Origin of the sequence: Paracoccus broussonetiae (assembly GCF_031854425.1) — a bacterium.
In the GTDB taxonomy this organism is placed as follows: Bacteria; Pseudomonadota; Alphaproteobacteria; order Rhodobacterales; family Rhodobacteraceae; genus Paracoccus; species Paracoccus broussonetiae.
Genome location: NZ_JAVRQI010000003.1, coordinates 163831 through 221501, shown reverse-complemented (window position 1 = coordinate 221501; position 57671 = coordinate 163831). Strand labels below are relative to the sequence as shown.

The 57671-nt window shown below is 64.6% G+C and carries 52 protein-coding genes (2 of these 52 only partly in view); 25 read left to right on the top strand and 27 right to left on the bottom strand.

From position 1 onward, the window contains the following. From mrdA to RM190_RS05330, 4 genes are all read left to right on the top strand, one after another. Window positions 1-78, top strand: partial view of a penicillin-binding protein 2 gene (mrdA, locus tag RM190_RS05345; protein WP_311758375.1) — the final stretch only. The gene continues 1866 nt to the left of window position 1, outside the view; only the last 78 of its 1944 coding nucleotides appear in the window; its start codon lies beyond the left edge, outside the window; its stop codon occupies window positions 76-78. A 1-nt stretch (window position 79) separates the two neighbouring features. Continuing rightward, window positions 80-1219 (top strand): rod shape-determining protein RodA, encoded by a 1140-nt coding sequence (gene rodA / locus RM190_RS05340; protein ID WP_311758374.1) that lies wholly within the window; start codon window positions 80-82, stop codon window positions 1217-1219. Further along, a complete protein-coding gene (locus tag RM190_RS05335; protein ID WP_311758373.1) occupies window positions 1219-2139 on the top strand; it encodes a 2-hydroxyacid dehydrogenase in 921 nt (306 codons plus the stop codon). Before rodA ends, RM190_RS05335 begins: the two co-directional genes overlap by 1 nt. Window positions 2140-2236: 97 nt before the next feature. Next, window positions 2237-3658, top strand: coding sequence for a mannose-1-phosphate guanylyltransferase/mannose-6-phosphate isomerase (locus tag RM190_RS05330; protein ID WP_311758372.1), 1422 nt, complete (start codon window positions 2237-2239; stop codon window positions 3656-3658). On the opposite strand, the gene RM190_RS05325 is transcribed toward RM190_RS05330, so the two are convergent. Then, complete coding sequence (locus RM190_RS05325; RefSeq protein WP_311758371.1) at window positions 3643-4269, bottom strand: TetR family transcriptional regulator C-terminal domain-containing protein; 627 nt, start codon at window positions 4267-4269, stop codon at window positions 3643-3645. The genes RM190_RS05330 and RM190_RS05325 overlap by 16 nt on opposite strands. A gap of 235 nt (window positions 4270-4504) precedes the next feature. Between RM190_RS05325 and RM190_RS05320 the strand changes: the two genes are divergently transcribed. The 6 genes from RM190_RS05320 (at window position 4505) to RM190_RS05295 (ending at window position 10952) form a co-directional block, all read left to right on the top strand. Next, entirely contained in the window at window positions 4505-5749 is a 1245-nt protein-coding gene (locus RM190_RS05320; protein WP_390908006.1) for a Zn-dependent hydrolase, read from the top strand. A gap of 61 nt (window positions 5750-5810) precedes the next feature. Continuing rightward, entirely contained in the window at window positions 5811-7262 is a 1452-nt protein-coding gene (hydA, locus tag RM190_RS05315) for a dihydropyrimidinase (RefSeq protein WP_311758369.1), read from the top strand. Between the two features lie 7 nt (window positions 7263-7269). Next, on the top strand, window positions 7270-8037 hold the full coding sequence (locus RM190_RS05310; RefSeq protein WP_311758368.1) for an ABC transporter ATP-binding protein: 768 nt from the start codon (window positions 7270-7272) through the stop codon (window positions 8035-8037). Window positions 8038-8106: 69 nt separating this feature from the next. Further along, window positions 8107-8970 (top strand): ABC transporter permease, encoded by an 864-nt coding sequence (locus RM190_RS05305; RefSeq protein WP_311758367.1) that lies wholly within the window; start codon window positions 8107-8109, stop codon window positions 8968-8970. Continuing rightward, complete coding sequence (locus RM190_RS05300; protein WP_311758366.1) at window positions 8967-9899, top strand: ABC transporter permease; 933 nt, start codon at window positions 8967-8969, stop codon at window positions 9897-9899. The genes RM190_RS05305 and RM190_RS05300 overlap by 4 nt, the downstream gene beginning before the upstream one ends. Window positions 9900-10004: 105 nt before the next feature. After that, entirely contained in the window at window positions 10005-10952 is a 948-nt protein-coding gene (locus RM190_RS05295; protein ID WP_311758460.1) for an ABC transporter substrate-binding protein, read from the top strand. 76 nt (window positions 10953-11028) lie between these two features. On the opposite strand, the gene RM190_RS05290 is transcribed toward RM190_RS05295, so the two are convergent. The 3 genes from RM190_RS05290 to RM190_RS05280 form a co-directional block, all read right to left on the bottom strand. Then, on the bottom strand, window positions 11029-11880 hold the full coding sequence (locus RM190_RS05290) for a cytochrome C (protein WP_311758365.1): 852 nt from the start codon (window positions 11878-11880) through the stop codon (window positions 11029-11031). Between the two features lie 146 nt (window positions 11881-12026). Next, entirely contained in the window at window positions 12027-12371 is a 345-nt protein-coding gene (locus RM190_RS05285; RefSeq protein ID WP_311758364.1) for an arsenate reductase family protein, read from the bottom strand. Window positions 12372-12509: 138 nt separating this feature from the next. Then, window positions 12510-13799, bottom strand: a complete 1290-nt coding sequence (locus RM190_RS05280; protein WP_311758363.1) for a DUF3422 family protein — start codon at window positions 13797-13799, stop codon at window positions 12510-12512. A gap of 154 nt (window positions 13800-13953) precedes the next feature. On the opposite strand from RM190_RS05280, the gene RM190_RS05275 reads away from it, so the two are divergent. Beyond that, a complete protein-coding gene (locus RM190_RS05275) occupies window positions 13954-14463 on the top strand; it encodes a L,D-transpeptidase family protein (RefSeq protein ID WP_311758362.1) in 510 nt (169 codons plus the stop codon). Window positions 14464-14617: 154 nt separating this feature from the next. Then, complete coding sequence (locus tag RM190_RS05270) at window positions 14618-14887, top strand: hypothetical protein (RefSeq protein ID WP_311758361.1); 270 nt, start codon at window positions 14618-14620, stop codon at window positions 14885-14887. Window positions 14888-14962: 75 nt separating this feature from the next. Here the strand turns inward: RM190_RS05270 and RM190_RS05265 are convergent, their stop codons facing one another. The 4 genes from RM190_RS05265 to RM190_RS05250 form a co-directional block, all read right to left on the bottom strand. Further along, window positions 14963-16402, bottom strand: a complete 1440-nt coding sequence (locus tag RM190_RS05265; protein WP_311758360.1) for an NAD(P)(+) transhydrogenase (Re/Si-specific) subunit beta — start codon at window positions 16400-16402, stop codon at window positions 14963-14965. A 10-nt stretch (window positions 16403-16412) separates the two neighbouring features. Beyond that, on the bottom strand, window positions 16413-17987 hold the full coding sequence (locus RM190_RS05260; RefSeq protein WP_311758359.1) for a Re/Si-specific NAD(P)(+) transhydrogenase subunit alpha: 1575 nt from the start codon (window positions 17985-17987) through the stop codon (window positions 16413-16415). A gap of 206 nt (window positions 17988-18193) precedes the next feature. Beyond that, a complete protein-coding gene (locus RM190_RS05255; protein ID WP_311758358.1) occupies window positions 18194-20332 on the bottom strand; it encodes a malate synthase G in 2139 nt (712 codons plus the stop codon). 169 nt (window positions 20333-20501) lie between these two features. Beyond that, complete coding sequence (locus tag RM190_RS05250; protein ID WP_311758357.1) at window positions 20502-21176, bottom strand: hypothetical protein; 675 nt, start codon at window positions 21174-21176, stop codon at window positions 20502-20504. Window positions 21177-21330: 154 nt separating this feature from the next. Here RM190_RS05250 and pepN point away from each other — a divergent pair, with 154 nt between their 5' ends. Continuing rightward, on the top strand, window positions 21331-23880 hold the full coding sequence (gene pepN, locus RM190_RS05245; protein ID WP_311758356.1) for an aminopeptidase N: 2550 nt from the start codon (window positions 21331-21333) through the stop codon (window positions 23878-23880). A gap of 70 nt (window positions 23881-23950) precedes the next feature. Next, window positions 23951-24838 carry a 1-acyl-sn-glycerol-3-phosphate acyltransferase gene (locus tag RM190_RS05240; RefSeq protein ID WP_311758355.1) on the top strand — a complete coding sequence of 296 codons (888 nt, stop codon included), beginning with the start codon at window positions 23951-23953 and terminating at the stop codon, window positions 24836-24838. 131 nt (window positions 24839-24969) lie between these two features. Here the strand turns inward: RM190_RS05240 and proB are convergent, their stop codons facing one another. Next, window positions 24970-26082, bottom strand: coding sequence for a glutamate 5-kinase (proB, locus tag RM190_RS05235; RefSeq protein WP_311758354.1), 1113 nt, complete (start codon window positions 26080-26082; stop codon window positions 24970-24972). After that, on the bottom strand, window positions 26070-27101 hold the full coding sequence (gene obgE, locus RM190_RS05230; protein WP_311758353.1) for a GTPase ObgE: 1032 nt from the start codon (window positions 27099-27101) through the stop codon (window positions 26070-26072). The genes proB and obgE overlap by 13 nt, the downstream gene beginning before the upstream one ends. A 119-nt stretch (window positions 27102-27220) precedes the next feature. Between obgE and RM190_RS05225 the strand changes: the two genes are divergently transcribed. The 4 genes from RM190_RS05225 (at window position 27221) to eno (ending at window position 31158) form a co-directional block, all read left to right on the top strand. Next, window positions 27221-27559: a DMT family transporter gene (locus RM190_RS05225; protein WP_311758352.1), complete on the top strand. Its 339-nt coding sequence runs from the start codon at window positions 27221-27223 to the stop codon at window positions 27557-27559. A 65-nt stretch (window positions 27560-27624) separates the two neighbouring features. Next, window positions 27625-29043 carry a protein adenylyltransferase SelO gene (locus RM190_RS05220; protein WP_311758351.1) on the top strand — a complete coding sequence of 473 codons (1419 nt, stop codon included), beginning with the start codon at window positions 27625-27627 and terminating at the stop codon, window positions 29041-29043. A gap of 15 nt (window positions 29044-29058) precedes the next feature. Continuing rightward, the gene (locus RM190_RS05215; protein ID WP_311758350.1) at window positions 29059-29817 is read left to right on the top strand and encodes an endonuclease/exonuclease/phosphatase family protein; all 759 of its coding nucleotides are present in this window, start codon (window positions 29059-29061) and stop codon (window positions 29815-29817) included. Between the two features lie 63 nt (window positions 29818-29880). Continuing rightward, window positions 29881-31158, top strand: coding sequence for a phosphopyruvate hydratase (gene eno / locus RM190_RS05210; RefSeq protein WP_311758349.1), 1278 nt, complete (start codon window positions 29881-29883; stop codon window positions 31156-31158). 45 nt (window positions 31159-31203) lie between these two features. Here eno and RM190_RS05205 read toward each other — a convergent pair whose 3' ends face one another. From RM190_RS05205 to cysS, 3 genes are read right to left on the bottom strand one after another with little or no spacing between them, the layout of a single operon-like run. Beyond that, window positions 31204-31965 carry a squalene/phytoene synthase family protein gene (locus RM190_RS05205; protein WP_311758348.1) on the bottom strand — a complete coding sequence of 254 codons (762 nt, stop codon included), beginning with the start codon at window positions 31963-31965 and terminating at the stop codon, window positions 31204-31206. Next, entirely contained in the window at window positions 31962-33581 is a 1620-nt protein-coding gene (cimA, locus tag RM190_RS05200) for a citramalate synthase (RefSeq protein ID WP_311758347.1), read from the bottom strand. The genes RM190_RS05205 and cimA overlap by 4 nt, the downstream gene beginning before the upstream one ends. Continuing rightward, the gene (cysS, locus tag RM190_RS05195; RefSeq protein ID WP_311758346.1) at window positions 33578-35002 is read right to left on the bottom strand and encodes a cysteine--tRNA ligase; all 1425 of its coding nucleotides are present in this window, start codon (window positions 35000-35002) and stop codon (window positions 33578-33580) included. The genes cimA and cysS overlap by 4 nt, the downstream gene beginning before the upstream one ends. A gap of 181 nt (window positions 35003-35183) precedes the next feature. Here cysS and RM190_RS05190 point away from each other — a divergent pair, with 181 nt between their 5' ends. Then, window positions 35184-35525: an MmcQ/YjbR family DNA-binding protein gene (locus RM190_RS05190; protein ID WP_311758345.1), complete on the top strand. Its 342-nt coding sequence runs from the start codon at window positions 35184-35186 to the stop codon at window positions 35523-35525. Window positions 35526-35626: 101 nt separating this feature from the next. On the opposite strand, the gene RM190_RS05185 is transcribed toward RM190_RS05190, so the two are convergent. The 10 genes from RM190_RS05185 to RM190_RS05140 all read right to left on the bottom strand — a co-directional run bounded on the left by RM190_RS05185 (window position 35627) and on the right by RM190_RS05140 (window position 46232). Further along, on the bottom strand, window positions 35627-36073 hold the full coding sequence (locus RM190_RS05185; protein ID WP_311758344.1) for a pore-forming ESAT-6 family protein: 447 nt from the start codon (window positions 36071-36073) through the stop codon (window positions 35627-35629). A 97-nt stretch (window positions 36074-36170) separates the two neighbouring features. Then, window positions 36171-37268: an ABC transporter ATP-binding protein gene (locus RM190_RS05180; protein WP_311758459.1), complete on the bottom strand. Its 1098-nt coding sequence runs from the start codon at window positions 37266-37268 to the stop codon at window positions 36171-36173. Window positions 37269-37324: 56 nt separating this feature from the next. Beyond that, window positions 37325-38131: an ABC transporter permease gene (locus RM190_RS05175; protein WP_311758343.1), complete on the bottom strand. Its 807-nt coding sequence runs from the start codon at window positions 38129-38131 to the stop codon at window positions 37325-37327. After that, window positions 38128-38997: an ABC transporter permease gene (locus tag RM190_RS05170; protein WP_311758342.1), complete on the bottom strand. Its 870-nt coding sequence runs from the start codon at window positions 38995-38997 to the stop codon at window positions 38128-38130. Before RM190_RS05170 ends, RM190_RS05175 begins: the two co-directional genes overlap by 4 nt. A gap of 100 nt (window positions 38998-39097) precedes the next feature. Then, a complete protein-coding gene (locus RM190_RS05165; protein ID WP_311758341.1) occupies window positions 39098-39523 on the bottom strand; it encodes a secondary thiamine-phosphate synthase enzyme YjbQ in 426 nt (141 codons plus the stop codon). After that, window positions 39520-40968, bottom strand: coding sequence for a DNA recombination protein RmuC (gene rmuC / locus RM190_RS05160; RefSeq protein ID WP_311758340.1), 1449 nt, complete (start codon window positions 40966-40968; stop codon window positions 39520-39522). Before rmuC ends, RM190_RS05165 begins: the two co-directional genes overlap by 4 nt. Before the next feature lie 140 nt (window positions 40969-41108). Continuing rightward, a complete protein-coding gene (locus RM190_RS05155) occupies window positions 41109-41522 on the bottom strand; it encodes a BLUF domain-containing protein (RefSeq protein ID WP_311758339.1) in 414 nt (137 codons plus the stop codon). Next, window positions 41523-43514 carry an RNA polymerase sigma factor RpoD gene (gene rpoD / locus RM190_RS05150; protein ID WP_311758338.1) on the bottom strand — a complete coding sequence of 664 codons (1992 nt, stop codon included), beginning with the start codon at window positions 43512-43514 and terminating at the stop codon, window positions 41523-41525. A gap of 162 nt (window positions 43515-43676) precedes the next feature. Then, the gene (gene dnaG, locus RM190_RS05145; protein WP_311758337.1) at window positions 43677-45605 is read right to left on the bottom strand and encodes a DNA primase; all 1929 of its coding nucleotides are present in this window, start codon (window positions 45603-45605) and stop codon (window positions 43677-43679) included. Between the two features lie 42 nt (window positions 45606-45647). Continuing rightward, window positions 45648-46232, bottom strand: a complete 585-nt coding sequence (locus tag RM190_RS05140; protein ID WP_311758336.1) for a TetR/AcrR family transcriptional regulator — start codon at window positions 46230-46232, stop codon at window positions 45648-45650. A gap of 99 nt (window positions 46233-46331) precedes the next feature. Here RM190_RS05140 and RM190_RS05135 point away from each other — a divergent pair, with 99 nt between their 5' ends. Next, window positions 46332-46718, top strand: coding sequence for a hypothetical protein (locus RM190_RS05135; protein WP_311758335.1), 387 nt, complete (start codon window positions 46332-46334; stop codon window positions 46716-46718). Between the two features lie 20 nt (window positions 46719-46738). Next, on the top strand, window positions 46739-47902 hold the full coding sequence (locus tag RM190_RS05130) for an alpha-hydroxy acid oxidase (protein ID WP_311758334.1): 1164 nt from the start codon (window positions 46739-46741) through the stop codon (window positions 47900-47902). Window positions 47903-47920: 18 nt separating this feature from the next. Here RM190_RS05130 and RM190_RS05125 read toward each other — a convergent pair whose 3' ends face one another. Then, a complete protein-coding gene (locus RM190_RS05125; RefSeq protein WP_311758333.1) occupies window positions 47921-48934 on the bottom strand; it encodes an acyltransferase family protein in 1014 nt (337 codons plus the stop codon). 174 nt (window positions 48935-49108) lie between these two features. Here RM190_RS05125 and RM190_RS05120 point away from each other — a divergent pair, with 174 nt between their 5' ends. The 3 genes from RM190_RS05120 to gluQRS all read left to right on the top strand — a co-directional run bounded on the left by RM190_RS05120 (window position 49109) and on the right by gluQRS (window position 52013). Next, entirely contained in the window at window positions 49109-49732 is a 624-nt protein-coding gene (locus tag RM190_RS05120; RefSeq protein WP_311758332.1) for a 50S ribosomal protein L25/general stress protein Ctc, read from the top strand. A gap of 104 nt (window positions 49733-49836) precedes the next feature. Continuing rightward, entirely contained in the window at window positions 49837-51177 is a 1341-nt protein-coding gene (trmFO, locus tag RM190_RS05115; protein ID WP_311758331.1) for a methylenetetrahydrofolate--tRNA-(uracil(54)-C(5))-methyltransferase (FADH(2)-oxidizing) TrmFO, read from the top strand. Continuing rightward, the gene (gene gluQRS / locus RM190_RS05110) at window positions 51174-52013 is read left to right on the top strand and encodes a tRNA glutamyl-Q(34) synthetase GluQRS (protein ID WP_311758330.1); all 840 of its coding nucleotides are present in this window, start codon (window positions 51174-51176) and stop codon (window positions 52011-52013) included. The genes trmFO and gluQRS overlap by 4 nt, the downstream gene beginning before the upstream one ends. Here gluQRS and hisI read toward each other — a convergent pair. Continuing rightward, entirely contained in the window at window positions 51995-52360 is a 366-nt protein-coding gene (hisI, locus tag RM190_RS05105; RefSeq protein ID WP_311758329.1) for a phosphoribosyl-AMP cyclohydrolase, read from the bottom strand. The genes gluQRS and hisI overlap by 19 nt on opposite strands. 69 nt (window positions 52361-52429) lie before the next feature. Between hisI and RM190_RS05100 the strand changes: the two genes are divergently transcribed. Next, window positions 52430-52867 carry an iron-sulfur cluster assembly scaffold protein gene (locus RM190_RS05100; RefSeq protein WP_311758328.1) on the top strand — a complete coding sequence of 146 codons (438 nt, stop codon included), beginning with the start codon at window positions 52430-52432 and terminating at the stop codon, window positions 52865-52867. A gap of 330 nt (window positions 52868-53197) precedes the next feature. Here the strand turns inward: RM190_RS05100 and recG are convergent, their stop codons facing one another. Both recG and ligA read right to left on the bottom strand, forming a co-directional pair. Continuing rightward, window positions 53198-55309, bottom strand: a complete 2112-nt coding sequence (recG, locus tag RM190_RS05095) for an ATP-dependent DNA helicase RecG (RefSeq protein WP_311758327.1) — start codon at window positions 55307-55309, stop codon at window positions 53198-53200. Next, window positions 55285-57671 carry the 3' portion of an NAD-dependent DNA ligase LigA gene (ligA, locus tag RM190_RS05090; RefSeq protein ID WP_311758326.1) on the bottom strand. The gene runs 46 nt beyond the window's last position, so the window shows 2387 of its 2433 coding nt (coding positions 47-2433); its start codon lies off the right edge, out of view — the gene reads right to left on this strand; it ends in the stop codon at window positions 55285-55287. The genes recG and ligA overlap by 25 nt, the downstream gene beginning before the upstream one ends.

The following is a 57671-nucleotide window of genomic DNA, read 5'->3' as shown; positions in this document are numbered from 1 at the left end:
GCCAAGGTCGAGGAGATCTGGTCCAAGATGAACCTGATGCCGCCCGCGACCCCCAAGACCACCCGCGCGAAGGCCTGAAATGAGCTACCTGGATTATTCGGTCGAGCGCGTCCCCACCGGCTGGCGCAAGATCCTGTACCTGAACTGGCCGCTGGTTTTTCTTGTCACCGCAGTCAGTTGCATCGGGTTCCTGATGCTCTATTCGGTCTCTGGCGGCGACATCGACCGCTGGGCCATGCCGCAGATGGAGCGCTTTGCCATCGGCATGGTGCTGATGATCGGTCTTGCCTTCGTGCCGATCTGGTTCTGGCGGTCGATTGCGGTCGTATCCTATGTCATCTGCGTGCTGCTGCTGATCGCGGTCGAGGTCATGGGCCATGTCGGCATGGGTGCGCAGCGCTGGCTGATCCTTGGCCCGATCCGCATCCAGCCGTCCGAGCTGACCAAGATCGCCTTCGTAATGACGCTGGCGGCCTATTACGACTGGTTGCCGGTCGAAAGGGTGTCGCGACCGCTTTGGGTGCTGATTCCGGTCGTGCTGATCCTGACGCCGACGGCACTGGTGCTGATGCAGCCGGACCTTGGCACCTCGGTCATGCTGATCGCGGGCGGTGGCATCGTGATGTTCGCCGCAGGGGTCAGCCTGTGGTATTTCGGCGCCGTCATCGCGATCGTCGTGGGCCTTGTGACCGCCGTGATGGAAAGCCGGGGCACCGATTGGCAATTGCTGCACGACTACCAGTTCAAGCGCATCGATACCTTCCTTGACCCCGGATCGGACCCCCTTGGCGCTGGCTACAACATCATGCAGGCGCAGATCGCGCTGGGGTCGGGCGGCTGGGCGGGACGCGGCTTCATGCAGGGCACCCAATCGCGCCTGAATTTCCTGCCCGAGAAGCATACCGACTTCATCTTCACCTCGCTGGCCGAGGAATTCGGCTTTGTCGGCGCGGCTTCGCTGCTGATGCTTTACGTCCTGATCCTGGGCTTCTGCCTGCATTCGGCGTTGACGAACAAGGACCGCTTCGCAAGCCTGATGACCATAGGCATTGCGGGGACGTTTTTCCTGTATTTCGCGATCAACATGGCGACGGTGATGGGTATGCTGCCCGCCAAGGGCTCACCCTTGCCGCTTGTCAGCTATGGGGGGACCTCGCTCATGATCCTGCTGATGGGTTTCGGAATCCTGCAATCCGCCCATGTCCACAGGCCGCGCTGATGCGGGTTCTGTTCGCTGCCCCCGCGCGCCAGTGGGATGAATGGGCCCCGGCGCTGACCGCCGCCTGCCCCGAGATGGAGCTGTGCCGCGACGGCGCCCCGGACAGCTTCGACGCGCTGATCTATGCCCCCGGCTATCCCGAGGATGGTGCGACACTGGACTTTACCCCATTCACCCGTGCGCGTGTCGTGCAAAGCCTGTGGGCAGGGGTCGAACGGATCGTGACAAACCCGACCCTGACCCAGCCCCTGTGCCGCATGGTCGATCCGGGGCTTGCCCAGGGCATGGTGGAATATTGCCTTGGCTGGGCCATGCGCGCGCATCTGGGAATGGACAACTATCCCCAGGACGGGGTCTGGCGGAACGGGGTCGTGCCGCCCTTGGCATCCGGCCGTGGGGTCACGGTGCTGGGGATGGGCGAATTGGGCCGCGCCGTGTCGGCCGCGCTGGTCGCTTTGGGCTTCCGCGTGACCGGTTGGTCGCAATCCGGCCGCCCGGTGGACGGGGTCGAAGTCCTGCCCGGCCGAGCCCTTCCCGATGCCCTGCGCCGGGCCGAGATCCTTGTCAGCCTGCTGCCCGACACACCCGAGACCCGAAACCTCCTGGATGCGCCGCGGCTATCCCTGCTGCCCAAGGGGGCCGTCATCATCAATGCCGGCCGCGGAACCCTGATCGACGAAGACGCGCTGCTGCATGCGCTGGACAGCGGGCATCTGGGCCATGCCATTCTGGATGTCTTCCGGCAGGAGCCACTGCCCGCAGATCACCCTTTCTGGGTCAATCCCCGCGTGACGGTGACGCCCCATATCGCCGCGGATACCCGCCCGGAGACCGCCGCCCCCGTCGCGGCCGAGAACCTGCGCCGCGCCATGCGGGGTGAGCCGCTGCTGCATCGGGTGGACCTGACGCGCGGCTATTGACGCTGGCGCGTTCCGCGGCTTGCGCGCCGCGAAATCCCAATGGATAACTGGGCTTGCAACGCTGAATTCAATGGCACCCGCGCCGAGGGAGTGACGCATGGTGATGACCCCAGTTCTTCTGGCAGGCGGATCGGGCACCCGGCTGTGGCCGGTCTCTCGCAAGAGCTTTCCGAAACAGTTCGCACCGCTGATCGGTGACGAGACGCTGTTCCAGGCCTCGGCCCGCAGACTGTCGGGGCCGCGCTATGCCGCGCCGATCGTCATGACCAATGCCGATTTCCGCTTCATCGTGGCCGAGCAGCTGACCAGCATGGGCATCGACCCGGCCGGTATCCTGATCGAGCCTTCGGGCCGCAATACCGCGCCCGCGATCCTGGCCGCGGCGCTGACCGTGGCGCAGACCGATCCCGACGGGTTGCTGCTGGTCGCACCCTCGGACCATGTCGTTCCCGATGCCGAGGCTTTTGGCCGGGCCGTCGATCTTGGCGAGCCTGCAGCCCGCTCGGGCCGGATCGTCACCTTCGGCATCACCCCGACCCGTCCCGAAACCGGCTATGGCTACATGGAAGCCGAAGAATGCGCCGAAGGCCCGGTCGCGCTGAAGCGCTTCGTGGAAAAGCCCGACCTCGCCAAGGCCGAGGCCATGATCGCACAGGGGAACTTCCTGTGGAATGCCGGGATTTTCCTGTTTTCCGCCCGCACGATGATCGAGGCTTTCCGCACCCACGCCCCGGAATTTCTGGATCCCGTGCAGGCGGCGCTGGACGAGGCGCGCCACGATCTTGGTTTCCTGCGACTGGCTCCAGCTCCCTGGGACAGCCTGCCGGACCTGTCGATCGACTATGCCGTGCTGGAAAAGGCAGACAACCTGTCGGTCGTCCGCTTCTCGGGACACTGGTCCGACCTGGGGGGCTGGGATGCGATTTGGCGAGAGGCCCAGGATGGCGCCCCTGCCCCGGAAGGCGCCGTTACCGACGAACGCTCGACCGCGATCGATTGCCGCAACGTGCTGCTTCGCTCGCAGAACGAAGGGATCGAGGTCGTCGGCATCGGGCTTGAGGACGTGATGGTCGTGGCCACCTCGGACGCCGTGCTGGTGGCCGGGATGGACCGCGCGCAAGAGGTCCGCAAGGCCGTCAGCGCGCTGAAATCCAAGGGCGCGCGCCAGGCCGAGACATTTCTGCGCGATCACCGGCCCTGGGGTTGGTTCGAGACGCTGGCGCTGGCCGACCGTTTCCAGGTCAAGCGCATCGTCGTCAATCCCGGCGCGGCCCTGTCGCTGCAATCGCATTTCCACCGCTCGGAACACTGGATCGTCGTCAGCGGGACCGCCAAGGTCACGGTCGACGACGTGGTGACACTGGTGACCGAAAACCAGTCGATCTATGTGCCCCTTGGTGCTGTCCACCGGATGGAAAATCCCGGAAAGGTGCCGATGGTGCTGATCGAGGTTCAGACCGGCGCCTATCTGGGCGAGGATGACATCGTCCGCTACGAGGACGTCTATTCCCGCAACTGAGGCTTCAGAAGCCGCCGATAAAGCAGGTCCAGAAAGACCTGCGCCTCGGCATAGGGATCGTGGTCGGGGCCAAGCACGGCCCTGACCTGCACCTCGAAATCGGCATAATGCTGGGTCAGCGCCCAGATCGAGAACAGCAGGTGGTGCGGATCGACCTGCGCGATCTTTCCCTGCGCGATCCAGCCCGAGATCAGGGCGGATTTCTGATCGACAAGCTCGCGCAGTTCACCGCCCAGGATCGGGGCCAGACGCTCGGCCCCCTGCAGCACCTCATTGGCGAAAAGTCGGCTTTCCTGCGGATAGTCGCGCGACATTTCCAGCTTGCGGCGGGCATAGGCAAGGATCTGGTCGGCCGGATCCCCCTCTGCCCGCAAATCGCGCAATGGGCCAAGCCAAAGGTCCAGCATTCCCCGCAGCAGGGCAGTGTGGATCGCGTCCTTGGACTGGAAATAGTAAAGCACGTTCGGCTTCGACAGGCCCGCTGTCTCGGCGATCTGGTCGATGGTCGTCCCTGAAAAGCCGCGTGCCGAAAATTCGCGCAGGGCGGCGGTCAGGATCGCCTCTCGGTTCTTTCTTTGAATACGACTTTGCCGACGCGGCTGTTCCTGCATGGGATTTCCGTGAAAGGCGGTCCATCCGTCAAAGGACTGATATCGCCGCGCTTGACTGGTCATGGACCCGTGCTAGCCTGATCCTGACCAAATGGTCAATATTTTGCGGGAGGGCCAGCGCGTGCCGACCAACCCGCGCGTGACGCCCGATCCCGCCGACCGTCCGCAAGAGACGGCGGCCAGACAGGAAGGAAATGCGATGACGACTGCTCCTGGCGGAACGGATACCGCTGTCATGCCCGCAGCCAACATGAAGGTCGATGCCGACCGGTTGTGGGACAGCCTGATGGAGATGGCGAAAATCGGCCCCGGCATTGCCGGTGGCAACAACCGCCAAGCCCTGACCGACGAGGATGCCGAGGGGCGCCGCCTGTTCCAGCATTGGTGCGAAGACGCGGGCATGGCAATGACCGTCGATCAGATGGGAAACATGTTCTTCCGCCACGAAGGAGCCGAGCCGGATCTTGACCCCGTCTATGTCGGCAGTCACCTGGACACCCAGCCGACCGGTGGCAAATATGACGGCGTTCTGGGCGTTCTGGCGGGGCTCGAGGTCATCCGCTCGATCCGGGATCTGGGAATCAGGACACGGCGGCCGATCGTCGTGACAAACTGGACGAACGAGGAAGGCACCCGTTTCGCTCCGGCCATGCTGGCTTCGGGCGTGTTCGCCGGGGTCATCGAACAGGATTACGCCTATGCCCGCCATGACGCCAAGGGCAAGACCTTTGGCGAGGAGCTGGCCCGGATCGGTTGGAAGGGCGACGAGACGCCGGGGGATCGCAAGATCCACGCCATGTTCGAATACCATATCGAGCAGGGCCCGATCCTTGAGGCCGAAGCGACCCAGATCGGGGTCGTCACCCACGGACAGGGCCTGCGCTGGATCGAATGCACGGTGACTGGAAAGGGCCAGCACACCGGGTCAACGCCCATGCGGATGCGCCGGAATGCCGGTCGCGGCCTGGCGCAACTGACCGAACTGGTCCACGAGATAGCAATGAAGCACCAGCCCAACGCGGTCGGTGCAATCGGGCATGTCGACGTCTATCCAAACAGCCGCAATATCATTCCGGAAAAGGTTGTTTTCACGGTCGATTTCCGAAGCCATCTGCTGCCTGTCCTGCTGGAGATGGTCAAGGAGTTCACCGCGAAGGCCCCGGCGATCTGCGCCGATCTGGGATGCGAATTCGCATCCGAGATCGTCGGCCAGTTCGATCCACCGGCCTTCGACGAAACCCTGGTCCGGCGCGTCCGATCTTCGGCCGAGCGGCTGGGTTATAGCCATATGGACATCATCTCGGGCGCGGGGCACGACGCGTGCTGGGTCAACAAGGTTGCCCCCACGGTCATGATCATGTGCCCCTGCGTCGACGGCCTGTCCCATAACGAGGCCGAGGATATCAGCCGGGAATGGGCCAGCGCGGGTGCGGACGTGCTGCTGCATTCGGTGCTGGAGACGGCGGAGATCGTCGCGTGACGCCGCAGGGGCGCTGCCCCCGCACCCCCGGGGTATTTCTGAAACGATGAAGGGATGAGGGATGAGCACGGTCATCAGGGGCGGCACCATCGTCACGGCGGATCTGAGCTACAAGGCGGATGTACTGATCGAAGGGGGGCGCATCGCCGCCATAGGCGAGGGGCTGGTCGGCGACACGGTGCTGGATGCCAGCGGATGCTATGTCATGCCGGGCGGAATCGATCCGCACACCCATCTGGAAATGCCCTTCATGGGCACCTATTCGGCCGATGATTTCGAAAGCGGCACTCGCGCTGCGCTGGCGGGTGGGACGACCATGGTCGTGGATTTCGCCCTGCCCTCGCCCGGTCAGGGGCTGATGGACGCACTGAAAATGTGGGACAACAAGTCCGGCCGCGCGCATTGCGATTACAGCTATCACATGGCCGTCACCTGGTGGGGCGAGCAGGTCTTTGACGAGATGGACGAGGTGGTGAAGCGCGGCATCACCAGCTTCAAGCATTTCATGGCCTACAAGGGCTCGCTGATGGTGAATGACGACGAGATGTTCGCGTCCTTCCGCCGGGTGGGCGATCTGGGTGGCGTCGCCCTGGTCCATGCCGAGAATGGCGATGTCGTGGCCGAACTGTCCGCACGCCTGCTGGCCGAGGGTAATACCGGGCCGGAGGGCCATGCCTTTTCCCGCCCGCCGCAGGTCGAGGGCGAGGCCACGAACCGCGCCATCATGATCGCCGACATGGCGGGTGTGCCGCTTTACGTCGTCCATACCTCGTGCGAAGACAGCCACGAGGCGATCCGCCGCGCTCGCGCCCACGGCAAGCGGGTCTGGGGCGAGCCGCTGATCCAGCATCTGGTTCTGGATGAAAGCGAGTATTTCAACCCGGACTGGGATCATGCCGCACGGCGCGTCATGTCCCCGCCATTCCGCAACAAACTGCATCAGGACAGCCTGTGGGCCGGGCTGCAATCGGGCAGCCTGAGTTGCGTCGCAACCGATCACTGCGCCTTTACGACGACCCAGAAGCGCACCGGCATCGGCGATTTCACCAAAATCCCGAATGGCACCGGCGGGCTGGAGGACCGGATGCCGGTCCTGTGGACGCAAGGGGTCGGCACCGGTCGGCTGACGCCAAACGAATTCGTCGCCGTCACCTCGACCAATATCGCCAAGATCCTGAACATGTATCCCAAAAAGGGTGCGGTTCTGGTCGGCTCGGATGCCGATCTTGTGGTCTGGGATCCCGAGGCGGAAAAGACAATCAGTGCGGGAACCCAGCAATCCTCGATCGATTACAACGTTTTCGAAGGGATCCGGGTTAAGGGCCTGCCCCGCTTCACCCTGACCCGCGGCGTGGTGGCGGTGACCGAAGGCAAGGTCGACAGCCACGAGGGGCATGGCGAATTCGTCGCGCGTGAACCGCGCCCCGCCGTGAACCGCGCGCTTTCTGCCTGGAAGGAACTGACTGCACCCCGCCCGGTCCTGCGCGCGGGCATTCCGGCAAGCGGGGTCTGATTTGTCCGTGATCGCGGCAGAGGGCGTCAGCCTGACCTTCCAGACCGCCGACGGTCCGGTCCATGCCCTGAAGGACGTGGACCTGACCATCGGCAAGGGCGAGTTCGTCAGCTTCATCGGCCCTTCGGGCTGCGGCAAGACAACCTTCCTGCGCACGATCGCGGCGCTGGAGACGCCGAGCGCGGGGCAGATCAGCGTCAATGGAATGGGCGCCGACGATGCCAGACGTGCGCGCGCCTATGGTTATGTCTTCCAGGCGCCCGGACTGTATCCGTGGCGGACGATTTCGGGGAACATCTCGCTTCCACTTGAAATCATGGGGTTCCCGAGGGCAGACCGGGTCGAAAGGATCGCCCGCGTCCTGGATCTGGTCGAACTGTCGGGCTTCGGAGGCAAGTTCCCCTGGCAACTGTCCGGCGGGATGCAGCAGCGCGCCTCTATCGCGCGAGCGTTGGCTTTTGACGCCGATATCCTGCTGATGGACGAGCCTTTCGGCGCCTTGGACGAGATCGTGCGCGACCGCCTGAACGAGGCTCTGCTGGAGCTTTGGCGCAAGACCGGAAAGACCATCGGCTTCGTCACCCATTCAATCCCCGAGGCGGTCTATCTGTCGACCCGGATCGTGGTCATGTCGCCGCGTCCTGGCCGGATCACGCGGGTGATCGACAGCCCCCTGCCACGCGATCGCCCGCTGGAGATCCGCGACACCCCGGAATTCATCCGCATCGCGCAAGAGGTGCGCGAAGGGCTGCGGGAAGGGCACAGCTATGACTGAGCCGTCTCCCTTATCAGGCTGGCTCCGGCATGGGTCCCGAAAGGAAAGCCAGCCCCGGCGGTGGCTGTCATGAAACGCGCCCTGCCCGTCCTGACGGTCATCACCGCCATCATCCTGGCGTGGTATGCCGCGGCCGTGGTCCTGAATGCGCCTTGGGCGCGGGATCAGGCCAACCGGTCCGGGACCACCCTGACGCTGCCCGCCCTGCTGCGGGACACAATGACGCAAGAGCGGCCGGTCCTGCCCGCGCCCCATCAGGTCGCGAAGGGATTGTGGGATGGTGTCGCGGGGCAAAAGATCACCTCGAAACGCAGCCTGGTCTGGCATGGGTGGATCACGCTGTCGGCGACATTGGCGGGGTTTGCCGTCGGCTCGCTGGCCGGGATCCTGCTGGCGGTGGGGATCGTGCACAGCCGCGTCATCGACCTGTCGGTGATGCCCTGGGCCATCGCCAGCCAGACCGTGCCAATCCTTGCGATCGCGCCGATGGTGATCGTGGTCTTTGCCAGCGCCGGGATCACAGGGCTGGTACCAAAGGCAATGATCTCGGCCTGGCTGTCCTTTTTCCCTGTGCTGGTCGGCATGGTAAAGGGGCTGAGAACACCGGACGCCATGCAGATGGACCTGATGCGATCCTGGAATGCGTCCCAAGCGCAAGTTTTCTGGCGGCTTCGCCTGCCTTCCGCATTGCCTTATCTTTTTGCCAGCCTGAAGGTCGCGGTGGCGGCGGCGCTGGTCGGGACCATCGTGGGCGAATTGCCCGCAGGGGCAACGGCGGGACTGGGCGCCAGGCTGCTTTCGGGCAGCTATTATGGCCAGACCGTGCAGATCTGGGCCGCGCTTTTCGCCGCTGCGGCGCTGGCCGCAGGGCTGGTCGCCATCATCGGCGCAATTGAGCGGGTGACGCTGAGGCGAATGGGGCTGGCACGATGACGCACATCTGGGGCGAGCCGACCAAAAGGATGTTGGGAACGCTGAAATTCTTGGCCTGGGCCGTCGGGGCGCTGGTGGCGGCGGCGCTGGTGGCACCGTCTCTTGCCCCCCTGATCCTGGTCTGGCTGGCAGGGTGGACGGTGAATGTCTGGCTCGCACATTATGGCAACCCGATCACTCGCACGGCCATCCCGCTGATCTTTGGCGCGACCCTGCTGGCGCTGTGGGAAATGGCCTGCCGGATCTTCGCCATTCCGGCCGTCATCCTGCCACCGCCCAGCCGCATCTGGTCGGCCTTCATCGGGAACCTGCCGTTGCTTTGGGGCGATTTCGTGCAGACGATCCTGAAAGGGGCGCTTTCGGGCTGGCTGATCGGGGCGGCGCTGGCGGTGGCTGTGGCCATCGTGATCGACCGCTCTCCCTTCCTGCAGCGCGGGCTGCTGCCCATCGGGAACTTCGTCGCCGCGCTTCCCATCGTCGGAATCGCGCCGATCCTTGTCATGTGGTTCGGCTTTGACTGGCAGTCCAAGGCGGCGGTGGTCGTGGTCATGGTCTTCTTCCCGATCCTCGTCAACATGGTGGCGGGACTGAAGGCGACCGACGCACTCGCCCGTGACCAGATTGCGACCTGGGGCGCGCGCTATTCCCAGGCCTTGGTCAAGCTGCGTCTGCCTGCCGCCATGCCGTTCCTGTTTAATGGGCTGAAGATCACGACCACTCTTGCCCTGATTGGCGCCATCGTGGCCGAATTCTTCGGCAGCCCGACGCGGGGCATGGGGTTCCGGATCTCGACCGCCGTCGGCCAGCTCAACATGGCGCTGGTCTGGGCCGAGATTCTGGTGGCGGCACTCGCCGGGACCGTCTTCTATGGAATTGTCGCGCTGGTCGAGAAACGGGTGACCTTCTGGCACCCCTCGCAGCGCCAATAAGCCGGGGCCAATGCCCCACCAACAGTGGAGAAAGTGATGAAGGCATTCCTGATGTCGGCGGGCCTGATCCCGACGGGCCTGATCTCGGCAAGCGTGCTGGCGCTGATGGCGGGCGGCGCCTCGGCGGCGGACGATCTGACGCTGCAATTGAAATGGGTGACGCAGGCCCAGTTCGGCGGCTATTACGTCGCCAAGGACAAGGGCTTCTACGATGAAGAGGGGTTGAACGTCACCATCAAGGCCGGCGGCCCCGACATCGCGCCGGTTCAGGTGCTGGCGGGCGGCGGGGCCGATGTGACCGTCGAATGGATGCCGGCGGCACTGGCCGCGCGCGAAAAGGGCCTTCCCATCGTCAACATCGCGCAACCCTTCAAGAAATCCGGGATGATGCTGACCTGCCTGAAGGAAACCGGCATCGTCGACCCCAAGACCGACTTCAAGGGCAAGACGCTGGGCGTCTGGTTCTCGGGGAACGAATACCCGTTCCTCAGCTGGATGAACCACCTGGGTCTTTCGACGAATGGCGGCGCGGACGGTGTCACCGTGCTGAAGCAGGGCTTCAACGTCGATCCGCTGCTGCAGAAACAGGCGGCCTGCATCAGCACCATGACCTATAACGAATATGGGCAGGTGATCGACGCAGGGCTGAAGCCCGAGGATCTGGTGACCTTCAAATACGAGGATCAGGGCGTCGCCACGCTGGAAGACGGGCTTTACGTCCTGCAGGAAAAGCTGGCCGATCCGGCGATGCAGGACAAGCTTGTCCGCTTTGTCCGCGCCAGCATGAAAGGCTGGAAATATGCCGAAGAGCATCCTGACGAAGCCGCCGAAATCGTGCTGGAAAACGACGAAACCGGCGCCCAGACGCTTGAACATCAGACGCGCATGGCCTCTGAAATCGCGAAGCTGACCGCTGGATCGAACGGCGCGCTGGACGAGGCGGACTACAAGCGCACGGTCGACACGCTGCTGTCGGGCGGCTCGGACCCGGTGATCTCGAAAGCACCCGAGGGTGCGTGGACCCACGACATCACCGACAAGGCGTTGAACTAGGCCGCGTTCACCGTTTCAAAATACCCTCGGGGGAATCTCCGCAGGAGATGGGGGGCGGAAAGCCCCCCTGCTTCCATCACTCGCGATCGGGAAGCGCCGGCAGGCCGCGCAGGTAAAGCAGGATCGCATCCAGATCGTCGGGTGTCATCTTCGCCAGATAGCCATAGGGCATCGGCGGATGCATGGGGCTGCCGTCGGGCCTGCGCCCCTGGGTGATCATCACCTTCACCTCGTCATCGCTGTAATCCTGCAACCCGTCCGGTCCGCTTGTCAGGTTCGCCGCGACCGAGACGCCCCAGGGCCCGACGAATTCGAACCCGCCTGCGCCCAAGCGTGTGCCGACCAGCGGGCCTTCGGGCCCCATCGGGGTATGGCATTCCATGCAGTGGGAAATCGGCCCTGCCAGATAGGCGCCATACTCCGCGGTAACGCCACGCGCCGGTGGCGTGTTGCTGGCCACGGGCGGGCCATAGGCCGGAGGCAGAGGGATCTTGTATTCCGACTTGCCGGGATCGTTCTCGACCGCCGGAACTGTACGCAGATACATCACGATCGACGCCAGATCCTCGTCCCCCAGCCCGCGATACATGGTGAAGGGCATCGGCGGGCCGATCAGGCTGCCATCGGGACGGATGCCTTCGCGGATGGCGCGGGACAGCTCGGCATCGCTCCACCCTGCAACGCGGCCAGCGGGGGTGATGTTCGGCGCGATGGCGGTGAAGGCCGGATTCTTGTCGACCAGCCGACCGGACAGGTCATGGCTGGTGTCGAACCCCTGCGGCCCGATGGGGGTGTGGCAATTGCCACAGCCCGCGGGGCCCTGGACCAGATATTCGCCGCGCTCGACGCTGGGCGCGGCCGCGGCGGGGTTGGCGGCGGACAGAACCCCAAGCGCCAGCGGGCCAACAACAAAAAGGAAACCACGCATTCATTACCACCCTGAACGGAACGCGACGGATTTTATCACGTCCGTCCCGTGTAGCAGGCGGTGTTTCGGCGGGCGGCCACCTGTCTCTTGGGCCAGCTTTCAGGGCGAAAATGGCCGCCGTGGTCAAAGGACGCGGTCTGCGACCCTTAGGCCGCGACGCCAAGCGCGCGCTTGACGTTGGCTGTCCAGCCCAGCAGCCGCAACTCACCCTGCGAGATCGCGGGACGTTTCATCAGCGAGGGCTTCGCTGACAGCATGGCAAGGGGCGTTCCGGCGCGCTCGGCCTCGGACATGCCGCGCCAGGTCAGGCTGGCGCGGTTGACCAGCTTCTCGCCGAAATCAGCGATCATCCCTTGCCACTCGGCCTCGGTCAGGGGGGCCTTGCTGACATCGCGGAAGCTGACGGTCCAACCCGCTGCCTCAAGCTCGGCAATGGCCTTCTGGCAGGTCGAGCAATGGGCAAGCCCGTGCATGGTCAGGGTCTTGGTCATCAGATCACCGGAATCAGAGGGACGTTGCAGGCGGAAAGCGTCAGGATGGCCAGAAGGCAAAGCGAAAGTCGCACGGGTCTTCTCCACAGGATTGGCGCGGGGGTTATGGGGCCGCGGGCGCGGGCGGTAAAGCCCGGATCAGTGCCCGTCATGCAGCCTTGCGCGAATCCGCCGCATCCCGAACCAGACCGACAGCACCGCCAGCGGCGTTAGCCCGGCGATCAGCACGGCCTTGTCCAGATCCAGCGCGTGGGCCAGCGGATACAGCGCATAGCCCAGCAACCCGACCGCGTAATAGCTGATGGCGACGACCGACAGCCCCTCGACCGTGTGCTGCAGGCGAAGCTGCAGGTCGGCACGCCGGTCCATCCGCTCCATGATTTCCTGGTTCTGGGCGCCCCGCCAGACATCGACGCGGGTGCGCAAAAGCTCGCCCGCGCGCTCGGTCCGGTCCAGCAGGGCACCAAGCCGCTGCTCGGCCGATTTCACGGTCCGCATGGCGGGGGCATAGCGGCGGGCCATGAATTCGGTCAGCATCTGCCCGCCCAGGAAACGCGTCTCGCGCAGGGCGGCCACGCGGTCCATGACGATCGCCTCATAGGCTGCGGTCGCGCCAAAGCGGAAACTGTGCTGCGTCGCCGCGGTCTCCAGCCGGGTCGAAACCGACAGCAGGTCCTGCAGCACTGCCTCGGGCGGACGAGAATCGTCCATCCCCTGCACGATATCGCTCAGCTGCGGGTCGAGCGCGTTCAGTTTTTCCGACAGTTCGCGCGCGCGGCCAAGACCCAGCATCGACATCGAGCGATACGTCTCCAGTTCCAGCAGGCGCTGGACGATGCGCCCGATGCGCCCGCTGCCCGTCCCCGGCTTGACGAAGACGGCAAAGCGCATCCAGCCCGCCGGATCGATACGGAAATCCCCCGCGACGACCGCCGATTCCTCAAGCACCCAGACCGAGGCGAGGCTGTCGGCCGCGAACCATTCACCCAGACGCGGCAGGATTTCGGCGGGATCGTCCGGCAGGAAATCGACCTGGATCATGACCGCCGCCACCCGTTTGCCCGGAGCCGCGGCCTGCCAGTCCTCGGGAAAGATCTCGCCCGCCGAATGGTCGAATGGACGGATCGGAAGGCCACGCGCGAAGGCGGTATAGGTCACGAATTCGGTGTGGCTTTCCCAGCGAAGCTTCCGCCGGCCCAGCTGCGCGGCATAGTGGCCGGCCTTGGGGTCGGGGCTTGGCGCGCCGTGGCGGCGACAAAGTTCAGCCAGGTGGGCGACGTCGCGATCGCGGTCGCGGTTCGCCGCGTCATGCGGTTCCTTGATCGCGACAAAGACCGCGGTGCAGGGGGCCTCCAGCCGCGGCGACGGCCGGGCGTGAAGTTCATTGACCAGCGCATAGCGCAGCGGATGTTCGGCATCGTCCCTCATGCCCCGCATGATTAGCAGGCGCATGTGCCCCCGCAAGGGAAAAGCCCTCCGCCCGATCCATGGCGCGCGCTTCATGATTTCGTGATCGCGCTTTTCATTGCCGAGTGGGCACCATACAGGCAAAATACAGCAAAACAACGCCACGGGGACAGAAATGCAACGCTGGTTCTCCAGAGTGATCCTGATCGGGCTGGTCCTTGGACTGGCCGCCTGCGCGCCCAGCAAGTTCAAGCGCTACAACGGTCCGCCGGTGACCGAGGTGCTTGTCCAGAAAAGCGAGCGCAAGATGTACCTGCTGAGCGGCAACCGCGCGCTGAAGGTCTATGACATCGGGCTGGGCAACGAACCGATCGGGCACAAGCAGTTCGAAGGCGACGGCAAGACGCCCGAGGGGATGTATTTCATCGACCGGCGCAATCCCGACAGCCGCTATCACCTGTCGGTCGGGGTGTCCTATCCCAACCCGGCAGACACGGCCTATGCCCAAAGCCTGGGAATGCGCGCTGGCGGAGACATCTTCATCCATGGCCAGGGCCCCGAAGGCCGCGCCCTGTCGCAGGTTCGCCACGACTGGACAGCGGGCTGCATCGCCGTCCGCGATGAAGAGGTCGAGGACGTCTATGCGATGGTCCGCGACGGAACGCCGATCCTGATTACACCCTGAACGGGACTGAAAACTGCCGCGCGTCTCGCCCCGGTCGAGCGCGCGCGCATGACGGCCGGAACCTGTATGGAAGACCTGTTCAAAAGGTCAGATATGAATCCTGCGGGCAAAGCGTTAACTGGATGTCAGGTTACCAAGTACTGCGCTGGAAGACATGCATTTGCCCCCCGTTATCCATGATGGTCTTATCGATTCTGAAGATACGCGGGGCTATGTGCCCGGCCTGATCGAGTCTGTTCTGCGTTTCGGTCCCAAATCGAAATGGCGTGCCGGCGCCATCGTCGAAAGTTCGATCGAACGTTCGCAGGCCGTAGCGACGCGCTGCGCCCTGCTTATCCCGCGCAGGGGAAAGCGCACGCGCAAGCTGGCGCTGCATCCTGCGCTGCCCGCCGATGTCATCAAATCCATGCTCCAGGCTCTTTGATCACCACCACCCATCGACGGAATAACAAGGCGGGCCCAAAAGGGCCCGCCTTAATGCTTTCCAGCGGATCATGCGTCAGTCGATCATCGGCAGCAGCTGGTCGATGGACTTCTTCGCGTCGCCATAGAACATGCGCGTATTCTCTTTGTAGAACAGAGGGTTCTCGATACCGGAATAGCCGGTGCCCTGCCCGCGCTTGCTGACGAAGACCTGCTTGGCCTTCCAGACCTCCAGCACCGGCATCCCGGCGATGGGGCTGTTCGGATCCTCTTGCGCGGCCGGGTTCACGATGTCGTTCGAGCCGATGACGATAGCCACGTCGGTCGAGGGGAAGTCCTCGTTGATCTCGTCCATTTCCAGGACGATGTCATAGGGAACCTTGGCCTCGGCCAGCAGGACGTTCATGTGGCCCGGCAGGCGACCGGCGACGGGGTGGATCGCGAAGCGGACATTCTTGCCACGCGCGCGCAGCTTGCGGGTCAGTTCCGACACCGACTGCTGCGCCTGTGCCACCGCCATGCCATAGCCGGGGACGAAGATGATCTCGTCCGCGTCGTTCAGCGCAGCCGCCACGCTTTCGGCGTCGATGGCGACCTGTTCGCCCTCGATCTCCATCGCGGGGCCGGTGGTGCCGCCGAAGCCGCCCAGGATCACGCTGACAAAGTTGCGGTTCATCGCCTTGCACATGATGTAGGACAGGATCGCACCGGACGAGCCGACCAGCGCGCCCACGACGATCAGCAGGTCATTGCCCAGCGTGAAGCCGATGGCCGCGGCCGCCCACCCCGAATAGCTGTTCAGCATCGACACCACGACCGGCATGTCCGCGCCGCCAATGCCCATGATCAGGTGATAGCCGATGAAGAAGGCAAACAGCGTGATCAGCAGCAGCCACAGGACCGGTGCGCCGGTCGAGCAGTAAAGCACGATCGCCAGCAGCGACAGCAGCGCCGCGCCTGCGTTCAGGACATGACCGCCGGGCAGCTTCTTCGGCTTGCCGTCGATCTTGCCCGCGAGCTTCCCGAAGGCCACGATCGAGCCGGTGAAGGTTACGGCACCGATGAAGATGCCAAGCGCGACCTCGACCTTCAGCATCGCGATCTCAGCCGGGCTCTTGTGCGCCAGCACGGCGGCGAAGCCGTGGAACTCGGCCGTGGCATCGGCGGCGCGGGTGCGCAGGACGCGGCCCAGTTCGAACTGGGCGTTATAGCCGATCAGGACCGCGGCAAGGCCGACAAGGCTGTGCATCGCTGCGACCAGCTGCGGCATCTCGGTCATCTGCACGCGCTTGGCGACAACCCAGCCGATTGCTCCGCCAATCGCCAGCATCACCAGGGAAATGCCCCAGTTGCCATAACCCGGCCCGAACAGCGTCGCGACGACGGCCAGCGCCATCGCGGCGATGCCGTACCAGACCGCGCGCTTGGCGCTTTCCTGTCCCGAAAGCCCGCCCAGCGACAGGATGAACAGGACGGCGGCCACCACATAGGCGGCGGTGGTGATTCCGAACTCCATCACCCTCTCCTTACGACTTCTGGAACATGGCAAGCATCCGGCGCGTGACCAGGAAGCCGCCGAAGATGTTGACCCCCGCCATCAGCACCGACAGCGCGGCCAGGATGACGATCAGCCAGGAACCCGACCCGATCTGCAAAAGCGCGCCCACGATGATGATCGACGAGATCGCGTTCGTGATCGCCATCAGCGGCGTGTGCAGCGAGTGGCTGACATTCCAGATCACCTGGAAGCCGACGAAGCAGGCCAGGACGAAGACGATGAAATGCGACAGGAAGCTGGCGGGGGCAAAGCTGCCGACCAGCAGCATCAGCACCGCGCCCGCGCCAAGCAGCGTCACCTGGGAACGGGTCTGCGCCTTGAAGGCGGCAGTTTCCTGGGCCCGGCGTTCCTCGGGCGTCAGCTCCTTGGCCTTTTCCTTGGGCTTCTGCGCCGCGATGGCGGCCACCTTGGGCGGTGGCGGCGGCCAGGTCACGTCGCCGTCATGGGCGACGGTCGCGCCCCGGATCACGTCATCCTCCATGTTCTGGACCAGCTGACCGTCCTTGCCGGGGGTCAGGTCGGCCAGCATGTGGCGAATGTTGTTGCCGTAAAGCTCGGACGCCTGGGCCGCCATGCGCGACGGAAAATCGGTATAGCCGATGATGACCACGCCGTTTTCGGTCACGAAACGCTCGTCCGGAACGGTCAGTTCGCAGTTGCCGCCGCGTTCGGCCGCAAGGTCGACGATGACCGAGCCGGGCTTCATCGCCGCGACCATGTCCTTGGTCCACAGCTTGGGGGCATCGCGCCCCGGAATAAGCGCCGTGGTGATGACGATGTCCATGTCGGGCGCAAGCTGGCGGAACTTCTCAAGCTGCTTTTCCCGGAACTCGGGGCTGGAGGGCGCGGCATAGCCGCCCGTCGCGGCACCGTCGGTCTGCTGTTCCTTGAAGTCGAGATAGACGAATTCCGCGCCCATCGACTCGATCTGCTCGGCCACCTCAGGGCGCACGTCGAAGGCATAGACCTGCGCGCCAAGGCTGGTTGCCGCGCCGATCGCAGCCAGACCCGCGACCCCTGCCCCGACGATCAGCACCTTGGCCGGCGGGACCTTGCCCGCCGCCGTGACCTGCCCGGTGAAGAAGCGGCCGAAATTGTTCGCAGCCTCGATCACGGCGCGATAGCCCGCGATATTCGCCATCGAAGACAGGGCGTCCATCTTTTGCGCCCGGCTGATCCGCGGCACCATGTCCATGGCAATGGCGGTCAGGCCCTGCTCGCGCACGCTTTCCAGAAGGTCGGCGTTCTGCGAGGGGTAGAAATGCGAGATCAGCGTCTGGCCGCGGCGCATCGCCTTGACCTCGGCCTCGCTTGGCGGGCGCACCTTGACCACCACGTCGACGTCGTTGATCAGTGCCGAAGCGGTCGGCTCGACCGTGATCCCCGCCGCCTGATAGGCCCCGTCGGTAAAGCCCGCCCGCGCGCCAGCCCCTGTCTCGACGAAGACCTCGTGCCCCAGTTTCCTCAGATGAGCCGCCGAGGATGGAGTGATCGCAACCCGCGCCTCCCCCTCGTAACTCTCCTTCAAAGCGCCGATCTTCACGAGAGCATCTCCCCTGTTAGCGTCCCAGCCGTTTGCATAGCATCGTGAAATATTCTTTCACAAGGGCGCGAGGTCGGATGCAATTGGGAAAAAGGACGTAGGGTCATACGCCGGAATACTGCCGGGAGGCGGGGACTTGACACGAAAAAACCCGGCCTCGCATGCAGCGAAGCCGGGTGTTTTCATCGGGATATGCCCTTCTGGGATCAGGCGGCGCGGTCGGCCTTGGCCTGAAGTCGGCGGGCATGAAGCACCGGTTCGGTATAGCCCGAAGGTTGCACACGACCAAGGAAAACCAGATCGCAGGCCGCCTGGAAGGCGATTCCGTCATAACCGGGTGCCATCGGCAGATAGTTCTCGTCACCTTCGTTCTGGCGGTCGACGACGATCGCCATCTTGCGCATCGTGTCCATCACCAGTTGCTGGCTGACAACGCCGTGGTGCAGCCAGTTCGCCAGCGACTGTGCCGAGATGCGCAGCGTCGCACGGTCTTCCATCAGCCCGACATCGTTGATGTCCGGCACCTTCGAGCAGCCGACGCCCTGATCGACCCAGCGCACGACATAGCCCAGGATGCCCTGGCAATTGTTCGCGACTTCACGGGCGATTTCTTCGTCGCTGTAGTTGCGGCCGCCAGCCAGCGGGATGGTCAGCAGGTCGTCAAGGCGCGCGGGACGCTTCATCGCGGCGATCTCGGCCTGACGGGCGTGGACGTCGACCTGATGATAGTGGGTCGCGTGCAGCGTCGCGGCGGTCGGGCTGGGCACCCAAGCAGTATTCGCGCCCGCCTTCGGATGGGCGATCTTCTGCTTCAGCATCTCGGCCATCTTGTCCGGGATCGCCCACATGCCCTTGCCGATCTGCGCCTTGCCGGCCAGACCGCAGGCCAGACCGATATCGACGTTGCGATCCTCATACGAGGAAATCCACGGCTGCGATTTCATCTCGCCCTTGGCGAGCATCGGGCCCGCCTCGATCGAGGTGTGGAATTCGTCGCCGGTCCGATCAAGGAAGCCGGTATTGATAAAGGCAACGCGATGCTTCGCGGCGCGGATGCATTCCTTGAGGTTGGCGCTGGTGCGACGTTCCTCGTCCATGATGCCCAGCTTGACGGTGTGGCGCGGCAAGCCCAGCGTGTCCTCGACGAAATCGAAGATCTCGCTGGCGAAGGCCACTTCTTCAGGGCCGTGCATCTTGGGTTTCACGACATAGATCGAGCCGGTGACAGAGTTCTTCGGCCCTTGCTTCTGCAGGTCGCGCAGCGAGCAAAGCGTGGTCACCATCGCGTCCAGCAGCCCCTCGAAAACCTCGTTGCCATCGCGGTCCAGCACTGCTGGGGTGGTCATCAGGTGGCCGACATTGCGCACCAGCATCAGGGCCCGGCCCTTGTGGCTGACGCTCGACCCGTCGGGCGCGGTGAAGGTCACGTCGGGGTTCAGTGTCCGGGTGAAGCTTTTGCCACCCTTCTGAACCTCTTCGGCCAAGGTCCCGTCCATCAGGCCCAGCCAGTTGGCATAGGCGACCGCCTTGTCCTCGCCATCAACGCAGGCGACCGAGTCCTCGCAATCCATGATCGCCGAGATCGCGGATTCCAGCACGATGTCAGAGATCCCTGCCTTGTCCTGGCCACCGACCGGGGTCGATGCATCCAGGGTGATGCGGATCATCAGGCCGTTATTGGTCAGGAACACGTCCGAAGGCTGCGCGGCATCACCCCGGAACCCGGCGAATTGCGCTGCGTCGCGCAGCGCGGGTTTAAGTGCACCATCGCATACCGTCAGCGATGCCACATCGGCCCACGATCCTTCGGCCAGCGGCACGGCTTCGTCCAGGAACTTGCGGCCCCAGGCGATGACGCGGCCACCACGCTGGGCGTCATAGCCCCTGCCCTGCGGCAGGTCGCCCATCGCGTCGGTGCCGTAAAGCGCATCGTAGAGGCTGCCCCAGCGCGCATTGGCGGCATTCAGGGCATAGCGGGCATTGGTGATCGGAACGACCAGCTGCGGCCCCGCGACCGAGGCGAATTCGGGATCGGTGGCCTTGGTCTCGATCTGGAAATCTTCGCCCTCGGGCTGAAGATAGCCGATCTCGGACAGGAACTCGCGGTATTCGCCGGCATCAATCGTCGCGCCACGCCGGGTGATGTGCCAGGCGTCGATCGTCGATTGAAGCTCGTCCCTGCGATCCAGAAGCGCGCGATTGCGCGGACCGAACTCATGAAGCAGCGTCGACAGCCCTTCCCAGAAGACACGCGGATCGACACCGCTGCCGGGCAGAGCGCGCTCGTTGATGAAGGTCGCCAGTGCCTCGTCCACTCGCAAACCGGCCTTTTCCACGCGCGCCATCGCTTTTCCTTCCTTCAATACCGCAATTCTCATTTGGTGCACGGTGGTATGCCAAACCCCGCCACCTTTCAACCGGACCGATCTTATCCGTGCGGTTGAATGATCCTTGCGGAAAAAATGAAAACCGCCGGTCGCGAAACGACCGGCGGCGCAACTGCCCAAGCTTCGATCAGTTGTTGGCGGGCGGCGTCGTGGTCGTGGTGCCCGTCGAGGGCGCGGTCGTGGCCGGTGCCGGCGTGGTCGGCTCGACGGTGATTGCGTCGTCGACCGCCTGGCCCGCATCCTTGACCGCCTCGCCAGCCGCATTCGCCGCATCCGAAGCGGCCTCCTCGGCCGCGGTGGCGGCTTCGCCCGCGGCATTCGCGGCATCGCTGGCCGCCTCGCCTGCGGCGGCACCCGCTGCATCGGCGGCGTTGTCGACGGCGGTGGCAGCATCGCTCGCGGCGTCACCTGCCGCGTCCGCGGCATTGCCCGCCGCATCGGCGGCGCTGTTCGCGGCATCGGCGGCACTGCTCGCAGCATCCGCCGCGCTGTCAGCCGCTGCATCGGCGGCAGGCGCCGTCGCGGCCGGGGCGGTGGTCGTATCTGCAGGCGCGGTGGTGGTTTCGGCGGGTGCAGTGGTGGTGGTCGCAGCCGGCTCATCGCCGGTTGTGACCTCGTTACCGGTCATGAAATACTGGACCACGAAATAGGCAATCGCCAGCGCCAGCAGGATACCGATGATCAGCGGCAGGGGCGAGGCACGGCGCTCGACGGGCTCGACATAGGTCTGGTTCGTCTGAACAGGACGTGTCGGCTCGACGGGATCGGTCCGGTTCGGATCGTTCGGGTCGTAATTGGCCATCTTGGCTCTCCTCAGCACAAGGTTGCGATGGATCGCCCGGATGGGGTCGCGCCACATAACGCCCCGGCCGGCTTGCGACCCGCCTATCCCGCGATTAACAATCTGTTTCCACGCGAGTTCCGCGCATTGCGAAAGTTTTTTGAAGGGGTTCGTCATGACCGCCACACAATATCTCGCCGATTGGCGCCCCTATCCTTTCGCGATTGCCGAAACCCGGCTGGACTTTACGCTAGCGGCCCGCACCACGCGGGTGCGTTCGGCGATCGATTTCCGCCGCATCGGACCCGGCGACCTCGTCCTTGACGGGGCTGGGCTGAAAACGCTGTCCATGACCATTGACGGGCGCCCCGTCGACCCCACCCTGATCCGTGCTGACCAGGAAAAGCTGATCATTCCCGCCGACCAACTGCCCGACAGCTTCACCTTCGAAGCCGAGGTTCAGATCGATCCCGAGGCGAATACTGCGCTGGAGGGCCTGTATCTGTCGGGCGGCATGTTCTGCACCCAATGCGAGGCCGAGGGCTTCCGCCACATCACCTGGTATCCCGACCGTCCCGACGTGATGGCACCCTTCCGGGTCGAGATCCACTCCGACAAGCCCGTGCTGCTGTCGAACGGCAATCCCGTCAACACCGCGCCGGGTCATGCCTCGTGGCACGATCCCTGGCCGAAGCCCGCTTATCTGTTCGCGCTGGTCGCGGGCGACCTGCGGGCCATTCCCGACAGCTTCACCACCGCCTCCGGCCGCAAGGTCGCGCTGAACGTCTGGGTTCGTCCCGGCGACGAGCCGCGCGCAGGCTATGCGATGGAATCTCTGATCCGGTCGATGAAATGGGAAGAAGAGGCCTATGGCCGCGAATACGATCTGGACGTGTTCAACATCGTCGCCGTCGATGATTTCAACATGGGCGCGATGGAAAACAAGGGGCTGAACATCTTCAACTCGAAGCTGGTTCTGGCCACTGCCGAAACCGCGACCGATGGCGATTACGAACGCATCGAGGGGGTGATCGGTCACGAGTATTTCCACAACTGGACCGGCAACCGCATCACCTGCCGCGATTGGTTCCAGCTTTGCCTGAAAGAGGGGCTCACGGTCTTCCGCGACCAGCAGTTCACCAGCGACATGCGCTCGGCCGCGGTCAAGCGCATCCACGATGTCCAGACCCTGCGCGCGCGTCAGTTCCGCGAGGATGCGGGCCCGCTGTCCCATCCGCCGCGCCCCGATCACTATCAGGAAATCAACAACTTCTATACGGCGACCGTCTATGAAAAGGGCGCCGAGGTCATCGGAATGCTCAAGCGCCTGGTCGGCGACGAAGGTTATCGCAAGGCGCTGGACCTGTATTTCGACCGCCATGACGGGCAGGCCTGCACGATCGAGGACTGGATCGCAGTGTTTCAGGACGCGACCGGCCGCGATCTTGTGCAATTCAAGCGTTGGTACACCGATGCTGGCACGCCGCGCCTGTCCCTGACCGAGGAATGGGCCAACGGCAAGCTGGTGCTGAATTTCCGCCAGCATACCGCACCGACGCCGGGTCAGGCCGAAAAGCCCGCCCGCGTCATCCCGATCGCCCTTGGCCTGATCGGCCCGAATGGGGACGAAGTACTGCCGACCACGGTGCTGGAGATGACCGAGGAGCGGCAGAGCTTCGCGTTCGAAGGGCTGGGTGCGCGCCCGGTCGTCTCGCTGCTGCGCGGCTTCTCTGCCCCGGTGACGGTGGCGCGCGAGATGACCGCAGACGAACAGGCCCTGCTTCTGGCCCATGACACCGACCCCTGCGCGCGCTGGCAGGCGGGCCATGACCTGGCGCTGGACGCCCTGATCGACCGCACCCGTGGCAAGGCAGTCGGCGAGGCGCTGATCCGCGCACTTGGCGGTCTTCTTGACGATGCGGAAGCCGACCCGGCCTTTGCCGCGCTTTGCCTGTCTCTGCCGGGGGAAGAGGAAATCGCGACCACGATCGCGGCCTCGGGTGCGGTCCCGGATCCCGATGCGATCCATGCCGCCCGTCGCGGTCTTGTCCAAGACATTGCCGAGGCGCATGAAGTTGCGCTGACCCGGCTGTTCGACGCGATGGCCCCTCAAGGGCCCTATCGCCCGGACGCGGACGGATCGGCACGGCGCAGCCTGCGACTGGCCTGCCTTGGTTATCTTGGTCGCCTCGATGACGGCAACCGGGCCGACACCCTGTTCGCCGATGCCGGGAACATGACCGAACGGCAGGGCGCGTTGGAACAGCTGATCGCGCTTGACCGCGACGCCGACGCGCTGGCGCGGTTTGCAGCCGAATTTCGTGACAATCGGCTGGTGATGGACAAGTGGTTCATGGTTCAGCCTTTGCGTGCCGCGCCCGAAAAGGCGGTCGCCCGCGCGCGCGCATTGGCCGCCCGCCCGGATTTCGACTGGAAGAACCCCAACCGCTTCCGCGCGCTGATTTCGGGCCTGACGGCAAACCATGCGGGTTTCCACGCAGCCGACGGCTCGGGTTACGATTTCCTGGCCGACTGGTTGATGAAGCTTGATCCGGTCAACCCACAGACCACGGCACGAATGTGCTCGGCATTCGAAACCATCTCGCGCTATGACACCGGACGGCAGGACAAGGCACGTGCGGCGCTTCGGCGCATCGCGGCCATGCCGGGGCTTTCGCGCAACACATCCGAGATGGTTACGCGCATCCTTGCCGGCGCAGCCTGAAGTGGTGTGAACGGCCCTTGCAGCCACCGCCGGCCACGGCAATACTGCCAGCATGGATGCCCGCGAGGACATGAAACAACGCCTTGATCCGCTGATCCACGAGCGGGCACCTTGGCTGTTTTCAACACGTTGGCACCATGACTTCGCCCGGCGGGGGCTGATGTGGCTTCTGCGCTATGACCGCACCGTCGAGCTTGGCGCAGAATTCCGCGACCTGCCCACGGATGAGATCATGCGTCGCCTTGCGCAGCTCATCATCCGGGACCTGAAAGTCGAGGGGCTGGAGCATATTCCGGCCACGGGCCCGGCGCTGATCGTGTCGAACCACCCGACGGGAATTGCGGACGGGATCGTGCTGAACGCAGTCGTCTCGGCGGTGCGTGATGACCTGTTCATCTATGCCAATCACGACATCATGCGGGTTCTTCCACAATGCGGCAGCCTGATCGCCCCGGTCGAATGGCGGGTCGAAAAGCGCAGCCATGCCAAGACGCGCGCGACAATGGATTACACGCGCAAGGCGCTTGAGCGAGGTCGGATCGGGCTGATCTTTCCCTCGGGACGGCTGGCCAAGCGTCGCGGCCTGACACTGCACGAACGCCCGTGGATGGCCAGCGCCGCAATGATCGCAAAGAAGTTCGACGTGCCGGTAATCCCGCTACAGATCCGGGCGCGGAACTCGACGCTGTTCTATCTGCTGGATCTGCTTCACGCGACACTGCGCGATGTCACGCTGTTCAACGAGGTGTTGAACAAGACCTCCCAGCCCTATCGTGTGACCATCGGCCCGCCGATCCCGGCCTCGACCCTGCCCGCCCGCAGTGAGGACGGCATCCAGATGCTGCGCGAAGCCGTCCTGGCCCTGCCCGCCCCCGCGCCGAACGCGGCGCAATTCTCACAAATCCGCAGGTTGGGCCAACAGCACCGCGCAGTGGTAAAGGCCAGTCCAGTCGACTAGCCGCCCCGCGGATGGAAGCCCTGCATGGGTATTTGGAAAACGGTGAATATCGCTCATCGCGCCCGTTCTTCACTGTTTCTAAAATACCCATGCAAGGCTGAACACATTCGTGGAGCAAGCCGTCCTGGGCCCTAGATCACCATGTCATCGCGATGGATCAGCGCCGCGCGGCCCGGATAGCCCAGGATCGATTCGATCTCGTCGCTGCGATGGCCGGCGATGGCGCGGGCTTCGGTCGAGGAATAGCGCACAAGCCCGGCCGCGAGCCGCGCCCCGCGGCTGTCGAGGACCGAGACCGGATCGCCCCGTCCGAAGCGTCCCGAGACCGCGCTGACTCCCGCCGGGAGCAGCGACTTGCCGTTCGACAAAGCCACGGCCGCGCCTGCATCGACCACGATCTCACCCTTGGGCTTCATCGCCGCGATCCAGCGTTTACGCGCTGCATGCGGATCCGAGTCGGGCAGGAACCAGGTCACGCGCGCACCCTCGGCGACATTGCGCAGGGGATGCAGGACCGAGCCTTCGGCAATTGCCATTGCACAGCCCCCGGCGACCGCGGTGCGGGCGGCCATCAGCTTCGTCTTCATCCCGCCCTTGCTAAGACCCGATATCGGGTCGCCGCCCATGGCCTCGATCTCGGGCGTGATCTGGTCGACCACCGGCAGATGGCGGGCCGTGGGATCGGTCTTGGGATTGGCGGTGTAAAGCCCGTCCACATCCGACAGCAGAAGCAGCTGGTCGGCGCCGCATGTCACGGCGATCTGCGCGGCAAGACGATCGTTGTCTCCATAGCGGATCTCGTCCGTGGCGACGGTGTCATTTTCGTTCACGATCGGAACGACACCAAGGCCCAGCAGCGTCTGCATGGTCGCGCGGCTGTTCAGATAGCGGCGGCGATCGGTTGTGTCGTCCAGCGTAACCAGCAGTTGCGCCGTGGTGACGCCATGGGGCACCAGAGCCTCTTCATAGGCGCGAGCCAGACGGATCTGGCCGACCGCGGCGGCTGCCTGCGACTGCTCGACCCGCAGCGGCCCTGCCGGAAGACCCAGGACCTGGCGGCCAAGCGCGATGGCCCCCGACGAGACGAGAACAATATCCGTCCCCCGTCGCCGCGCCTGTGCCACGTCATCGCAAAGCGCACGCAGCCATTCGCCGCGCAGACCGTCAGCGCCCACCAGCAGGGCCGAACCGATCTTGACCACCAGCCGCTGCGCGCGGCCCAGTTCCGGTATCACGGCTGCCACGACCCACTGTCTTCCTGACGCAACGGCTTGCGCGAGGGTGCGATTTCGGACCAGAGCGCGCGCAGTACCGTCGCCACCCCTTCGCGCGAGACGCCCGACATCAGATGGACTGGCCCGCCGATCTCGGCCTCAAGCGCGGCGCGGCGTTCCTCGATCATCTCGGGGTCAAGGGCGTCGATCTTGTTCAGAACCGTGACGCGCGGTTTCTCGGCCAGCGCCGGAGAATAGGCTGCAAGCTCGGCCAGGATGGTGCGCGCATCGCCGGCCACGTCCTCGGACGTTCCGTCGATCAGATGCAGAAGCACACGCGAGCGTTCGACATGACCCAGAAACTGGTCGCCTAGGCCGCGACCTTCGGACGCGCCCTCGATCAGGCCGGGAATGTCAGCCATGACGAATTCATGCGCATCGATGCCGACGACGCCCAGGTTCGGGTGAAGCGTGGTGAAGGGATAATCGGCGATCTTCGGGCGGGCATTCGACACGGCCGACAGGAAGGTCGACTTGCCGGCATTCGGCAGACCCAGAAGCCCGGCATCGGCGATCAGCTTCAGGCGCAGCCACAGCGTCCGTTCAACTCCAGCCAGGCCCGGATTGGCATTGCGGGGCGCGCGGTTGGTCGAACTTTTGAAATGCAGGTTGCCGAAACCGCCATTGCCGCCCTTGGCCAGAAGAACGCGCTGGCCGGGATCGGTCAGGTCGCAGATGATGGTTTCCTGATCCTCGTCCAGGATCTCGGTCCCGACGGGAACGCGCAGCACGACGTCATCGCCCGAAGCGCCCGTGCGCTGCGACCCCATGCCGTGCTGGCCGGACTTGGCGAAGAAATGCTGCTGGAAGCGGAAGTCGATCAGGGTATTCAACCCTTCGACCGCTTCGGCCCAGACATCGCCACCGCGGCCACCGTCGCCGCCATCGGGGCCACCATATTCGATGAATTTCTCGCGACGGAAGGACACGCATCCCGCGCCTCCGCCACCCGAGCGGACATAGACCTTGGCGAGATCGAGGAACTTCACGACAGCATCCTTACAGCGGCAAAACACTGGGATACGCATATCGCGTATCCGGTTCAAGGGCAGCGTGACATTCCCGGCAGGCTTGGGCTAGATCGCCCGAGCGCCCGTGGAGAGACAAGATGCCGATCCTGACCTATGCCACCCTGATCGTCGCGATCGTTCTGGAAGTCACCGGAACCACCTTCCTGCAACGCAGCGAGCAGTTTACGCGACTGGTCCCGACCCTGATGATGGGGCTTTGCTATGCGGGATCGTTCTACTTCCTGTCCCACGCACTGCGCGCCATGCCCCTTGGCATCGCCTATGCAATCTGGAGCGGGCTGGGCATCGTCCTTGTCTCGCTGATCGGGCTTTTCGTCTTTGGCCAGCGGCTGGACGTGGCGGCGATGATCGGGCTTGGGCTGATCATTGCCGGTGTGATCGTGGTGAACCTGTTTTCCGGCAGCATCTCGCACTAGAGCGCGTGCCTGCGCCCTTAACATTTCTGCAATGAAGGCTAGATAAGGTCGAAAGGAGGGTCGAGATGATCCACTTCGACAACAGCTATGCCCGACTGCCCGAAGGATTCTTCACCCGGACCGCGCCCACCCCCGTGCGCGACCCGGCACTGATCGCGCTGAACCTGCCACTCGCAAGCCGCCTTGGCCTTGATGCCGACTGGCTGGCCGGGCCTGAAGGATTGCAGATGCTGTCGGGAAACGTCTTGCCCCAAGGTGCCGAGCCGATCGCCCAGGCCTATGCCGGGCACCAGTTCGGCGGCTTCTCTCCGCAGCTTGGCGACGGCCGCGCAGTATTGCTGGGCGAGATCGTGGCCCCCGACGGCGCGCGCTTCGACATCCAGCTGAAGGGAGCAGGGCCGACACCCTTTTCGCGTCGGGGGGACGGCCGCGCCTGGCTGGGTCCGGTCCTGCGCGAATATCTGGTCAGCGAATTCATGGCGGCTTTCGGCGTCCCGACCACGCGCGCATTGGCCGCCGTGACGACGGGCGAGACGGTGATCCGCGAAACCGTGCTGCCGGGCGCGGTCCTGACCCGGATCGCGGCAAGTCATATCCGTGTCGGCACCTTCGAGTTCTATGCCGCGCGCGGCGATCGCGAACGGCTGCGCCTGTTGGCGGAACACGTCATCGCGCGCCATTACCCGGACGCCTCGGGTGCGGCCGACCTGCTGCAACGCGTGGTCGAGGCGCAGGCCTACACCATATCCTGCTGGATGGGGCTTGGCTTCATCCACGGGGTCATGAACACCGACAACATGTCCGTTTCCGGTGAAACCATCGATTACGGCCCTTGCGCCTTCATCGACGGCTACCAGCCGGACAAGGTGTTTTCCTCGATCGACGCGCAAGGGCGTTATGCCTGGAACGAACAGCCGCGGATCGCGGTCTGGAACCTGGCACAGCTGGCAAGCTGCCTGGTGCCCCTGATGGGCAATGACGACGAGGCCGTGACCGAGGCCACGCGGATCGTCCATTCCTTCCCCGAACTCTACCAGCGCGAATGGCTGCGCCGCTTCGGTGCCAAGCTGGGTATCGCGGCGACCCGCCCCGACGACCGAGAGTTGGTCGAACGCCTGCTGAACCTGATGGCTGCCGAGCGCGCGGATTTCACCACCACTTTCGCGGCGCTTGGCGATGGCACGGCGCGGGACCAGTTCGTCGACCGGGCCGCCTTTGACGCCTGGGCCGCTGATTGGCAGGCGCGGATCGCGCCCCTCTCCGACGCGCCCGAAGTCATGGCCCGCGCCAACCCGCGGCGCATTCCACGCAATCACCGCATCGAGCAGGCGATTGCCGCTGCGCGGGATGAGGGCGATTTCACCCTGTTCCATCGGCTGGATGCGGCGCTGCGCGACCCATTTGCGGATCGCCCGGAATGGGAGGACTTGTCCCGCCCGCCTGAACCGGATGAGATCGTCCAACGCACCTTCTGCGGCACCTGATCAGCGAAAGGCCCCATGTCGTCACAAACGGACCGCATCAGACTGGCCAGCTATAACCTGCACAAGTGCAGGGGCATGACGGGGCCACATGCACCTGAACGCAACCTGCAAGTGATCGCGGACATCAAGCCCGATGTCATCGCCCTGCAAGAGGTCGATTTCCGCCTGGGCCGCCGGCCCGAGGCCCTGCCCCGCGCGCTGATCCAGGAAGCGACGGGCATGGTCCCGGCGGTCTTCAACCCGACAGGCTCGAACTCGCTGGGCTGGCATGGCCAGACCATCCTGCTGCGTCCGGAACTGATGGAGCAGGCGACTGTCCGCCGCCTTCCCTTGCCGGGGATTGAGCCACGGGGCGCGCTGGCGCTGCGCATTCCGGGGATCACCATCATCGCAGTGCATCTGGGGCTGGCGCGATCATCCCGCCGGGCGCAATTGCGCCGCATCGTTGCCCAGGCCGGGCGCATGGGCCATGACCGCCTGATCCTGACCGGCGATTTCAACGAATGGCACGACAATCGCGGGCTTGAGGCGTTGGAGCCGATGCATGTCCTGGCCCCCGGTCCCAGCTGGCCCGCCCCGTTTCCCCGCCTGCGCTATGACCGGTTCGCCGTCTCGCGCGGGATCGAGGTGGTGGATTCGGGCGTCTGGGACAGCGATATCGCGCGCCAGGCCTCGGATCATCTGCCGATCTGGGCGGATCTGGCGCTGGAACCCTGGTCCGCCGCCCCCGAACCCGGGATCATGGGCCGTGTGAGCGATAACCCTGCCGAATGAACTTTTCTGCACGCGCGAAGGCCGCTACACATCTGCGCAAACCTTGTCACGAGAGGGACGGACATGACCGCCATCATCGACATTTTCGCACGCGAGATCCTGGACAGCCGCGGCAACCCGACCGTCGAGGTCGATGTCACGCTGGAAGACGGCACGATGGGCCGCGCCGCGGTGCCCTCGGGCGCTTCGACTGGCGCCCATGAGGCCGTCGAGAAGCGCGATGGCGACAAGTCGCGCTACATGGGCAAGGGCGTGCTGGAGGCCGTCGCCGCCGTGAATGGCGAAATCGCCGAAAACCTGATCGGCGAGGACGTGACCGACCAGATCGGCATCGACCGCCTGATGATCGAGATCGACGGCACCGCGAACAAGGGCCGTCTTGGTGCGAACGCGATCCTCGGGGTCTCGCTGGCCGTGGCCAAGGCCGCAGCCGAAGCCAGCGCACAGCCGCTTTACCGCTATGTCGGGGGCACGGGCGCGCGCATCCTGCCGGTGCCGATGATGAACATCATCAATGGCGGCGAACATGCCGACAACCCGATCGACATCCAGGAATTCATGATCATGCCGGTGGCCGCGGAAAACATCCGCGAGGCCGTCCGCATGGGCTCGGAAGTCTTCCACACCCTGAAAAAGGAACTGTCGGCGGCAGGTCTCTCGACCGGGATCGGCGACGAGGGTGGCTTTGCCCCGAACCTTTCGTCGGCCCGCGATGCGCTCGACTTCATCCTGAAGGCGATCGAAAAAGCAGGCTACCAGCCCGGCGACGACATCATGCTGGCGCTCGACTGCGCGTCGACCGAGTACTTCAAGGGCGGCAAATACGAGATGAAGGGCGAAGGGAAGTCCCTGACCCCTGCCGAAAACGTCGCCTATCTTGAGGCGCTGTGCAACGACTACCCGATCCTGTCGATCGAGGACGGCTGCTCGGAAGATGACTGGGACGGCTGGAAGCTGCTGACCGACACGCTGGGCAACCGCGTGCAGTTGGTCGGCGACGACCTGTTCGTGACCAACCCCGTCCGACTGGCTGAAGGCATCGCGAAAGGCTGCGCCAACTCGCTGCTGGTCAAGGTCAACCAGATCGGTACCCTGACCGAGACGCTTGACGCCGTGCGCATGGCCGACCGCGCACGCTATACCTCGGTCATGTCGCACCGCTCGGGCGAGACCGAGGATGCGACCATCGCCGACCTCGCCGTCGCGACGAATTGCGGCCAGATCAAGACCGGCAGCCTCGCGCGTTCCGACCGGCTCGCGAAATACAACCAGCTGATCCGGATCGAGGAAATGCTGGGTGCCTCGGCAGAGTATGCCGGGCGCAGCATCCTGCGCGGCTGATCGCAGAACCAACATGCAGACAGGGCGGCCAATCGGCCGCCCTTTTCATATCCACCAGCGATGTGTCAGCGCGAAGGCACCAAGCGCCAGCCGCTTTCGGAACTCCGACGGCTGCGCTGCGGCCAGCGCCTCCAGCCCCTTCGGCGCCGCATCCAGAACGAGCTTCACGCCCGCACCGGGAAATAGGACCGGAGCCAGCGCGCGGGGCACATCGCGGCGCAGGTCGCGCGCCTCGGTGAGCTTTCCACGCGCATCCCGGGCGATTTGCGACAGGGCTTCCGCCGACGGATCCCATAGGCCCAGCCCCAGACCCTGCAATGCGGGAAGTGCTGCGAGCCAATTCGCGAGACCGAGCCCCTCGGCCTGCGCAGCAACGGCAGGCGTCGCCGCCAGCGGCCCATCAAGGGCCTCGGCGGCGAATTCCACCAGCGGCACCGCCGTTTCCCGCACATAGGCCGCAACGGCCCCGGGACCGTCATGCGGCTCACGCGCGCTGTCGCGGCGGCGCCCCTCGGCCAGCACGGCAAAGGCCGCCGCCCGCGGACCCCAGGCCTCGGCCAAGGGCGTCAGGATTTCGTGGGACGCGACCTGCCCCTCGGCGATGGCTTCCAGCCGCTCGATCCACCACTGCACACGCATTTCGGCGATCAGCGGCTCGGTCGAGGCAAGTGGCGTTCGTGCCAGCTCCAGGTTCAGCGCATAGAGCGTCAAAAGGCGCGGACACGCCCCGGCAGGGGCAAGCAGGCAGATGCCGAAGCGCTCTGGGTCATGCTCCCTGAGCTGCTCGGCGCAATGGTCAAGGCTCATGCCGGTGTCACCCCGTCGCGGATCAGCTTCCAGCGGATGGCATCGACCAGCGCCTCGAAACTTGCGTCCACGATGTTGTGCGAGACACCGACCGTCGACCAGCGGTTCCCCTGCCCGTCGGCGCTGTCGATGATGACGCGGGTGACAGCATCGGTGCCGCCCGCGGTGATGCGGACGCGGAAATCGACAAGCTGCATGTCCTCGATATGGGACTGATAGGGCCCAAGGTCCTTGGCCAGCGCGCGGGAAAGCGCGTTGACCGGGCCGCGGTCCTGACCCTCTTCGTCCATGCTTTCACTGACGGACAACATTCGTTCGTCCCCGATACGGACGACGACCACCGCCTCGGAGACGGTGATCCGGCGGCCGAGGGCGTTCTTCCTGCGCTCGACCGTGACGCGGTAGCGATCGATCTCGAAGAATTTCTTCATCCGGCCGAGTTCGGTCAGCGCGAGCAGTTCAAAGCTCGCCTGCGCGCCGTCATAGGCGTAGCCGTCATCCTCGCGGCTCTTGACCAGATCGAGGATGCGGGCAAGAGCCGGGTCGTCGCGTTCGACGATGATGCCCGCCTCGGCCAGACGCGCGCGCAGGTTCGACTGCCCCGCCTGATTGGACATCGGGATGATGCGCGCATTGCCCACCACCGCCGGTTCCACATGCTCGTAGGTCGCCGGGTTCTTCAGGATCGCGCTGGCATGCAACCCGGCCTTGTGCGCAAAGGCCGACGCCCCGACATAGGGCGCGGCACGCAGCGGGGCGCGGTTCAGGATCTCGTCCAGCCGACGCGAGATGCGGGTCAGCGCCCCCAGCCCCTCGCCCGAAACGCCGGTGCGCAGGATCGAGCGATAGGGTTCCTTCAGCAGCAGCGTCGGGATCAGCGTGGTCAGGCTGGCATTGCCACAACGTTCCCCCAGCCCGTTCAGCGTGCCCTGGATCTGGCGCACGCCTGCCTCGACCGCAGCCAGCGTGCAGGCAACTGCGTTGCCGGTGTCGTCATGGCAATGAATGCCCAGCCGGTCACCCGGAATGCCCGCTGCGATCACCTCCTGCACGATGCGCCCGACCTTTGCCGGCAGGGTGCCGCCATTCGTGTCGCAAAGAACGATCCAGCGCGCGCCCGATGTCAGCGCGGCCCGAAGGCAGGACAGCGCGTAATCCGGGTCATCGGCATAACCGTCAAAGAAATGCTCGGCATCGAAAAGCGCCTCGCGTCCCGAGGCGACCAGATGCGCGACCGAGGCGCTGATGTTCTGCAGGTTCTCGTCCAGCGTGATGCCCAATGCCTCGCGGACGTGAAACGGATGGGTCTTGCCCACCAGACAGACCGCGGGCGTGCCCGCATCCATGACGGCCGCCAGCACGTCGTCATTCTCCGCCGAACGCCCCGCGCGCTTGGTCATGCCGAAGGCGGTCATCGTCGCACGGGTCGTGGGCGCCGAGGCGAAGAAGTCGCTGTCGGTCGGATTCGCGCCCGGCCAGCCGCCCTCGATATAATCGACGCCAAGCTGGTCCAGCATCCCCGCGATCTCGGCCTTTTCGGCGGAAGAGAACTGCACGCCCTGCGTCTGCTGCCCGTCACGCAAGGTGGTGTCGTAAAGATAAAGGCGATCGGTCACAGCAATGCCCCCAGACGAGAGACATCAAGCCGCGGCCCGGCCAGCAACTCGACCCCGGCCTTTGACATGCGCACTTCCACGCCCGCCTCGGTCAGCGCCGTCTTCAGCGCGTCGACCGAGCCGAAGCTTTTGGTCTGCATCGCCTCGACCCGCAGATCGGTCAGCTTCTGGGTCAATTCTTCCAACGCGTCCTTGACCGAAAAATTGACGTTCGCAATGCTGGCAAGATCGTGCCGCATCCAGTCGCCCATTTCGGGCTGCAGCAGACCCAGGAAGCGTGCCGAGGCCAGCAGCAACGCCGGATCATCACGCAAGCCGTGCAGCACCGCGATTGCGCCTGCGGTATTCAGGTCATCGGCCAGCGCCTCGATGATGCGGGGATCGGGCGCGGGGGCGGGTTCGACCCCCTTGGTCAGGACGCGCCAGTCCCACAGGGTATCCTCGGCCGCCTGGGCCTTGTCGGCTGTCCAGTCCATCGGCTTGCGGTAATGCGTCGACAGCAGCACGAAGCGGATCACCTCGCCCGGCACACGCGTTTCCAGCAGGTCGCGGACGGTGAAGAAATTGCCCAGCGATTTGGACATCTTCTTGCCTTCAACCTGAAGCATCTCGTTATGCAGCCAGACGCGGGCGAAATCGCCATGCGGATGGGCGCAGCAGCTTTGCGCGATCTCGTTCTCGTGGTGGGGGAATTGCAGGTCGATCCCGCCCGCATGGATGTCGAAGCTTTCGCCCAGCAACTCATAGGCCATGGCCGAGCATTCGATATGCCAGCCCGGACGCCCCCGACCCCAGGGGCTGTCCCAGCCCGGCAGGTCGGCATCGGACGGCTTCCACAACACGAAATCCATCGGATCGCGCTTGAAGGGCGCGACCTCGACCCGCGCGCCCGCGATCATGTCATCGACCGACCGGCCCGAAAGGCGACCGTATTCGGGGAAAGAGCGCACATCGAACAGCACATGCCCTTCGGCTGCATAGGCGTGCCCCTGCGCGATCAGCGTGCCGATCATGTCGATCATCTGCTGGATGTAATCGGTCGCGCGCGGCTCGTGATCAGGACGCTCCGCCCCCAGCGCGTCCATGTCGGCGTGATACCAGGCAATGGTTTCCTCGGTCCGTTCGCGGATCAGATCCTCAAGCGTGCCGGGCGCGCCGGCTGCCTTGCGGGCAGCGGCGCTGGCGTTGATCTTGTCATCGACATCGGTGAAATTGCGCACATAGGTCACGTTCCCGGCGCCATAGACTTCGCGCAGAAGCCGCACCAGCACGTCGATCACCACGACGGGACGGGCATTGCCCAGATGCGCGCGGTCATAGACCGTCGGGCCGCACAGATAAAGCCGCACGTTTTCGGGGTCCAGCGGCCGGAAGACCTCTTTCCCCCGGGTCTTGGTATTCGTCAGTCTGATATCGACCATGACTTCCCTCGAAATTGGGCATCCCGAACCTCTCCCGGCGCGGGCGTCATAGGTCACGAAGTAACGCCCGCCTGAATTTTCAGCCGGTAATGATGCAACGGATGGTGGCGGCGTGCAGCTTCATGCCGCTGCCTTAAACCATCGTCTTGTCTCTGCCAAGAGACGCTGCAAAACTCGCATCATGAGCCGAGACCTAGTCAACGAGCTATGTGCCGCGCAGCCGGGGGCCGAATGGTCCGACCCCTGGGGCGGAGGCCATGATTGCTGGAAAATCGGTGGCAAGACCTTTGCCGTGACGGGCACCGCTGGCACCCATGTCGCGGTCAAGACCGAAAGCGCCGAACTTGCCGCCTTCCTGATCGAAACCGGCGTTGCCGAACACGCCCCTTACCTGCACCGAAGCTGGGTCGCCCTGCCCCTTGATTCGGCGCCGGACGAGCTGGCCCACCGCATCCGCCACAGCTATCGCCTGGTGCGGACGGGATTGCCGAAGAAGGTGCAGGTCGGACTGCCCCCCTTCTGAACGAAGTGGGGCCGGCCCCCATCGCAAAGGACCGACCCCGGAATGGCAGGCCCCGGCCGGAGCGACTCGAAACCGGAACTGCCGCCAAACCCTTTTGCGCCCTAGCTGGGCACCTGTGCGGCAAGCTGTTGCAGCAGGGTGTCCATCTGCTTGCAAAGCGCTTCCTCGGTCGTCTTCTGCTCGGTGGCGGCATCCGCCAGCGAACGCTCTACCCCCATTGCGGAAACGGTGCCTTCCTTGCCCTTGGCCTCGGCGGCGTCGCCCTTGGCGGTGTCACCGGCCGGGATCATGGCGAGAAGCTTGGTCTGGGTCTCGACCGCCTTGCCGTCGATGAAGCCCTTTTGCTGGCAATAGGTCAGCACACCCAACTGGTTGCGCGCGCTTTCATATGCAGCACCATTGTCCTGCACGGGCGCCGCCGCAGGAGCCTGGGTCGTCGCCGGGGCGGCAGGAGCCGCGGGCGCGGCCTCTTGCGCAAGGGCGATGCCTGCGGTCAGCGCCGAAGCGGCCAAGGCGAGTGCGGGAAGAATGGCGGAACGTGCGATCATTATGGATCTCCGTCTGTTGCATTGCCTTTCGAACGTGGCACGGCTGGCCGCAGGTCGCAAATGCGGCGTGGCGATATCTTGCCGCCAACGCCTTGAATCAGCGGAAAAGCACCAGCGAACCCGGCGACCAACTCACATTCGCGCGTGTTCCGACATCCTGCACTTCGCGGCCAAAGACGTTGCGCATGGCGATGCGGACGGGCCGCGCCTTGCCGTCGAAACTGGCCGAGCCGTCCAGCCGGACGTCGTAATAGGTCATGTCGCCATAATAGACGACCTCGTCGATGACGCCCCCCGTGACCCGGCCCTGCCCCGATTGCGACGCGGACAGAAGAGATACCGCCTCGGGCCGGAACCCGACCGAGGGGCCGTCGTCACCGGGATCGGCGCTGCTGACGTTTCTGGCCGGAATCACCACCCGGCCCAGGCCCGAAACCTCGACCTCGATCCCATCTTGCGTCTCGCCCAGGATGCGGGCGGGCAGGAAATTCATTACGCCGATGAAATTCGCGACTCGGCGGCTGGTCGGGCGCGCATACAGCGCCTCGGGCCCGTCAAGCTGGGCGATCTGCCCCTCGAACATGACCGCGATGCGGTCGGACATGACCAGCGCCTCTTCCTGGTCATGGGTGACAAGGACGAAGGTGATGCCCACCTGGCGTTGCAGCTTGATCAATTCAACCTGCATCTGTTCGCGCATCTTGCGGTCCAGTGCCGAAAGCGGTTCGTCCAGAAGCAGCACCTTGGGCTTCAGGATCAGCGCGCGGGCCAGAGCCACGCGCTGCCGCTGCCCGCCCGACAGCGCGTGCGAGGCGCGCTTGCCATACCCCTTCAGCCCCACCATCTCCAGCGCCTGCTCGACCGCGGCGGCCTTTTCGGCCTTCGAGCGCGGATCCCGGCGCAGGCCAAAGCCGACATTTTCAGCCACGGTCAGGTGCGGAAAGATCGCATAGGACTGAAAAACCATATTGGTCGGGCGGCTGTTCGCCGGCACACCGTCCATGTCCTGCCCGTCGATCAGGACCACCCCTTCGGAAATGTCCTCGAACCCGGCGATCGTGCGCAGAAGCGTAGTCTTGCCGCAACCCGATGGCCCCAACAGCGAGAAGAACTCGCCCGCGCGGATGGTCAGATCGATGCCCCGCAAGGCGTGATAGTCGCCGTAATGCTTCTGGACCCCCTTGATCTCGATCATCGGACGCGCCGTCGCGGTCCTGGCGCGATGCGCGGCGGTGCTGCTGCTGGGCGTGGTCACAAGAAGCCTCCGGTATCCTTGGCGCCGGTCTTGGCAAGGCCGCGACGGCGGAAATATTCGGCAATTGTCAAAAGGATGATGGACATGAAGACCAGCACCGTTCCCAGCGCCATGATCATCGGTGTCTGCTTGGGAAAGCGCAGCTGGCTGAAGATATAGGTCGGCAGCGTCGGTTCGTTCCCGGCCAGGAAGAAGGCGATGATGAATTCGTCCAGGCTGATCGTGAAGCTCATCAGCAGCGAGGAAATGATCCCCGGCATGACCAGCGGCAGGATGACCAGCCGGAACGCGCTCCATTTCGTTTCGCCAAGGTCATAGGCTGCCTCCTCCAGCGAGCGGTCGAGCGAGTTGAACGCGGTGCTGAGGATGACTGTCGCATAGGGCATGCAGATCAGCGTGTGGCCCAGGATCACCGTCAGGATGTTCAGCTTGATGCCGATCGACAGCAGAACCACCAGAAGCGAGATCGAGACGATGATCTCGGGCAGGACCAGCGGCAGCATGATCAGGCCCATGATCGCACCCTTGCCCGGAAACTCGAACCGGGTCGAGGCGCGCGCGGCAAAGACGCCAAGGCATGTCGCGAAGATCGACGAGGAGACGGCAATGGTCAGCGAGTTCATCAGTGCGCGCCGCATCGACGCGTTCTCGAACATCTGGACGAACCACTGCGTGGTGAACCCCTTCAGCGGAAAGGCAATCACGGTCCCCGCATTGAACGCAAAGACCGGCAGCAGCAGGATCGGGGCGTACAGGAACAGAAGATAGGCGATCGCATAGATCCGCAGCCCGCCGCCCTTCATTGCCGCACCTTCAGGAAGCGGCGGTTCACGGCCACAAACAGAAGGCTGAGGATCGCGACCACCAGCATGGCCGAAACTGCCAGTGCCGAACCCATCGGGCGGTTGTCCAGGTCCAGCATCTGCGCCTGGATCATGTTCGCGATCATCGGAATCTTGCCGCCCCCGATCAGCGCCGGGGTCACATAGTCCCCGATGGTCGGAATGAAGACGATCAGCGATGCCGCAACCACACCCGGCATCGCCAGCGGCAGGGTCACGCGCCAGAACGTCATTGCCCGGCTTTCGCCAAGGTCGCGCCCAGCCTCAAGTAGCGAGCGGTCGATCTTTTCCAGCGCGATGAAGATTGGCAGGATCGCGAAGGGCGCATAGGCATGGGCCAGCGTGATCACCATCGAGTTGACGTTATACAGGATGAAGGTCAGCGGCTGGTCGATGATGCCAAGCGTTTTCAGGCCCGAATTGATGACCCCGTTATAGCCCAGGATCACCTTCCACAGGAAAACCCGGATCAGATAGCTGGTCCAGAACGGGATGGTGATCAGGAAAAGCCACAGCGACTTGCGCTCGGCCGAGACGGCGAAGCTGAGGAAATAGGCCACCGGAAAGGCCAGGAGCACCGTAACCGCCGTGACCAGCGCGGCCACCCCCAGCGAACGGCGCAAAATGGTGTGAAAGATCGGGTCCGACCAGACCGCGCGATAGTTCTCCAGAGTGAATTCGCGGATCACCGTCAGATAGCCGTCCTTCAGGAAGGAATAGGCCAGGATGGTCAGCAGCGGCGCCGCCATGACCAGGACGGCATAGGCCAGCGGAGGAGAGATCAGGGTCAGCCCCTGTGTCGCTTGCGATCGGCTACCTGTCGCCATGCCCTGTCCTTCTTGCCGCGAACGGTCCGCTTTTGTTGCGCAAATTTTCCACAATGCCGCGACAAGTGAAAGGAGTTTTAGCGGTCCCCGATGCTGTTGCTTAGCCTGCCTGAAACTTCGCCACGACCTCTCGTTGATGGGGCGCGCGCCGATGCTCGACCAGGTAGATGCCCTGCCATGTCCCCAGAACCATCCGACCGCCTTCCACCGGGATATGCAGGCTGGTGGGCAGCACCGCCGACTTCAGATGCGCAGGCATGTCGTCCGGCCCTTCGGCGCGATGCGTGATCCAGCCCATCGCGGGATCGTCCGCCGGGGGTGCGATCCGGCCCAACCAGTTCAGCAGGTCGCGGCGCACATCGGGATCCGCGTTTTCCTGAATCAGAAGCGAACACGAGGTATGGCGCACGAACAGCGTCACCACCCCCTCCTCCGCGCGGATATTGGAAAGCCAGCCTGCGATGTCGCGCGTGATTTCATGCAAGGCGGGTCCGCGCGTCTGAACGCGGAACCGCGTCAACGTCACTCTGCTGCCTCTTCGGGTGCCGGAAGGCTGCCGCCGTCATGGTCAAGGCCAAGACGCTTCTGCGTCCGCGCGCCCAACTCGCGCAGCATCTCGGCTTGCCGGATGACGTTACCCGAGCCGCGCGACAGGCGGTCCATGGCGGTGGCGTGGCTTTTCTGCGCCTTGTCCAGCGCCACGCCCACCTCTTCGATCGAGGAAACGAAGCCATGCAGCTTGTCGTAAAGCTGTCCCGCCCGCGCGGCGATCTGCATCGCGTTCGATTCGCGCCGTTCTACCGTCCAGATGTGATCGACGGTGCGCAGCGTCAGCATCAGCGTGGTCGGCGTCGCCAAACCCACGCGGTTTTCCATCGCGTGGCGCGCCAGGTCGGGATCAACGCGCAGCGCCTCGGAAAACGCGCCTTCGACCGGGATGAACATCAGCACGTAATCGACCGAACCGTCGTCCAGCGCCTGGTAGCCCTTGGCCGCGAGGCTTGCGACATGCCCCCGGACCGAGGCGACATGCCGCCGCAGGGCGGCTTCGCGCGCGACCGGATCCTCGGCGTTCACGGCTTCTTCATAGGCGTTCAGCGATACCTTGCTGTCGATCACCAGCAGCTTGCGCTGCGGCATCTTCACGATCACATCCGGGCGCCACAGCTTGCCGTCACCGTCGCGATGGCTGGTCTGGGTCTGGTAATGCGTCCCTTCGATCAGGCCGGAATCCTCAAGGATGCGCTCCAGGATCATCTCGCCCCAGGCGCCGCGCTTCTGGCTGTCGCCTTTCAGCGCGCGGGTCAGCGCCACCGCCTCTTGCGAGATCTGTTCGGAACGCTTGTGCAGGTACTCGATCTGCTCCTTCAGGCGCGCGCGTTCTTCGTCGGTGGCCTTGTTCCGGGCCTGTAATTCGGTCTGGAAGCGGTTCACCTGATCGCGGAACGGCGTCAGCAGCGCGTTCAACTGGTCGCCGTGGGACTTCTGCATCTCGGCCCCCTGAACGCGCAGGGTCTCGTTTGCCATCAGGCGGAAATGCCCGGTCATCTCTTGGCGCAGCTCGCGCAGGGTCAGGATCTCGCGCTCGGCCGCTTCGCGGTCCTTGTCCGAGGCAAGCCGCGCCTCGGCCAACTGGCGCTGGGATTGCGCCAGAAGATTGCGTTCCCGGTGCAGCGCGTCGGTCAGGCCATCGCGCTCCTCCACCAGCTCCTGAAGACGCTGGGCCAGGGATTCGGCCTTGGTCTCGATGCGGCTGATCTTCAGCAGATGGTCCTGGGTGGCGCGGCCCTCTTCCTCCAGCCGGGCGCGCAGGCCCTGTTCGGCCAGCGCCGCCTCTCGGGCCACGCGCTCGGATGAGCGCCTTGTGCGCGACAGCGCGACCCCCAAGCCCAGGATGGCGGCAAGCGCCAGGATCAGCAGCACCCGAAGGTTATCGCCAATCGCAAGCCATTGCTGGATATGTTCCGTCACTCTGCCCACCTTCGCCGGGCCGTCGCCGCGGCCGCCGTTCTTCTTGGGCGTAACTGTTCACCTTTTACCCCGGAAATGCAAGAAGCAGACGTCCCGACAGGAACCGGGACGGCCATTTTCTCCAGGGAAATCGGGGAAGTTCAGGCCGAGGCCGCGCGCAGTTCAGACAGCATGAAGTCCAGCAACCCCTGCGCGAACGAGGTCTGATCGCTGACCTGGACGCCCTGTTCAGCCACCCAGTCGAACAGGATCCCCGCAGTCGAGGTGCCAAACCCCATCTTCCATTTCGAAAATTGCCGGCCTCGCTGGGTGCCCTGCCACAGGAATTCCACATCGCGGTGGCGGGGGTCCGCAACGATCAGGTCGCCGACATCGGCCAGCGCATCGGACGGCCCTTCCAGCCACTGATAGAAGGAACCGTCCTCAAGATGCAGATAGCCGGTCAGGTCCAGAACGCTGTTACGCGCCCTCGACTCGGCCAGGATATCCGCACAGCCGGTGGACCTCGCGGTCAGCGAAGTCCGGCTCCGGTAGAGAAAGAAAGAGGTCTCCACTTACTGATCCAGGAAGGACCGCAGCTTGCGCGAACGAGACGGGTGCTTGAGCTTGCGCAGCGCCTTGGCCTCGATCTGACGGATACGTTCGCGGGTCACGCTGAACTGCTGGCCGACCTCTTCCAACGTGTGGTCGGTGTTCATGCCGATGCCGAAGCGCATCCGCAGAACCCGCTCTTCCCGCGGAGTAAGGCTGGCGAGGACGCGCGTCGTGGTTTCCTTCAGGTTTTCCTGAATGGCGGAATCCAGCGGCAGGACCGCGTTCTTGTCCTCGATGAAATCGCCAAGCTGGCTGTCTTCCTCGTCCCCGATTGGGGTTTCGAGAGAGATCGGCTCCTTGGCGATCTTCATCACCTTGCGGACCTTTTCCAGCGGCATCTGCAGCTTTTCGGCCAATTCCTCCGGGGTCGGCTCGCGGCCGATCTCGTGCAGCATCTGGCGTCCGGTGCGGACGAGCTTGTTGATCGTCTCGATCATGTGGACCGGAATCCGGATGGTCCGGGCCTGATCCGCGATCGAACGCGTGATCGCCTGACGGATCCACCAGGTCGCATAGGTCGAGAACTTGTAGCCGCGCCGATACTCGAACTTGTCGACGGCCTTCATCAGGCCGATATTGCCTTCCTGAATAAGATCAAGGAATTGCAGACCACGGTTCGTGTATTTTTTAGCAATCGAGATCACCAGGCGAAGGTTCGCCTCGACCATTTCCTTCTTGGCCTGGCGAGCTTCCTTCTCGCCGCGCTGGACCTGGTTCACGATCCGGCGGAATTCCTCGATATCGACGCCGACATGCTGGCCGACCATGGCCATGTCGCCGCGAAGCTGCTCGACCTGACTGCGCGATTTCTCCAGCAGGACCTGCCAGCCGCGACCCTTGTTGCCCGCCATGCGGTCGACCCAGGTCGGGTCAAGCTCGGCGCCGCGATAGGCGTCGATGAACTCGCGGCGGTTGATGCGGGCCGCGTCGGCCAGCTTCACCATGCCCGAGTCGATGGTCACGATGCGGCGGTTGATGCCATAGATCTGGTCGACCAGCGCCTCGATCCGGTTGTTGTGCAGGTGCAGTTCGTTGACCAGCGCAACGATGCGCGAACGCAGCAGCTGATACGCGATCTCGTCCTTGGCCGAGAAGCTGCCATCCTCGTTCAGGGTGGCGGACATGCGGTTGTCCTGCATGTGCGCCAGTTCTTCATAGCCCTGCGCAATCGCTTCCAGCGTCTCAAGAACCTTGGGCTTCAGCGTGGCTTCCATCGCGGAAAGCGACAGGTTCTGGCCGTCCTCGTCCTCTTCCTCGTCTTCGGACCGGCGCATCGGGTTGCCGTCGGCGTCCAGCTCATCCTCGCCCCGGGCCGTGCTCGGGCCGGCGGCATTGGCGCGCGGCGTCTCTTCGGTCAGGACTTCCTCGTCCTCACCCTCTTCGTCCATCGAGCGGCCGAAGGTGGTTTCAAGGTCGATCACGTCGCGCAGAAGGATGTCTTCTTCCAGAAGCTCCTGCCGCCACATCGTGATGGCCTTGAAGGTCAGCGGGCTTTCGCAAAGCCCGGCGATCATGGTGTTGCGCCCAGCCTCGATGCGCTTCGCGATGGCGATCTCGCCCTCGCGCGACAGCAACTCGACCGAACCCATCTCGCGCAGATACATCCGCACCGGGTCGTCGGTGCGGTCCAGCTTCTCGGTCTCGGTCGTCGCGATGGCAATCTCGCGCGACCCGGTGCTGGTGGTCGCGACCTGGCCGCCCGTCTCGCCGTCGTCCGCCTCCTCATCGTTTTCGACGACGCGAATGTCCATTTCGGACAGCATCGACATCACGTCCTCGATCTGGTCGGAACTGGCTTGCTCCGGCGGCAGGACGGCATTGAGTTGGTCATAGGTAATGAAGCCGCGCTCGCGCCCCTCGGCGATCATGCGCTTCACCGCCGCCTGGCTCATGTCCAGCGAGTGATCGTCGTCCTTGGTGTCGGGCTTCTGGTCGTCGTCGTTGGCTGCCATGCTGGCTCCCTTGAAGCGGTGATTCGCGAATCGGCGAATCGGGATCGGCTTTAGGCCGTTTTTATCGAAGTCGCGGCGGGAATCAAATCCCGGCCCGGACTTGCGGCGAGCGTGATTCGGCGTCGGTGATTCGGCCGTCTCCGACCTCATCCGGCACCCCGGTCAGCGGCGCGGCTTGCGCCAGATTTCGTTTTCCAGCGCAGCCTTCAGCTGCGCCGACAGCGCCGCGCGGTCTTCTCCCAGATCGGAAAAGTCCGAAAGCGAGGGATGATCCGCCTGCTGGCGGGCGCGGGCGGATTGAGCGACGCGCCATGTCAGTCCCTCGTCTGCCAGACCCTGGATCTCGGCCTCGGCACGGGCAATCTCGTCACGCGCGACGCGGCGAGCCTCGATCCGGTCCAGCGCATTGGCAAGGATCTCGGCGGCGGCATCGCCCTCTTGCGGACGCAGGATCGCCGGAGCGGCTTTGACATGGGGCTCGGCCATGATGCTTTCAAGGGCGCGCTGCCCCGCCTGCGACTGGCTTCCCGCCAGCAGGTCATGAACCAGCGCCGCGCGCTCGGCATCCGTGGGGTCCAGGCGTTCAAGACGCAGCTCGACCGGCGCGATCAGTTCGGGGTGGGTCGCGCAGATCGCCAGAATCATCGCCTCGATCATCTCTTCCGCTTCCCGCTCGCCCGCGCCGGGCAAGGACAGGCGCGACGCACGCGTCGACGGTACCGGCGCCGCCGGGACAATCGACGCGCCGCGGATCCCCCGCGGCTGCCAGGGCGCGCGCGGGCGCTCGGCCTGCGGCTCGCGGCGGCGGGCGCCGAAAAGCTCCCATTTCATCTGCTTCAACGCCATGAAGTAATGGTCGCGGGTGTCCTTGTCGGGGATCTTGCCGATCGCGTCCCCCAGCGCCTTGTCCAGCGCGGCCTTGCGTTCGGGACTGTCGAAGACCTTGCCCTCGGTCTCGCGCCGCCAAAGCAGATCGACCAGAGGCCGCGACTCGTCCAGCACTGACGACATGGCGGAAGCGCCCCGTGCGCGGATCAGATCGTCGGGATCCTGCCCTTCGGGAAGGAAGGCAAAGCGCAGCGCCTGTCCGGGGGCGGTCAGCGGAAGCGCCAGATCGATCAGCCGAATCGCGGCGCGCAGCCCTGCCGTGTCGCCGTCCAACGAGATGACCGGCTCGGGCGAGACGCGCCACATCAGCCGCAGCTGATCCTCGGTGATTGCGGTGCCAAGGGGCGCGACCGCGCCTTCGAAGCCGGCGCGCACCAGCGCGATCACGTCCATATAGCCTTCGGCGACAATCAGCGGCTTGCCCCGCGCGACCGCCGCACGCGCCGGCCCGATATTGTAAAGGTTCCGCCCCTTGTCGAAGAGCGGCGTTTCCGGACTGTTCAGATACTTGGCCCGCGCATTCGGGTCCATCGAGCGCCCGCCGAAAGCGATGCAACGCCCGCGACCGTCGCGGATCGGGAACATGATCCGGCCCCTGAAGCGGTCAAACGGCGCACCGCCGTCATCGGGCCGGGCTGCCAGGCCCGCCTCGACAATCAGCGCGTCCGAGATCCCCTTTGAGCGCAGGGCATTGAACAGCCCCTGCCTTTGGTCCGGCGCAAAGCCGATGCCGAATTGCTCGCAAGCCTGGGCGTCAAGGCCGCGCCGGGCCAGATAGTCGCGCGCATCCGCGGCCACGCCCATGCCAAGCTGCATCCGGAACCAGCGCACGGCCTGCTCCATGACTTCGACCAGCTCGGTCCGGCGGTCCGCCCTCTCGACACTGCGGGGATCGCGTTCGGGCATCTGCAGCCCAGCCTCGGATGCCAGAAGCGAGACGGCGTCGATGAAGCCCATCCCCTCGGCCTCGCGCAGGAAACTCAGCGCGTCGCCTTTGGCATGGCAACCGAAGCAATAGTAAAATCCCTTCTGGTCATCGACGTGAAAGGAGGCCGTCTTTTCGCCGTGGAACGGACAAGGCGCCCACCAATCGCCCTTGGCCTGGTTCGAGCGGCGCAGATCCCACGTCACCTTGCGCCCGATCACGCGCGACAGGGGCACGCGGGCACGGATTTCATCAAGGAACTGGGGCGGAAGACTCATGGCGTCATTTATCGGTTCGCGGCGGCCGGATGAAAAGGAAAATCAGGTCCCGACCGCGCCGCGGACCAGTTCCCAATAGATGGCGACGACCCGTTCCTGGTCCAGGCGTCCGCCGTCGCGATACCAGTTGACGACCCCGGTCAGCATCGCGATCAGCGCCATCGTCGCCAGCCGCAAGTCGGGAATATGCATCGTTCCCTCGGCCACCCCGGCGGCCAGGATGGTTTCCAGGGCTTCTTCATAGCGGCGGCGCAGGGTGGCGATCTGACGGCGGTTTTCGGGCGTCAGGCTGCGCAATTCCATGTAGGACAGGAACACTGCCTCGGGGCGCTCGATGCTGGTGGCAATGTGAAAGCGCAGAAAGCTGTGCAACCGCTCCAGCGCCGGACGCTCGGGATCGTCCTGCCAGGCCGCCAGCAGGTCCTGCATGTGACCGCGCAGAAGATCCGCCAGCAAAGCCTGCTTGTCGGGGGTATAGGCGTAAAGCGTGCCGACCTGCACGCCCACCTGAGCCGCGATCTGGCGCATGGACACGGCGCTGTAGCCGTGGCGCGCGAACAGGCTGCGCGCCGCGTCCCGGACCAGCGGCCCGGTGATGACTGCCTTGGATCCTTGTGTGCGCGCCATTCAGTCTTCTAGGCCGCGGATCGCGACAGGAAAAGAGCGCATCTTGTGTCCGGCTTCCCCTCGCGCCTATGGTACCCGCGCATTCGGATCGGAGGCATGATGACGGCGAAACGGAACTGTTTGGCGCTTGCGGCACTGCTGGCGCTGGCGGGCTGCGACGACCGCATCGGGGATTACCCCTCGCTCTTGCCGACCGACCAGCTGCTGGCCGAACCCGCCCTGCCCTCGCACGCGGCCGATGTGGCGCAAAGCCCTCAGGCGACTTCCGATGCGCTGACCGGGCGCGCCAAGGGCCTGGCGAACCGGACGCCCGCGCCTGCCGTCGGAGCGGCCGAGCTTTCGGCCCGCGCCGACGCCCTTCGCGAACGCGCGGCCCAATTGTCCAAGACCTCGCTTGACGCCTGCCCCGATGGGGCGGCGACCTGCGAAAGCCCCGCCCCCGCAGGCGGCGACGACCCGGCCGGCAAGACCCCGGCCAGCGAATAAATCCAAGGAGGAAGGCCCCAATGCCCGTTATCACCTGCATCGACGATCTGAAGGCGATCTATCGTCGGCGGGTGCCCCGGATGTTCTATGATTACGCGGAAAGCGGCAGCTATACCGAAAGCACCTTCCGCGAGAACAGCTCGGACTTCGCCAGGATCAAGCTGCGGCAAAAAGTGGCCGTGGACATGACCGGCCGCACCACCGAAAGCACCATGATCGGGCAGAAGGTGGCGATGCCGGTTGCCCTTGCCCCGGTCGGGCTGACCGGGATGCAGTCTGCCGATGGCGAGATCAAGGCGGCACAGGCCGCGAAGAAATTCGGCGTCCCCTTCACCCTGTCTACCATGTCGATCTGTTCGATCGAGGATGTGGCGGCCGCGACCCAGCACCCGTTCTGGTTCCAGCTCTATGTCATGCGCGATCAGGAGTTCCTCGAGGCGATCATCGAACGGGCCAAGCGTGCAAACTGTTCGGCACTGGTGCTGACGCTCGACCTTCAGATTCTCGGCCAGCGCCACAAGGATTTGAAGAACGGCCTGTCCGCACCGCCCAAGCTGACGCTGCCGGTGATGATGGACCTGGCGACCAAGTGGCGCTGGGGGCTGGAGATGCTGCAGACCAAGCGGCGCTTTTTCGGAAACATCGTCGGACATGCCAAGGGTGTCGGCGACACCTCATCGCTGAGCAGCTGGACTGCGGAACAGTTCGACCCGCAGCTCGACTGGAACAAGATCGCGCGCATCCGCGATCTTTGGGGCGGCAAGTTGATTCTGAAGGGCATCAACGATCCCGACGACGCGCGAATAGCTGCCGATTTCGGCGCGGATGCGATCATCGTCAGCAACCACGGCGGACGGCAGCTGGACGGTGCGGCGAGCTCGATCCGCATGTTGCCCGAGATCGTCGAGGCGGTCGGCGACAAGGTCGAGATCCATCTCGACAGCGGCATCCGCTCGGGTCAGGACGTGCTCAAGGCGCTGGCCATGGGGGCGCACGCGACCTATATCGGGCGCGCTTTTATCTATGGCCTTGGTGCGATGGGCGAAGCGGGCGTGACCAAGGCGCTTGAGGTCATCAGGAATGAACTGGACATCACGATGGCGCTGTGCGGCGAACGCGATGTGCGCAACCTGGGTCGCCACAACCTGATGATCCCGCGGGACTTCCTGGAACCCTATCTGTAAGCGAAACAGGGGGGTCCGTCAGGCGGACCCTTCGCGCAGCCCGCGCTCGCCGACCGTCCGCTTTCCTGTGCGAAGCAGGCGGGCCAGATGCGGCCTTAGCCGTTCCATCACCTGCGCCAAGATGATCGGGACGACCACGCCAACCAGCAGGAAAACCGGGATGCTATCGATGCCAAGGAATCGATGGACGGCCAGGATGAAGAAAATGTGCAGGAAATAAATGCTGGAGGACCAGCCGCTAAGGTTCACCGGCAGTTCCGGCAGGTCCATCCTCAGAAAGCCCAGAAACAGGAAGACCGGTGCCGGCAGCGCAAGGAACGGTATCTCTGGCATCGCCGCAAGGCTAAGGCCATAGGTGCGCATCGAGAAGAGCGCCTCTCCCAGCCTCAGGCCGAACAGCACCGCGACGACCAGCCAGATGACTCCAAGGCGCGGCAGGCTGTCGCGACCGTTTCGCGCCACCCAACTCGCCAGAGCATAGCCGATTGCCGCGAAGGGGAAGATGACCGTGAAGCCGTTGCGCGAAAACTCCAGTGGTAATTGCCAATCGCGATAAAAGGCCAGGAAAGCCAGAACCGACCCGATGCCGGCCAGCACCGAGGCCGAGATCATCATCGGCCAAAGCCCTGTCCCGGTCCTTTCGCCAAGACTGGCGAAGGCGATGATCAGGATGGCGGCGACGATCAGCCCGGCGATATACCACAGATGCATCGTGCCCCAGACAAAGACATATGCGACATCACGCCATGTGGTGTCGGGCTCGACCCAGATCGGCGCATAGAAGACCGTCCAGAACAGATAGGCGACGACCAGACCGGACAGCCATTTCAAGGCTTTGCCCCGATTGTAGGTTACAAAGAAGCAATAACCCGAGACGACCGAGAATGCGGGAACAAGGCTGCGCAACAAGCCCATGCCGGTCAGAAAGCTCCACTCGACCAGCTTGGCATGGATGAGAATCGAGTGACCCAGAACTACCCCGACGGCGAGAAGGCATTTCAGGTAATCTATTGAAACTGAACGTTGTAACATGAAAAACTCCGCCATACATGCAAAGATTGCGCCGAAGTTGAAAACTCGACAAGCGTTTTTCCGCCAAAGGATCGGGTTTTATTCTTCACAACCTGCGCCGATTACACTATAGGCGCGTCTTCGGCCATGCACCCTTGGAGGATGGCCGCAACTTCAAATGTAAGGAATACCATTATGGCCAAAGAGATCCCTGATCTGGTGGTCGAGGCACGCGCGGGGACAGGCAAGGGGGCCGCCCGCCAAGCTCGCCGCGAAGGCAAGGTGCCCGGCATCGTCTACGGCGACGGAAAAGATCCGCAGCCGATCCAAGTCGAGTTCAACTCGCTGCTGACCAAGCTGCGGGCCGGTCGCTTCCTGTCGACCCTGTGGAACCTGAAGGTTGAAGGCCAGGAAGACGTTCGCGTCGTCTGCCGCAGCGTTCAGCGCGACGTGGTGAAAGACCTGCCGACGCATATCGACTTCATGCGCCTGCACCGCAACACCCGCGTGAACCTGTTCATTCACGTGAACTTCGAAAACCACGAAGAAGCCCCCGGCCTGAAGCGTGGCGGTACCCTGGTCGTCGTCCGTCCGGAAGTCGAACTGATGGTCACCGCTTCGGAGATCCCCGATCACATCACCGTCGACCTGACGGGCAAGCAGATCGGCGACACCATCCACATCAACGATATCGAGCTGCCGAAAGGCGTTAAGCCGACCATCGACCGCAACTTCGTCATCGCGAACATCGCTGCGCCCTCGGGCCTGCGTTCGGAAGACAATGCGGAAGCCGCCGAAGGCGAAGCCACCGAGGCCTGATCGGCCCGAAGGCTGGAAAGACCGGGCGGCATCCCAGCGGATGCCGCCCTTTTTCTTGTCTTGCGGGGATGCTATCACGCCCCCCTGACGCGAAGGGACAAGACATGGAACCGATCCACATCATCGGCGCGGGCCTCGCCGGCTCGGAGGCAGCATGGCAGATCGCGCGCGCCGGCGTGCCCGTCGTGCTGCACGAAATGCGCCCCACGGTCGAAACCTTCGCCCATCGCACCGGCGACTGCGCCGAGATGGTTTGCTCGAACAGCTTCCGCTCGGACGACGACCAGATGAACGCGGTCGGCCAGCTTCACTGGGAAATGCGCGCCGCGGGTGGCCTGATCATGTCGATGGCCGACCGCCATCGCCTGCCTGCGGGCGGCGCACTTGCCGTCGACCGCGACGCCTTTTCCCAAGCCGTGACGCAGGCGCTGCAAGACGAGCCGCTGATCAGCTTTGCGCCCGGCGAAATCACCGACCTGCCCTCTGACGGACGCTGGATCGTCGCGACCGGTCCCTTGACCTCGGCCGCGCTTGGCCAGTCGATCCTTTCGGCAACCGGCGAAGGCTCGCTGGCCTTCTTCGACGCCATTGCGCCCATCGTCCATGCCGAAAGCATCGACATGTCGATCTGCTGGTTACAAAGCCGCTACGACAAGGGCGAGACCGAGGAAGAGCGCACCGCCTATATCAACTGCCCGATGACCAAGGCGGATTACGAAGCCTTCATCGATGCATTGCTGGCCGCCGACAAGACCGAGTTCCACGAGGGCGAGACTGCGGGCTATTTCGACGGCTGCCTGCCCATCGAAGTCATGGCCGAGCGTGGCCGCGAAACCCTGCGCCACGGTCCGATGAAGCCGGTGGGCCTGACGAACGCCCATAATCCGACCGAAAAGGCCTATGCCGTGGTCCAGTTGCGCCGGGACAACGCCTTGGGAACGCTTTACAATATCGTGGGCTTCCAGACGAAGATGAAATACGGCGCGCAGACCGAGGTGTTCCGCCGCATCCCCGGCCTGCAGAATGCCAGCTTTGCACGACTGGGCGGCATCCACCGCAACACGTTTCTGAACTCTCCCCGCCTGATCGACGACCGGTTGCGCCTGCGCGCGCGCCCGAACCTGCGCTTCGCGGGTCAGGTCACGGGTGTCGAGGGCTATGTCGAGAGCGCGGCGATGGGGCTGCTGGCAGGTCGCATGGCCGCGGCCGAGGCCCTTGGCCGCGACCTGCCGCCGCCTGCACCGACGACCTCGATGGGCGCACTGGTCAACCACATCACCGGTGGCGCAGATGCGAAGACCTTCCAGCCGATGAACGTGAACTTCGGCCTTTATCCTCCGCTGGACGAGATACGGGGCGGCAGGAAGGGCCGCAAGGACCGTTATCCTGCCTACACTGATCGCGCGAAAGCCGATTTCAACCAGTGGCTTGCGGGGCAGGCTTGAACCGCACGCGGTTTGCCCCTTCACCCACGGGTCCACTGCATCTGGGCCATGCCTTTGCGGCCCTGACCGCCGCACGCCTTGCCGATCCCGGCCAGTTCCTGCTGCGGATCGAGGATATCGACCGCTCGCGTTGCCGCCCGGAATATGAGGCGATGATCACCGAGGATCTGCACTGGCTGGGCCTCGGCTGGCCGCTTCCGGTCATGCGCCAATCCGAGCGCCTGCCCGCCTATCAGGCGGCGCTGGACCGGCTGGCGGGGCTGGGCCTGACCTATCCCTGCGAATGTCGCCGCGCCGACATCCGCGCCGCGCTTTCTGCGCCGCAGGAAGGGGTGACCCCGGTGATAGGTCCCGACGGTCCGGTCTATCCCGGCACCTGCCGTCATCGCAGCATGGATCAGGCCGGACCCGAGGATGCGATCCGACTAAACATGGCGCGCGCATTGGACCAGCTGCGCAGCGATGGGATCACCTTTGCAGATGAGGCCATCGCCACCTCGCAGCACCTGTCGGCCCTGGACATGATCGAGGGCATCGGCGACGTGGTTCTGGCGCGGCGGGGCATGGGCACCAGCTATCACCTGTCGGTTGTTGTCGACGATGCGGCACAGGGGATCACGCTGGTCACGCGCGGCAAGGATCTGCTGGATTCGACCTATATCCATGTCTTGCTTCAGCGACTGCTGGAGCTACCCGTGCCGCGCTATCACCACCACCGGCTGATCCGCGATGATGCCGGAAAGCGGCTTGCCAAACGCGACGACGCCCGCGCCCTGCGGCTTTACCGCGAACAGGGCATGCCCGCCGCCGAAATGCGTCAGTTGCTGGGGTTCTGAGGCTGCATGATCTCGACCTCGGCCCCATCGCGGATCGCGGTGTAAAAGCAGCTGCGCCGGTTGGTGTGGCAGGCCGGGCCGCTCTGCTCGACCAGCACCAGCAGGCAGTCACGGTCGCAATCCACGCGCATCTCGACCAGCTTCTGGACATGGCCCGAACTCTCGCCCTTGACCCAGAAGCCCTGGCGCGACCGCGACCAATACGTGACGTTGCGACTGTCCAGGGTGCGGGCCACGGATTCCGCGTTCATCCACGCCATCATCAGGATCTCGCCACTGCGATGGTCCTGCGCGATCGCCGGGATCAGGCCCTGGGCATCGTATTTCAGGCTTGCGGGATCGAACATCGGCTTTCCTTTCGGTATTGCCGCACCTATCTAGACATCACGCGACCCAAGCGAAAGCCCGGACGAGACATGGCCGATACCGATCTGATGCAGCTTTATTCGCGGCGAATCCTGGCACTGGCGTCCGACATTCCCCGCCTTGGCACGCTTGACGCGCCGACGGGCAGCGCGCATCGCCGCTCGCCGCAATGCGGATCGTCGGTGACCGCCCATGTCGTGATGCAGGACGGGCGCATTGCCGAATTCGGGCAAGAGGTTCGGGCCTGCGCGCTGGGTCAGGCCTCGGCTTCGGTCCTGGGGGCGCTGGCGGTCGGACTGACACGGGACGACATCGCCCAGGCGACCGAGCAGTTGACCGCGATGCTCAAGACCGATGGACCGCCCCCCTCGGCGCCCTTCGACGGGCTGGAAGCGCTTCTGCCTGCCCGCGAATTCCCCAATCGTCACGCCTCGATCCTGTTGGCATGGCAAGCGACGCTGGACGCCATCGACGCCTCGCAGGGCTAACTCCCCATCCCCCACCGACGCTAAAGAAAATGCCGACCCGCAAGGGGCCGGCAGTTGCGCGCATCAGAGACCGGGGAAGGTCCCGGCAGGACCGGGCGAAGGGTGCCGCCAGCGCGGGGCAGGACGATCGGCAAGCAGGATCATGCCATCAGCACGGGATGGACGATTGCCGGCAGGGAAAACAGGAATATGGCGGTCACGGATATCGCAACGACACCAGCAAGGTCGGAGAGAGTTTCGCGGGTCATGTCAGTTCTCCACGTTTGTTTCCCATTTGTTCTCACCGAATCGGAACAAAGTAAAGAACTTTTTAAGAACATTGATGGAACATCACCCGGCCGAGATCAGCCGGATCGCGCGGTCCTGCTCCATCAGCCACAGCAGCAGCCGGACCGCGCTTGCGCGATCTCCCTCCATCGCGGGGTCGCGTTCCAGGAACGCCTGCGCATCCTTGCGGGCCAGCGCCATCAGCCCCCCCTGCCGTTCCAGATCCGCGATACGAAAGCGCGGCAGCCCGGATTGAGCGGTGCCGATCACGTCACCCGCGCCGCGCATGGCCAGGTCTTCCTCAGAGATGCGGAAGCCGTCCTCGGTCTCTCGCAGAATCCCCAGGCGGCGGCGTCCGGTTTCGGACAAGGGCTCATGATAGATCAGCAGGCAGCTTGACGCCTTGCTGCCGCGACCGACCCGGCCTCGCAGCTGGTGCAGCTGCGCAAGGCCAAAGCTTTCCGCCCGCTCGATCACCATGATCGTGGCCTCGGGAACGTCGACGCCAACTTCGATTACGGTCGTGGCGACCAGGATGCCCGCGCGCCCTGCCGCGAAATCGGCCATCGCGGCGTCGCGTTCCTCGGCCGGCATCTGGCCGTGGACAAGCCGCACCTGATCGCCGAAACGCGCCCGCAATTCCTTGAACCGGGCCTCGGCCGCGGTCAGGTCCACGGCCTCGCTTTCCTCGACCAGAGGGCAGACCCAATAGGCCCGCGCCCCGGAATCCAGCGCACGGGCCAGATGCTCCACGATCTCGGGGATGCGCGAATCCGCCATGACCGTGGTGCGGATCGGCTGGCGCCCGACCGGCTTCTCGTCCAGAACCGACAAGTCCATGTCCCCGAACTGCGCCAGCGCCAATGAGCGCGGGATCGGCGTCGCCGTCATCACCAGCATGTCGGGTGGCAGATGGCCGCCCTTGGACCCCAACTCCATCCGCTGGTTGACGCCGAAGCGGTGCTGTTCGTCGATGATCGCAAGCCGCAGGTCGTTGAACTCGACCGTCTTCTGGATCACGGCATGGGTACCAACCAGAATGTCGATCCGCCCTTCTGCCAGGTCGGTCAGGATATTGGCGCGGGCGTCACCCTTGTCGCGCCCGGTCAGCACCTCAAGCCGGATGCCGGCCAGCCGGGCCAAAGGCTCAAGCGCGCGATAATGCTGGCGTGCCAGGATCTCGGTCGGGGCCATCAGGACGCCCTGCCCGCCGGCCTCGACCGCGATCAGAAGCGACAGGAACGCGACCAGCGTCTTGCCCGCCCCGACATCGCCCTGCAAAAGCCGGTTCATCCGTCGCGGAGCCTGCATGTCGGCAGCGATCTCATCGACCGCGCGACGCTGCGCGCCGGTGGGCGGCCAGGGCAGCCCCGCCAGCACCCTGTCCCGCAGTCGCCCGTCCGAGCGCGTGACAAGCCCGCTTTGACGCCGCCGGTCGCGGCGCAGCAGGGCCAGCGTCATCTGGTGGGCGAAAAGCTCGTCATAGGCCAGCCGCGCCCGCGCCGGGTCCGTCGGGGAAAGGTTTCCCTGCCCCTGCGGCGCATGTGCCTGCTCCAGCGCCTGATGCCAGCCTGGCCAACCTTCGCGCGCGACCACCGCGGGGTCGATCCATTCCGCGACATCGGGCAGGCGCGTCAGCGCGGCGCGCACCGCCTTTTGCACCACGCCTTGGGTCAAGCGGCCTGAAAGAGGATAGACAGGCTCGAACTCCGGCGGCAGCGCCGCCCCTTCGGGCGCGATGAAGTCGGGATGAACCATCTGGGCCATGCCGTCGAACAGCTCGATCTTGCCCGAAACGACGCGGCGCGCGCCAACCGGCAGTTGCCCTTCGATCCAGTCGCGACGCGGGTGGAAAAACACCAGTTGCAGATCTCCCGCCCCGTCCGAGCAATGCACACGCCAGGGCCGCCCCTTGCTGGCGGGCGGATGGTGACGCTCGACCCGGATGGTGACCCTGACCGTTTCGGGGGGCTGCGCATCGGCCAGTCTTGCGATCGGGCGACGACAGATGCCGGAATGCGGCAGGGTCAGGATCAGATCGCGCGGGCGGGTGACGCCCATCTGCTCAAGGGCTTCGGCCGCGCGTGGACCGACGCCCGGCAGAGTCTCGACCGATGCGAACAGCGGGAAAAGGGCGGGCGGGCGCCCGCCTACCCCTGGGCGATCACCAGCCATTCGTCCTCGTCGATGACCTTGATCCCCAGATCGGCAGCCTTCTTCGCCTTTGATCCCGCCCCCGGACCCGCGATCAGCAGATCGGTCTTGGCAGAGACCGAGCCTGCGACATGCGCGCCTAGCACCTCGGCACGGGCCTTGGCCTCGGCACGGGTCATCTTTTCAAGCGTTCCGGTAAAGACCAGCGTCTTGCCGGTGATTGAGCTGTCCGTCGCTCGCGCCTCGGGCGGCACGATCTTGTGCAGCGCCTGCCGCAGCCGGTCGATGGCGCCGCGTTCGCGGTCATTGGCAAAGGCGTCGGACAGGGACATGGCCAGCACTGGTCCGATCCCGTTGGCCGAAACAAGGTCCTGCCAGGCTGCCTCGGCTTCGGGCGGAACGCCTGCCTTGGCACGCACCCCGCCGCGCGCCTCGCTGACGCGGGCGCGACGGCTTGCGGCGGCGGCGGCCTTGCGTTCGGCCTCGGCCGCAAGATCGGCCTCGCGCTCTGCAAGTGCGGCGGGACGCAGCGCGTCCAGCGTTCTGACCATCGCCTCCCAATTGGCAAAATGGCGGGCCAAATCGTTGGCCGCCACCTCGCCCGCGTGCCGGATTCCCAGTGCAAAGATCAACCGGTGCAGGTCGATCTGCCGTTTGCTGTCGATCGCATTGAAAAGGTTGTTGGCGCTGGTTTCGCCCCAGCCCTTCACCTGAGCCAGAGGCGTCGCCGAAAGTTTTTCGAACCCCCAGGCCAGGCCTTTAGTCTCGATTTCGAGCGGATCTATCCCCATGGACACCAGCAGCTCGCGGTCCTCCTCGACATCCGCATCCCGCAGGATGTCGCTGGCACTGGCGGGCAGCATCTTGCGACCGGCTGCATCGCGTTCGGCCAGCGTGAAGATATCGGCAGGCTCGGCAATCCAGTTCAGACGATGGAACAGCTCGACCTGCTTGGCACCCAGCCCCTCGATATCGAATGCCGCGCGCGAGACGAAATGGCGCAGCTTCTCGACCGCCTGCGCCGGGCAGATCAGCCCACCGGTGCAGCGCCGGACCGAATCCCCCTCTTCCCGCGTCGCGGGAGAGCCGCATTGCGGGCAGGTTTGGGGAAACTCATAGGGAATGGCGGCCTGATCGCGCTTGTCCAGATCGACATCCGCGACTTTCGGGATCACATCCCCGGCGCGATAGATCTCGACCCAGTCTCCGACGCGAATGTCCTTGCCGCCCCGGATCTCGCGCCCGTCGGCACCGCGACCAGAGATATAATCCTCGTTGTGAAGGGTGGCGTTCGACACGACGACCCCGCCGACCGTCACGGGATGAAGGCGGGCCACCGGGCTCAGCGCGCCGGTACGGCCGACCTGGATGTCGATCGCCTCAAGCCGGGTCCAGGCGCGTTCGGCGGGAAACTTGTGGGCGATGGCCCATCGGGGCGTGGTTGAGCGCATGCCCATCCGCGCCTGCCGCGCCAGGTCGTTCACCTTGTAGACGACGCCGTCGATGTCATAGCCCAGCGTGGCGCGCATCTGCTCGATCCCCGACCAGACCTCGATCATCTCGGCGACTGAGCGGCACAGGCGCATATGTGGATTGATGGCAAAGCCGAACCCTTGCATCCGGGCGACGGCCCCCATTTGCGTGTCGGCCAGCGGCTCGGACAGCTCGCCCCAGGCATAGGCGAAAAAGCGCAGCGGCCGCGCCGCCGTGACCTGGGCGTCCAGTTGGCGCAGCGACCCCGCCGCGGCATTGCGCGGATTGGCAAAGACACGACCGCTGTCGGATTGGTTCAGCTTCTCGAAGTCCTCGTGCGACATGTAGCATTCGCCCCGGATTTCGACGATCGCGGGAATATCGCTGCCTTCCAGCCGATGCGGAATATCCGCGATGGTGCGGGCGTTGGCCGTCACATTCTCGCCGACCGCGCCGTTGCCGCGGGTCGCGGCCTGGACCAGTTCGCCATTTTCATAGCGCAGGGAAAGCGACAAGCCGTCGATCTTGGGCTCGGCCGTGCATTCGACCGGATCTGCCGCGGAAAGGCTTAGGAAAGACCGGATGCGCTGGACAAAGCCGGTCACGTCCTCTTCGTCGAAGGCATTCTCCAGCGACAGCATCGGCAGCCGATGGGTGACCTTGGCAAAGCGCGCGTCCGGGGCAGCGCCGACCTGCCGGGTCGGACTGTCCTGCGTTCCCAATTCGGGAAAGCGCGCCTCGATCTCGGCAAGGCGGCGCTTTTTCGCGTCGTATTCCGCATCGCTGATAAAGGGCGCGTCTTCGGCGTGATAGGCGTCGTTGGCGCGCTGCAGGGTTTCGGCCAGCACTGCGGCCTCGCCCGCGGCCTGCACCGGGTCAAGAGCATCCACGCCAAGGGGTGCCGCATCTG

Bases quoted from the DNA above. Each gene is read 5' to 3' on its own strand.
- hydA (WP_311758369.1), top strand. From the start codon at position 5,811: ATGAGCACGGTCATCAGGGGCGGCACCATCGTCACGGCGGATCTGAGC.
- RM190_RS05185 (WP_311758344.1), bottom strand. From the start codon at position 36,073: ATGATCGCACGTTCCGCCATTCTTCCCGCACTCGCCTTGGCCGCTTCG.
- RM190_RS05220 (WP_311758351.1), top strand. From the start codon at position 27,625: ATGATCCACTTCGACAACAGCTATGCCCGACTGCCCGAAGGATTCTTC.
- rpoD (WP_311758338.1), bottom strand. From the start codon at position 43,514: ATGGCAGCCAACGACGACGACCAGAAGCCCGACACCAAGGACGACGAT.
- eno (WP_311758349.1), top strand. From the start codon at position 29,881: ATGACCGCCATCATCGACATTTTCGCACGCGAGATCCTGGACAGCCGC.
- RM190_RS05290 (WP_311758365.1), bottom strand. From the start codon at position 11,880: ATGCGTGGTTTCCTTTTTGTTGTTGGCCCGCTGGCGCTTGGGGTTCTG.
- RM190_RS05320 (WP_390908006.1), top strand. From the start codon at position 4,505: ATGCCCGCAGCCAACATGAAGGTCGATGCCGACCGGTTGTGGGACAGC.
- recG (WP_311758327.1), bottom strand. From the start codon at position 55,309: ATGGCTGGTGATCGCCCAGGGGTAGGCGGGCGCCCGCCCGCCCTTTTC.
- RM190_RS05100 (WP_311758328.1), top strand. From the start codon at position 52,430: ATGGCCGATACCGATCTGATGCAGCTTTATTCGCGGCGAATCCTGGCA.
- RM190_RS05225 (WP_311758352.1), top strand. From the start codon at position 27,221: ATGCCGATCCTGACCTATGCCACCCTGATCGTCGCGATCGTTCTGGAA.
- RM190_RS05215 (WP_311758350.1), top strand. From the start codon at position 29,059: ATGTCGTCACAAACGGACCGCATCAGACTGGCCAGCTATAACCTGCAC.
- RM190_RS05275 (WP_311758362.1), top strand. From the start codon at position 13,954: ATGCAACGCTGGTTCTCCAGAGTGATCCTGATCGGGCTGGTCCTTGGA.
- RM190_RS05180 (WP_311758459.1), bottom strand. From the start codon at position 37,268: ATGATCGAGATCAAGGGGGTCCAGAAGCATTACGGCGACTATCACGCC.
- RM190_RS05135 (WP_311758335.1), top strand. From the start codon at position 46,332: ATGACGGCGAAACGGAACTGTTTGGCGCTTGCGGCACTGCTGGCGCTG.
- dnaG (WP_311758337.1), bottom strand. From the start codon at position 45,605: ATGAGTCTTCCGCCCCAGTTCCTTGATGAAATCCGTGCCCGCGTGCCC.
- cysS (WP_311758346.1), bottom strand. From the start codon at position 35,002: ATGGTCGATATCAGACTGACGAATACCAAGACCCGGGGGAAAGAGGTC.
- RM190_RS05270 (WP_311758361.1), top strand. From the start codon at position 14,618: ATGCATTTGCCCCCCGTTATCCATGATGGTCTTATCGATTCTGAAGAT.
- pepN (WP_311758356.1), top strand. From the start codon at position 21,331: ATGACCGCCACACAATATCTCGCCGATTGGCGCCCCTATCCTTTCGCG.
- RM190_RS05120 (WP_311758332.1), top strand. From the start codon at position 49,109: ATGGCCAAAGAGATCCCTGATCTGGTGGTCGAGGCACGCGCGGGGACA.
- RM190_RS05190 (WP_311758345.1), top strand. From the start codon at position 35,184: ATGAGCCGAGACCTAGTCAACGAGCTATGTGCCGCGCAGCCGGGGGCC.
- RM190_RS05295 (WP_311758460.1), top strand. From the start codon at position 10,005: ATGGCGGGCGGCGCCTCGGCGGCGGACGATCTGACGCTGCAATTGAAA.
- RM190_RS05285 (WP_311758364.1), bottom strand. From the start codon at position 12,371: ATGACCAAGACCCTGACCATGCACGGGCTTGCCCATTGCTCGACCTGC.
- RM190_RS05300 (WP_311758366.1), top strand. From the start codon at position 8,967: ATGACGCACATCTGGGGCGAGCCGACCAAAAGGATGTTGGGAACGCTG.
- RM190_RS05175 (WP_311758343.1), bottom strand. From the start codon at position 38,131: ATGAAGGGCGGCGGGCTGCGGATCTATGCGATCGCCTATCTTCTGTTC.
- RM190_RS05130 (WP_311758334.1), top strand. From the start codon at position 46,739: ATGCCCGTTATCACCTGCATCGACGATCTGAAGGCGATCTATCGTCGG.
- RM190_RS05250 (WP_311758357.1), bottom strand. From the start codon at position 21,176: ATGGCCAATTACGACCCGAACGATCCGAACCGGACCGATCCCGTCGAG.
- RM190_RS05255 (WP_311758358.1), bottom strand. From the start codon at position 20,332: ATGGCGCGCGTGGAAAAGGCCGGTTTGCGAGTGGACGAGGCACTGGCG.
- RM190_RS05330 (WP_311758372.1), top strand. From the start codon at position 2,237: ATGGTGATGACCCCAGTTCTTCTGGCAGGCGGATCGGGCACCCGGCTG.
- rodA (WP_311758374.1), top strand. From the start codon at position 80: ATGAGCTACCTGGATTATTCGGTCGAGCGCGTCCCCACCGGCTGGCGC.
- RM190_RS05240 (WP_311758355.1), top strand. From the start codon at position 23,951: ATGAAACAACGCCTTGATCCGCTGATCCACGAGCGGGCACCTTGGCTG.
- RM190_RS05140 (WP_311758336.1), bottom strand. From the start codon at position 46,232: ATGGCGCGCACACAAGGATCCAAGGCAGTCATCACCGGGCCGCTGGTC.
- trmFO (WP_311758331.1), top strand. From the start codon at position 49,837: ATGGAACCGATCCACATCATCGGCGCGGGCCTCGCCGGCTCGGAGGCA.
- RM190_RS05325 (WP_311758371.1), bottom strand. From the start codon at position 4,269: ATGCAGGAACAGCCGCGTCGGCAAAGTCGTATTCAAAGAAAGAACCGA.
- RM190_RS05265 (WP_311758360.1), bottom strand. From the start codon at position 16,402: ATGGAGTTCGGAATCACCACCGCCGCCTATGTGGTGGCCGCCGTCCTG.
- hisI (WP_311758329.1), bottom strand. From the start codon at position 52,360: ATGTTCGATCCCGCAAGCCTGAAATACGATGCCCAGGGCCTGATCCCG.
- RM190_RS05335 (WP_311758373.1), top strand. From the start codon at position 1,219: ATGCGGGTTCTGTTCGCTGCCCCCGCGCGCCAGTGGGATGAATGGGCC.
- RM190_RS05170 (WP_311758342.1), bottom strand. From the start codon at position 38,997: ATGGCGACAGGTAGCCGATCGCAAGCGACACAGGGGCTGACCCTGATC.
- RM190_RS05205 (WP_311758348.1), bottom strand. From the start codon at position 31,965: ATGAGCCTTGACCATTGCGCCGAGCAGCTCAGGGAGCATGACCCAGAG.
- RM190_RS05305 (WP_311758367.1), top strand. From the start codon at position 8,107: ATGAAACGCGCCCTGCCCGTCCTGACGGTCATCACCGCCATCATCCTG.
- RM190_RS05280 (WP_311758363.1), bottom strand. From the start codon at position 13,799: ATGAGGGACGATGCCGAACATCCGCTGCGCTATGCGCTGGTCAATGAA.
- RM190_RS05125 (WP_311758333.1), bottom strand. From the start codon at position 48,934: ATGTTACAACGTTCAGTTTCAATAGATTACCTGAAATGCCTTCTCGCC.